The 47,166-nt window shown below is 70.2% G+C and carries 47 protein-coding genes; 16 read left to right on the forward strand and 31 right to left on the reverse strand.

Features of this window, described 5'->3' with window-relative positions; translation table 11 throughout:
- The coding region (locus GUY59_RS21640) for a CYTH domain-containing protein (protein ID WP_138208804.1) at nucleotides 1–578 on the reverse strand (578 nt) is incomplete at its 3' end.
- Nucleotides 579–841: 263 nt separating this feature from the next.
- Entirely contained in the window at nucleotides 842–1,612 is a 771-nt protein-coding gene (locus GUY59_RS21645; RefSeq protein WP_201761166.1) for a trans-aconitate 2-methyltransferase, read from the reverse strand.
- 57 nt (nucleotides 1,613–1,669) lie between these two features.
- Between GUY59_RS21645 and GUY59_RS21650 the strand changes: the two genes are divergently transcribed.
- Nucleotides 1,670–2,176: a MarR family winged helix-turn-helix transcriptional regulator gene (locus GUY59_RS21650; protein WP_132341231.1), complete on the forward strand. Its 507-nt coding sequence runs from the start codon at nucleotides 1,670–1,672 to the stop codon at nucleotides 2,174–2,176.
- A 393-nt stretch (nucleotides 2,177–2,569) separates the two neighbouring features.
- Here GUY59_RS21650 and GUY59_RS21655 read toward each other — a convergent pair whose 3' ends face one another.
- The 3 genes from GUY59_RS21655 to GUY59_RS21665 all read right to left on the reverse strand — a co-directional run bounded on the left by GUY59_RS21655 (nucleotide 2,570) and on the right by GUY59_RS21665 (nucleotide 6,532).
- Nucleotides 2,570–4,411: an ABC-F family ATP-binding cassette domain-containing protein gene (locus tag GUY59_RS21655; RefSeq protein ID WP_138201782.1), complete on the reverse strand. Its 1,842-nt coding sequence runs from the start codon at nucleotides 4,409–4,411 to the stop codon at nucleotides 2,570–2,572.
- A gap of 241 nt (nucleotides 4,412–4,652) precedes the next feature.
- Nucleotides 4,653–5,555 carry a 4-(cytidine 5'-diphospho)-2-C-methyl-D-erythritol kinase gene (locus GUY59_RS21660; protein ID WP_138201781.1) on the reverse strand — a complete coding sequence of 301 codons (903 nt, stop codon included), beginning with the start codon at nucleotides 5,553–5,555 and terminating at the stop codon, nucleotides 4,653–4,655.
- Nucleotides 5,556–6,016: 461 nt separating this feature from the next.
- Nucleotides 6,017–6,532, reverse strand: coding sequence for an NlpC/P60 family protein (locus GUY59_RS21665; protein ID WP_138201779.1), 516 nt, complete (start codon nucleotides 6,530–6,532; stop codon nucleotides 6,017–6,019).
- A 254-nt stretch (nucleotides 6,533–6,786) separates the two neighbouring features.
- Between GUY59_RS21665 and GUY59_RS21670 the strand changes: the two genes are divergently transcribed.
- Nucleotides 6,787–7,167, forward strand: coding sequence for a hypothetical protein (locus GUY59_RS21670; RefSeq protein WP_138201778.1), 381 nt, complete (start codon nucleotides 6,787–6,789; stop codon nucleotides 7,165–7,167).
- 19 nt (nucleotides 7,168–7,186) lie between these two features.
- Here the strand turns inward: GUY59_RS21670 and rsmA are convergent, their stop codons facing one another.
- Nucleotides 7,187–8,026: a 16S rRNA (adenine(1518)-N(6)/adenine(1519)-N(6))-dimethyltransferase RsmA gene (gene rsmA, locus GUY59_RS21675; RefSeq protein ID WP_236667385.1), complete on the reverse strand. Its 840-nt coding sequence runs from the start codon at nucleotides 8,024–8,026 to the stop codon at nucleotides 7,187–7,189.
- 139 nt (nucleotides 8,027–8,165) lie between these two features.
- On the opposite strand from rsmA, the gene GUY59_RS48865 reads away from it, so the two are divergent.
- Nucleotides 8,166–10,004 carry a serine/threonine-protein kinase gene (locus GUY59_RS48865; protein ID WP_289514042.1) on the forward strand — a complete coding sequence of 613 codons (1,839 nt, stop codon included), beginning with the start codon at nucleotides 8,166–8,168 and terminating at the stop codon, nucleotides 10,002–10,004.
- Nucleotides 10,001–11,191, forward strand: a complete 1,191-nt coding sequence (locus tag GUY59_RS21685; RefSeq protein WP_138201776.1) for an FG-GAP repeat protein — start codon at nucleotides 10,001–10,003, stop codon at nucleotides 11,189–11,191. Before GUY59_RS48865 ends, GUY59_RS21685 begins: the two co-directional genes overlap by 4 nt.
- A 34-nt stretch (nucleotides 11,192–11,225) precedes the next feature.
- Here the strand turns inward: GUY59_RS21685 and GUY59_RS21690 are convergent, their stop codons facing one another.
- From GUY59_RS21690 to GUY59_RS21705, 4 genes are all read right to left on the reverse strand, one after another.
- On the reverse strand, nucleotides 11,226–12,134 hold the full coding sequence (locus GUY59_RS21690) for a resuscitation-promoting factor (protein ID WP_138201775.1): 909 nt from the start codon (nucleotides 12,132–12,134) through the stop codon (nucleotides 11,226–11,228).
- A gap of 83 nt (nucleotides 12,135–12,217) precedes the next feature.
- Nucleotides 12,218–13,072 carry a TatD family hydrolase gene (locus tag GUY59_RS21695; RefSeq protein WP_138201774.1) on the reverse strand — a complete coding sequence of 285 codons (855 nt, stop codon included), beginning with the start codon at nucleotides 13,070–13,072 and terminating at the stop codon, nucleotides 12,218–12,220.
- 108 nt (nucleotides 13,073–13,180) lie between these two features.
- Nucleotides 13,181–14,962: a methionine--tRNA ligase gene (gene metG, locus GUY59_RS21700; protein WP_138201773.1), complete on the reverse strand. Its 1,782-nt coding sequence runs from the start codon at nucleotides 14,960–14,962 to the stop codon at nucleotides 13,181–13,183.
- A gap of 393 nt (nucleotides 14,963–15,355) precedes the next feature.
- On the reverse strand, nucleotides 15,356–16,576 hold the full coding sequence (locus GUY59_RS21705; protein WP_171055421.1) for a glycosyltransferase family 2 protein: 1,221 nt from the start codon (nucleotides 16,574–16,576) through the stop codon (nucleotides 15,356–15,358).
- Nucleotides 16,577–16,675: 99 nt separating this feature from the next.
- On the opposite strand from GUY59_RS21705, the gene GUY59_RS21710 reads away from it, so the two are divergent.
- Complete coding sequence (locus GUY59_RS21710; RefSeq protein WP_201761168.1) at nucleotides 16,676–18,265, forward strand: hypothetical protein; 1,590 nt, start codon at nucleotides 16,676–16,678, stop codon at nucleotides 18,263–18,265.
- On the opposite strand, the gene GUY59_RS21715 is transcribed toward GUY59_RS21710, so the two are convergent.
- Nucleotides 18,159–19,703, reverse strand: coding sequence for a dolichyl-phosphate-mannose--protein mannosyltransferase (locus tag GUY59_RS21715; RefSeq protein WP_138201772.1), 1,545 nt, complete (start codon nucleotides 19,701–19,703; stop codon nucleotides 18,159–18,161). The two genes, GUY59_RS21710 and GUY59_RS21715, sit on opposite strands and share 107 nt — an antisense overlap.
- 52 nt (nucleotides 19,704–19,755) lie before the next feature.
- Nucleotides 19,756–20,604, reverse strand: coding sequence for a 16S rRNA (cytidine(1402)-2'-O)-methyltransferase (gene rsmI, locus GUY59_RS21720; protein WP_252374996.1), 849 nt, complete (start codon nucleotides 20,602–20,604; stop codon nucleotides 19,756–19,758).
- A 77-nt stretch (nucleotides 20,605–20,681) separates the two neighbouring features.
- On the opposite strand from rsmI, the gene GUY59_RS21725 reads away from it, so the two are divergent.
- The 3 genes from GUY59_RS21725 (at nucleotide 20,682) to GUY59_RS21735 (ending at nucleotide 24,655) form a co-directional block, all read left to right on the forward strand.
- Nucleotides 20,682–22,319, forward strand: coding sequence for a dolichyl-phosphate-mannose--protein mannosyltransferase (locus GUY59_RS21725; RefSeq protein ID WP_138201770.1), 1,638 nt, complete (start codon nucleotides 20,682–20,684; stop codon nucleotides 22,317–22,319).
- A 113-nt stretch (nucleotides 22,320–22,432) separates the two neighbouring features.
- A complete protein-coding gene (locus tag GUY59_RS21730) occupies nucleotides 22,433–23,635 on the forward strand; it encodes a hypothetical protein (RefSeq protein WP_171055420.1) in 1,203 nt (400 codons plus the stop codon).
- Nucleotides 23,636–23,722: 87 nt separating this feature from the next.
- Nucleotides 23,723–24,655, forward strand: coding sequence for a DUF5996 family protein (locus tag GUY59_RS21735; RefSeq protein ID WP_138201769.1), 933 nt, complete (start codon nucleotides 23,723–23,725; stop codon nucleotides 24,653–24,655).
- Nucleotides 24,656–24,908: 253 nt separating this feature from the next.
- Here the strand turns inward: GUY59_RS21735 and GUY59_RS21740 are convergent, their stop codons facing one another.
- On the reverse strand, nucleotides 24,909–26,153 hold the full coding sequence (locus tag GUY59_RS21740; protein ID WP_138201768.1) for an RNA polymerase sigma factor: 1,245 nt from the start codon (nucleotides 26,151–26,153) through the stop codon (nucleotides 24,909–24,911).
- Nucleotides 26,154–26,573 (reverse strand): YciI family protein, encoded by a 420-nt coding sequence (locus GUY59_RS21745; RefSeq protein ID WP_138201767.1) that lies wholly within the window; start codon nucleotides 26,571–26,573, stop codon nucleotides 26,154–26,156.
- A 138-nt stretch (nucleotides 26,574–26,711) separates the two neighbouring features.
- Between GUY59_RS21745 and GUY59_RS21750 the strand changes: the two genes are divergently transcribed.
- Entirely contained in the window at nucleotides 26,712–27,686 is a 975-nt protein-coding gene (locus GUY59_RS21750) for an alpha/beta fold hydrolase (RefSeq protein ID WP_330849189.1), read from the forward strand.
- On the opposite strand, the gene GUY59_RS21755 is transcribed toward GUY59_RS21750, so the two are convergent.
- Nucleotides 27,619–28,602 (reverse strand): helix-turn-helix transcriptional regulator, encoded by a 984-nt coding sequence (locus tag GUY59_RS21755; RefSeq protein ID WP_138201766.1) that lies wholly within the window; start codon nucleotides 28,600–28,602, stop codon nucleotides 27,619–27,621. The genes GUY59_RS21750 and GUY59_RS21755 overlap by 68 nt on opposite strands.
- Nucleotides 28,603–28,690: 88 nt before the next feature.
- On the opposite strand from GUY59_RS21755, the gene GUY59_RS21760 reads away from it, so the two are divergent.
- Entirely contained in the window at nucleotides 28,691–29,179 is a 489-nt protein-coding gene (locus GUY59_RS21760; protein ID WP_138201765.1) for a VOC family protein, read from the forward strand.
- A 247-nt stretch (nucleotides 29,180–29,426) separates the two neighbouring features.
- On the opposite strand, the gene pip is transcribed toward GUY59_RS21760, so the two are convergent.
- The 3 genes from pip to GUY59_RS21775 form a co-directional block, all read right to left on the reverse strand.
- Nucleotides 29,427–30,386 (reverse strand): prolyl aminopeptidase, encoded by a 960-nt coding sequence (gene pip, locus GUY59_RS21765; protein ID WP_138201764.1) that lies wholly within the window; start codon nucleotides 30,384–30,386, stop codon nucleotides 29,427–29,429.
- Between the two features lie 173 nt (nucleotides 30,387–30,559).
- Nucleotides 30,560–30,952: a RidA family protein gene (locus GUY59_RS21770; RefSeq protein WP_138201763.1), complete on the reverse strand. Its 393-nt coding sequence runs from the start codon at nucleotides 30,950–30,952 to the stop codon at nucleotides 30,560–30,562.
- Nucleotides 30,953–30,987: 35 nt separating this feature from the next.
- A complete protein-coding gene (locus GUY59_RS21775) occupies nucleotides 30,988–31,260 on the reverse strand; it encodes an antibiotic biosynthesis monooxygenase (RefSeq protein WP_138201762.1) in 273 nt (90 codons plus the stop codon).
- 88 nt (nucleotides 31,261–31,348) lie between these two features.
- Here GUY59_RS21775 and GUY59_RS21780 point away from each other — a divergent pair, with 88 nt between their 5' ends.
- Nucleotides 31,349–31,948: a TetR/AcrR family transcriptional regulator gene (locus GUY59_RS21780; protein ID WP_161714645.1), complete on the forward strand. Its 600-nt coding sequence runs from the start codon at nucleotides 31,349–31,351 to the stop codon at nucleotides 31,946–31,948.
- Between the two features lie 149 nt (nucleotides 31,949–32,097).
- Nucleotides 32,098–32,460 (forward strand): peptidase inhibitor family I36 protein, encoded by a 363-nt coding sequence (locus GUY59_RS21785; RefSeq protein WP_132330867.1) that lies wholly within the window; start codon nucleotides 32,098–32,100, stop codon nucleotides 32,458–32,460.
- Nucleotides 32,461–32,478: 18 nt separating this feature from the next.
- Here GUY59_RS21785 and GUY59_RS21790 read toward each other — a convergent pair whose 3' ends face one another.
- From GUY59_RS21790 to GUY59_RS21800, 3 genes are all read right to left on the reverse strand, one after another.
- Nucleotides 32,479–33,930, reverse strand: a complete 1,452-nt coding sequence (locus tag GUY59_RS21790; protein WP_252374995.1) for an N-acyl-D-amino-acid deacylase family protein — start codon at nucleotides 33,928–33,930, stop codon at nucleotides 32,479–32,481.
- 203 nt (nucleotides 33,931–34,133) lie between these two features.
- Nucleotides 34,134–34,997: a TIGR03560 family F420-dependent LLM class oxidoreductase gene (locus GUY59_RS21795; protein WP_138201759.1), complete on the reverse strand. Its 864-nt coding sequence runs from the start codon at nucleotides 34,995–34,997 to the stop codon at nucleotides 34,134–34,136.
- A gap of 85 nt (nucleotides 34,998–35,082) precedes the next feature.
- Nucleotides 35,083–35,928, reverse strand: coding sequence for a CPBP family intramembrane glutamic endopeptidase (locus GUY59_RS21800; RefSeq protein WP_252374994.1), 846 nt, complete (start codon nucleotides 35,926–35,928; stop codon nucleotides 35,083–35,085).
- Between the two features lie 45 nt (nucleotides 35,929–35,973).
- On the opposite strand from GUY59_RS21800, the gene GUY59_RS21805 reads away from it, so the two are divergent.
- Nucleotides 35,974–36,600, forward strand: coding sequence for a TetR/AcrR family transcriptional regulator (locus GUY59_RS21805; RefSeq protein ID WP_138201758.1), 627 nt, complete (start codon nucleotides 35,974–35,976; stop codon nucleotides 36,598–36,600).
- A 76-nt stretch (nucleotides 36,601–36,676) separates the two neighbouring features.
- Here the strand turns inward: GUY59_RS21805 and GUY59_RS21810 are convergent, their stop codons facing one another.
- The 5 genes from GUY59_RS21810 to GUY59_RS21830 form a co-directional block, all read right to left on the reverse strand.
- Nucleotides 36,677–37,498 carry a GON domain-containing protein gene (locus GUY59_RS21810; protein WP_201761170.1) on the reverse strand — a complete coding sequence of 274 codons (822 nt, stop codon included), beginning with the start codon at nucleotides 37,496–37,498 and terminating at the stop codon, nucleotides 36,677–36,679.
- A 226-nt stretch (nucleotides 37,499–37,724) separates the two neighbouring features.
- On the reverse strand, nucleotides 37,725–38,129 hold the full coding sequence (locus GUY59_RS21815; protein WP_201761171.1) for a hypothetical protein: 405 nt from the start codon (nucleotides 38,127–38,129) through the stop codon (nucleotides 37,725–37,727).
- Between the two features lie 233 nt (nucleotides 38,130–38,362).
- Nucleotides 38,363–38,758 carry a spore-associated protein A gene (locus tag GUY59_RS21820; protein WP_138201756.1) on the reverse strand — a complete coding sequence of 132 codons (396 nt, stop codon included), beginning with the start codon at nucleotides 38,756–38,758 and terminating at the stop codon, nucleotides 38,363–38,365.
- 83 nt (nucleotides 38,759–38,841) lie between these two features.
- Nucleotides 38,842–39,459 carry a LysE family translocator gene (locus GUY59_RS21825; protein WP_138201755.1) on the reverse strand — a complete coding sequence of 206 codons (618 nt, stop codon included), beginning with the start codon at nucleotides 39,457–39,459 and terminating at the stop codon, nucleotides 38,842–38,844.
- The gene (locus tag GUY59_RS21830) at nucleotides 39,456–40,205 is read right to left on the reverse strand and encodes a phosphodiesterase (protein WP_138201754.1); all 750 of its coding nucleotides are present in this window, start codon (nucleotides 40,203–40,205) and stop codon (nucleotides 39,456–39,458) included. Before GUY59_RS21830 ends, GUY59_RS21825 begins: the two co-directional genes overlap by 4 nt.
- 108 nt (nucleotides 40,206–40,313) lie before the next feature.
- On the opposite strand from GUY59_RS21830, the gene GUY59_RS21835 reads away from it, so the two are divergent.
- The gene (locus GUY59_RS21835; RefSeq protein ID WP_201761172.1) at nucleotides 40,314–40,910 is read left to right on the forward strand and encodes a CGNR zinc finger domain-containing protein; all 597 of its coding nucleotides are present in this window, start codon (nucleotides 40,314–40,316) and stop codon (nucleotides 40,908–40,910) included.
- A 12-nt stretch (nucleotides 40,911–40,922) separates the two neighbouring features.
- Here GUY59_RS21835 and GUY59_RS21840 read toward each other — a convergent pair whose 3' ends face one another.
- Genes GUY59_RS21840 through GUY59_RS21850 form a run of 3 tightly spaced genes read right to left on the reverse strand, consistent with a single transcriptional unit; the run spans nucleotide 40,923 to nucleotide 43,005 of the window.
- Nucleotides 40,923–41,723 carry an ABC transporter substrate-binding protein gene (locus tag GUY59_RS21840; protein ID WP_442939002.1) on the reverse strand — a complete coding sequence of 267 codons (801 nt, stop codon included), beginning with the start codon at nucleotides 41,721–41,723 and terminating at the stop codon, nucleotides 40,923–40,925.
- Nucleotides 41,724–41,750: 27 nt separating this feature from the next.
- Nucleotides 41,751–42,506: a hypothetical protein gene (locus GUY59_RS21845; RefSeq protein ID WP_138201752.1), complete on the reverse strand. Its 756-nt coding sequence runs from the start codon at nucleotides 42,504–42,506 to the stop codon at nucleotides 41,751–41,753.
- Nucleotides 42,493–43,005, reverse strand: a complete 513-nt coding sequence (locus GUY59_RS21850; protein ID WP_252374993.1) for a SigE family RNA polymerase sigma factor — start codon at nucleotides 43,003–43,005, stop codon at nucleotides 42,493–42,495. The genes GUY59_RS21845 and GUY59_RS21850 overlap by 14 nt, the downstream gene beginning before the upstream one ends.
- 141 nt (nucleotides 43,006–43,146) lie before the next feature.
- Here GUY59_RS21850 and GUY59_RS21855 point away from each other — a divergent pair, with 141 nt between their 5' ends.
- The gene (locus GUY59_RS21855) at nucleotides 43,147–44,043 is read left to right on the forward strand and encodes a hypothetical protein (RefSeq protein WP_138201750.1); all 897 of its coding nucleotides are present in this window, start codon (nucleotides 43,147–43,149) and stop codon (nucleotides 44,041–44,043) included.
- A gap of 302 nt (nucleotides 44,044–44,345) precedes the next feature.
- Here the strand turns inward: GUY59_RS21855 and GUY59_RS21860 are convergent, their stop codons facing one another.
- A complete protein-coding gene (locus GUY59_RS21860; RefSeq protein ID WP_138201749.1) occupies nucleotides 44,346–45,518 on the reverse strand; it encodes an FAD-dependent oxidoreductase in 1,173 nt (390 codons plus the stop codon).
- Between the two features lie 14 nt (nucleotides 45,519–45,532).
- A complete protein-coding gene (locus GUY59_RS21865; RefSeq protein ID WP_138201748.1) occupies nucleotides 45,533–46,750 on the reverse strand; it encodes an erythromycin esterase family protein in 1,218 nt (405 codons plus the stop codon).
- Nucleotides 46,751–46,840: 90 nt separating this feature from the next.
- Here GUY59_RS21865 and GUY59_RS21870 point away from each other — a divergent pair.
- Nucleotides 46,841–47,166, forward strand: a 326-nt coding sequence (locus GUY59_RS21870; RefSeq protein ID WP_161714646.1) for a cupin domain-containing protein, incomplete at its 3' end; no start/stop codon positions are given.

Raw genomic sequence — 47,166 nt, forward strand, 5'->3', positions numbered from 1 at the left:
GGTTCGAGGAGTTTGGCGAGCTTGCTGGAGGAGGCCGACGGGGTCGCGCCCGCCTTCCTGAGCCGCTTGCCGACCTTGGCCAGCAGCGCCTTTTTGCCGTCTTCGAGCAGCTCGGCCTCGACCTCGCGCCACCGCACGACCATGGGCTCCTCGCCGAAGACGGTGCCCTTGACGTGGTCGTCGGCGATCTCGACGAGTCTGGCGTCGCCGTCGAACAGGACCGTGACGCTCCTGCGCGTGTCGAGTTGGGCGACGGGCTGCAGCTCGGCGCCGCGGGTGAAGGCGCGGACGAGCTCGGCGAGTTCCGCCGGCACGATCTTGGTGCTGCGGGTGAGGGGATGGGTGATCTCCTGGCGCACGCCCTTGGCCTTGGGCAGCTTCAGGTGCCAGCCGGGATCGGCGCCGCCTCGCCGTCGTCTGAGGGTGACGCCGCGGGAGGCCAGCCGCAGGTCGGGCGTGTCATAGTAGAGGGCCACGAGCTGGTAAGTCTTCGGACCGACAACGTCGGCCAGCCCACTCAGGTCCGGAATTTCGTACTCTGCGGGGACATCGAACTTGTCCTCGATCTCGATACCCACTACACCTCGCCAAAGTCCGATTTCGGACCATAATGCCACCTCTAGGTGAACATCACACGAATCGCAGGAGCTCGATTCTGTTGCCCACCGGGTCGGAGACGTAGATGCGGCGGGAACCGGGAAAGAGGTCGTCCGGCACGGCTCCGGGGATCTTCGCGGCCGCAGGCCGAGCACACCCGCGTAGAACTCCCGCAGCAGCGGCTCGCTCTTCGCGGGCGAGCTGAACGTGATGCACCGCTCTGATCATCGCCGTTCCCTCCTCCTCATTTCTGCAGCACGACGAAGATCCTTCTGAACGGAAACGGCGTGCCGAAATTCCTGGCCGGATAGGCGTCGGCGAGCAGCTGGGCCAGATCGCGCTTGAACCGCCGCTGTTCGTCCGGGGGGAGGCGGTCGAGAATCGGGCGCAGCGCGGTGCCGGACACCCAGTCGAGCACCGGATTCTCGCCTTGCAGCACGTGAATGTAGGTCGTCTCCCACGCGTCGACCTGGGCGCCGCCCTGGTTGAGCAGGTCGAGATAGTCGAGGGGGTCGCCGACCGGATTGCCCCTGGGCACGTCGCCGAGCCGGTCGGACCAGGCGCGGGAGGCGCACAACTCGCGGATCGCGACGTGGCTGGGCGCGTCGAAGTTGCCCGGCACCTGGAAGGCCAGCCAGCCTCCAGGCGCCAGTTCCTCGACCCAGTGCTCCAGCACGGAACGATGCTCGGGCACCCACTGCAGCACGGCGTTGGAGACGATCACGTCCACCGGCCGGTCGGGCCGCCAGGTGGCCACGTCGGCCACCGCGAACCTGGCCTTCGTCTCCAGCCGCCGCGCCTTGGCGATCATCGCCGGCGAGGAGTCGAAACCCTCCACGGTCGCACCCGGCCAGCGCACCCCCAGTTGGGCGGTGAGCTCACCACTTCCGCAGCCGGCGTCCACCACGTAGTCGGGATCGACCGCCCCCACCCTGGAGATCAGCTCGATGAACGGCCTCGACCGCTCGTCCGCGTAGACGGCGTACGTTACCGGGTCCCAGATATCTCTTGACATGAAGATAATTGATATCGAGAGAGATATCTCGATGTCAAGACAGTACACTTCTGTGTCATGACCGAGGATGCTAGAGACGAGGTCGACCGCCTCGTCGCGGCTTGGCGAACAGAGCGCCCCGACCTCGACGTCGAACCACTCCAGGTGCTCTCCAGGGTGTCACGACTGGCCAAGCATCTCGACCGGGCTCGACGGGCGGCGTTCGCCGAACACGACCTGGAGCCGTGGGAGTTCGACGTGCTGACCGCACTGCGAAGGGCCGGCAAACCGTACGAACTCAGCCCAGGCGCCCTGTTGCGGGCCACACTTGTGACCTCCGGCACCATGACCAACCGCATCGACCGCCTCGCACAGGCCGGCCTCGTACGGCGCCGTCCCGACCCCGAGGATCGGCGTGGCGTGCTCGTCTCCCTCACCGAAACCGGCCTCGCCCGCGTCGACGCCGCCTTCTCCGACCTGCTCCGCCGCGAACACGACCTGCTCTCCAACCTCGGCCCTACCGACCAGCGCGCGCTCGCCGGCCTCCTCCGCACCCTCCTCGCCCCGTTCGACTCTCCCCTCTGAAACCCACGGCCCACCGGCCGGCACATCAAGCAGTCCCCCAGCCGCCCGTTCACCCCACCTCCCCGAACTCCTCGCAAGCAACTCTGTCGCCGGGCGAACACGCCTGCAGGACGTCCTGGTGCCGCCGCAGCGAAGCGGACGGTGAAGGGGCGCTCGTTACGGCGAGTACGCCGTTGGCCCTCACGACCGGCGCGTGACAGAGGGCCGCCGGCGTCGGCGGGGCGGGCACCTTGGCTGTGCCGTAACAGAGGCAGGACGCGCCGGGGGGAGAGCCGACCCGCAAGGAAAGCAATCCGACGCGCCGCAGTACATCGGGGCTCTCGTCGGTCGGGCTGGGCTCCCGGGATCGCTGAAGAGGAATTGCGGCGAGGTCCTGAGCGATCAGGGATGGAATCAGTCGCCGAGGCGGTCGGCGGTCTCCAGCCACTCGGCTTCGAAGGACTCCTTCTGGGCGGTGATCTCGCGGAGCTCGGCGTCGAGGGTGCCGAGCCTGGCATAGTCGGTGGCCGCTTCGGCCATGGCGGCGTGCAGTTCGGACTCCCGGTCGCTCAGCTTGTCGAGCTGGCGTTCGAGGCGGCCCAGCTCCTTGCGGAGTTCGCGCTCCTCCTTGGCGGAAAGCCCGCTCGAAGCGGCCTGAGCCGGACCCGCAGCCGACGCCGCGGAGCCCTGGGCGGCGGCGCCGGGGCTCGTGGTCGTCGTGGTGGTCGTGACGCTGGCCACGCGGGCCGTCAGAGCCGTGCCGGCGGCGCGGCGTTCGAGATATTCGTCGACCCCGCCGGGGAGCAGCGACAACGTGCCGTCGCCCAGCAGCGCCACGCAACGATCGGTCACCCGCTCAAGGAAGTAGCGGTCGTGGCTGACCAGGATCAGCGTGCCGGGCCAGGCGTCCAGCAGGTCTTCCAGCTCGTTGAGCGTCTCGATGTCGAGATCGTTGGTGGGCTCGTCGAGCAGCAGCACGTTAGGGTCGTCCATGAGGAGCCTGAGCAGCTGCAGCCGCCGCCGCTCGCCACCCGACAGGGAGCCGACGATCTTCCACTGCGCCTCGCCCTTGAACCCCAGACGTTCGAGCAGCTGGGACGCCGACCACTCCTTCTTGCCGACCTGGAGATATTTACGTATCTCCTCCACCGACTCCAGCACCCGCCGCTCCGGGTCGAGCTCGGCCAGCTCCTGCGACAGGTGCGCCAGGCGTACCGTCTTGCCCCTGACCACGCGGCCGTCGTCCGGCTTGACCGTGCCGGCGAGCAGCCGCAACACCGACGACTTGCCCGACCCGTTGACCCCGATCAGTCCGATCCGGTCACCCGGGCCGAACTGCCACGTCAGGTGGTCGAGCACCAGCGGCCCGCTACCGGGCCCGCCCGCGTGCAGGGTGACGTCCTCCAGGTCGTAGACGGTCTTGCCGAGGCGGGCCGCGGCGAACCGCATCAACTCCACGGTCTCCCGCGCCGGCGGCTCGTTCGCGATCAGCGCCTGGGCGGCCTCGACGCGGAACTTCGGCTTGGACGTACGGGCGGGCGGACCGCGCCGCAACCACGCGATCTCCTTACGCATGAGATTCTGGCGGCGTTCTTCGGCGGCCTGGGCGATCCGTGCGCGCTCCGCTTTCGCCAGCACGTAAGCGGCATATCCGCCCTCATACCGTTCGACCCGTCCGTCCATGACCTCCCACGTACGGGTGGACACCGCGTCGAGGAACCACCGGTCGTGCGTCACGACCACCAGCGCGCTCTTCCGGCCTGCCAGATGCCCGGCCAGCCAGGCGATGGCCTCGATGTCGAGGTGGTTGGTGGGCTCGTCGAGCATGATGAGGTCATGGTCGTCGATGAGCAACTGCGCCAGCGCCGTACGCCTGCGCTCGCCACCGGACAGGTCGGCGGCCCTGGCCTCCAGGTCGAGGTCGCCGATCAGGTTGGACAGGATCTCGCGAACCCGCTGATCCCCGGCCCACTCGTGCTCCGCGAGCCCGCCGAGCACGATCTCCTTCACGGTTGCGTCAGGGGCGAGCGTGTCCTGCTGCGACAGGAAGCCCACGCGCAGCCCGCGGTTGTGGGTGACCCGACCGGTGTCCGGCCGCACTGCCCCGGCGATGACGGACAGCAGGGTCGTCTTACCGCCCCCGTTGCGCCCGACGACCCCGATGCGCTCCCCTGCCTCTACGCCCAGGGAGATGTCGCTGAGGAGTGGTTTGGGCCCGTAAGCATGTGAAACCGACTCAAGGTTGACCAGATTCATGGCATACCCAGCGTATCGGCTCGCCACCGGCCGCCCGACAGCAAAGAGCCATCCGCCCTTCCTGACGGCCTCCGCCACCGCGACGTCCCGCTCGCCCAGCCTTCGCACGGAGCGACGGCGGTCAGACGGTGAGCGGCATCGGCGGCCACCGTACGGAGAAAGCCCTCGCGCTGCGGCGGAGAACCGTGTCAGCAGCCGCCGTACGGAGTGCGGTGGCTGTCCGTGCGGTGAGGGGTGGTGGTCAGAGGAGGGTGGCTCCGGCGACGGGGCCGTGGGCGGGGACGGCGGTGTGGGCGGCGCCTGTCGTGGTGAGACCGCGGGCCAGGTCGCGGGCGTGCAGGGCATCGATGGCCAGGAACGCGCACGTCGGACCGGAGCCGGAGACGATCGCCCCCAGCGCCCCGTGCTGGCGCCCTGCTTCGAGGGTCGGCGCGAGCTCCGGGCGGAGGCTGAGCGCGGCCTCCTGGAGGTCGTTGCTCAGGTGGGCGCCCAGAGCGTAGGCGTCACCGGTGCCCAGTGCCTCCATCAGGGAATCGTCGAGTTGAGGCCAGGGCACCTCGGCGGCCGAAGCCTCCCTGAGGCGGTCGCATTCCGCGTAGACGCGGGCTGTGGAGAGCCCGCCGTCCGCCAGCGCGAACACCCAGTGGAACGTGCCCCCGGTGGGCAACTCGCTCAGCTGCTCGCCGCGCCCCGTACCCACCGCAGTGCCCCCGAGCAGCGAGAACGGCACGTCGCTCCCGAGGTCGGCGCCGATCTCCATGAGGTCTTCGAAGGGCAGCCCGAGCCCCCACAGCTCATTGCAGGCCACCAGCGCGCCCGCCGCGTCGGCGCTGCCACCCGCCATCCCGCCGGCGACCGGGATGTCCTTCTGGATGAGCAGGTCGGCGCCGTAGCCGCGGCCCGCGTGCTTGGCGAGCGCACGGGCGGCCCTGATCGCCAGGTTGCTGTCGTCGACCGGCACCTGACCGGACCACTTCCCCGACACCGACACGGTGATCGCCTCGGACTCCTTGGCCGTCACCTCATCGAAGATCGACACAGCGTGAAAGACGTTGACCAGGTCGTGGAAGCCGTCCTCCCTGAGCGGGCCGACAGAAAGTTGCACGTTGACCTTCGCAGGCACACGCACGGTCACCGAACTCATCGATCTTCTGCCACTTCCATCACTTGCCGCGGTCAAGGACACTCGATGGTATCGGGGCCCGCCGCCCTGACATGCGGTTGTCTCAAGGTGACTGCTCCGTTCCCCAAGGAAGCGGCTTCTCGCTGAGCCGCTTCCGCGGCCTGGCGAAGGGCGAGCCCTGCCCTGAGGATGTCGGTCGCCGCGTTCACATCGGCGTGTGCGGTGTGCCCCGTTGCACATGTCTTGCCGCCGGTGGCTGCATGGCAAGGCTCTTGGGCCAGGTGGTCGGGTCGGTGAGCGAGGAGGGTGGGGGCGTTGGCTGATGTGACGGTGATCGAGGTGCCGCAGTGGCGGGGATCGGGAGCTCCCACGGCACAACGGCTGATGGAAGGCGCGCGGTTGCTCGCCGACATGGTGATGTCTGCTCGGGACGGCGAGGGGCGGGCCCGCTGTAGGCCCGAGCAGGGCGATGTGGATAGCGGTCAGCCCGGGCGTACGGCGCCACGGAACGCGGTGCGGAAGTAGGGCGAGCGGAGGAAGTCGACCTTTCGCACCACGTCGCCCGTCTTCGGAGCATGGACCATGACGCCGCCTCCGAGGAACAGGGCCACGTGGGTGGGGTCGCCCGTGCCGCCGCCGAAGAACAGCAGGTCGCCTCGGCGGCGAGCGCTCAGCGGGATCCTGCGGCCCTGGCGGAACTGGGCGCCGGTGTAGTGGCTCAGTCGTACCCCGGCCTTCGACCAGGCGTAGAGGGTCAGGCCGCTGCAGTCGAAGCCGGTCGTGGCGGCTCCTCGTCCGATGCCGATGGTGGGACCCTTCGCTGAGCCTCCGCCCCAGGAGAAGGAGACGCCCAACTGGCCGAGGGCCGCGGCGGCGGCTATCTCGCCCCTGGTCGGGGTGCGTTTGAGTTGTGCCAGGGCGGGATCGGGGACTGCGACGAGAGCGGTGCACAGGCCGCCGCCGAGGGCGAGCCAGACGAGAGCGATGCGTCGGAACATGGGGCCTCCCTTGTTCGTACGTGAGTTCGGGAGACCAGGATGATGTGGCGGGGTGAGGGGAGGTGGAGCCGAGCGGTGTTCTGTGGATGACGGGGTCGCGACGGTGGCGGACTGTGGACGAACACAGCCCGGGGACTCGCCTATGACTGTGTGGACGCCGGGTCAAGGGCCGCTTTCGTTCGCCGGCCGCACGATGTACGGGAGGGGTCCGGGAAGTGTGGCCCTAGGGTGTCCGCCGTGAACCCTCCAGCAGCATGCACGCCCCCATCCCTGTCATCACGGCCGGGACAGTCGTCGGCCTGGTCTCTGCCGCGCTGATCGCCACCCGGACGCCCCTAGCGCTCTTCGGCCTGCTCGGTGCGGCGGTCGCGTGGGGACTGTGGCAGGGCTGGCGAGGCCCAAGGCTGCTGGCGATCGTCTTCAGCGCCGTCGCGGTGTTCCAAGGCGGGCGTGTGCTGGTCGCTTTCGTCCAGGGCGGAGCCGTGGCGGGCGGATTCACAATGGTGATCGCCATGGCCATGGTCGCCCTCGTCCCGGCCGGTTGCGCGGCCATCGTGCTGCTGTTGCTGCCGCGGTCGTCACGAGCCAGGTTCGCTCGTCGCCGGCCGCCGGCAGGCAGTGCGTACGCATCGTGATGCAGCCACCGCGCGGCGATCAGGGGCGAGATTCGGCTATGCGGACAAAGGCGTGGATGTCGAGTTGTTCGCCGCGGGCCGACGGGTCGACCCCGGCCGCTCTGAGCGCGGTTTCCGCCTGGGCCGGGCTGCCCGCCCACGAGGCCAGGGCCGCGCGCAGGGTTTTGCGGCGCTGCGCGAAGGCCGCGTCGATCACCGCGAACACCTCTTCCCTCGACGCCGTCGTGGCGGGCGGGTCACGGCGGACCAGGGACACCAGCCCAGAGTCGACGTTGGGGGCGGGCCAGAAGACCGACCGGCCGACCGGGCCCGCCCTGCGCACGTCCGCGTACCAGGCGGCCTTGACCGACGGGACCCCGTACACCTTGGAGCCGGGACCGGCGGCCAGGCGGTCGGCCACCTCCGACTGCACCATGACGAGGCCCTTGCGCAGCGACGGCAGCGCTTCCAGCAGGTGGAGCACCACCGGGACGGCGACGTTGTAGGGGAGGTTGGCCACGAGGGCGGAGGGGGTGAAGCCCAGCAGGTCGGTCTCGGAGATTTTCATGGCGTCGGCGTTGATCACCGTGAGCTGTTCGGAGACCCCGCGGTCGGTGACGGTGATGGGAAGCTGGTGGGCGAGCACCGGGTCGATCTCGACGGCCACCACATGCGCGGCCGACGCCAGGAGCTCCAGGGTGAGTGAGCCGAGGCCGGGGCCCACCTCGATGACGACGTCATCGGGGGACAGGTCGGCCACCCGCACGATGCGGCGGACGGTGCCCCCGTCGATCACGAAGTTCTGCCCTAGCTTTTTTGTCGGACGAAGATCTAGCTTGTTCGCCAAAATACGTATTTCTGCAGGGCCCAACAGCCTCATCATCTCCTTAGTCTCCCGCATCGAAGAACCTGAGATGGCGTACGGGGGAACCAGAGGAGAGGATGGCGTGGAACAGGAAGGGACGTCCCTGATGGAGCCAACGGGCGCCGCGCCCCTACGCCCGACGGACTTGCGGGAGGTGGGACCATACCGCCTGCTCGGCCGGCTCGGCGAGGGGGGCATGGGGACCGTGTTCCTCGCGCGGGCGCCGACGGGGCGGTTCGTCGCGCTCAAGGTGGTGAAGGCGGAGTTCGCCAACCAGGAGGGGTTCGCGGCCAGGTTCCACGCGGAGGTCGACAGCGCCCGGCGGGTGGCGTCGTTCTGTACGGCCCAGGTGCTGGACAACGGCAACACCGGGGACGGCAGGCCCTACATGGTGACCGAGTACATCGCGGGCACTCCCCTGTCCGACCAGATCACCAGGCACGGGTCCTTAGACCCAGGGCCGCTGCACGGAGTCGCGCTCGGGGTCGCGGCGGCGCTCGCGGCCATCCACGTGGCCGAACTGGTGCACAGGGACCTCAAACCGGCGAACGTGATCCTTTCGCTGTCCGGTCCCCGCGTGATCGACTTCGGGATCGCCAGGGCGCTCGACCGGGAGAGCGGGTTCACGCTCTCCGGCGAACTGCTGGGAAGTCCGGGATGGTGGGCGCCCGAGCAGGTGCGCGGTGAGCCGGTCAGCCCGGCGGCCGACATCTTCGCCTGGGGCTGCCTGGTGGCCTACGCGGGCAACGGGCGGCACCCGTTCGGCCGTGGCGACCCCATCACGCTGGCCCACCGCGTCCTGAACACCCAGCCCGACCTCGGTACGCTGCCCCCGCCGCTGGACGACCTCGTCCGCCTGGCCACCTCGATGGATCCGGCGCAGCGCCCGACCGCGCAGGACCTGCTGATCGCGCTGGTGGGCGGGAACACACCCGTCCCGTCGATCAACCCTCCGACGCTGGTGGCGTCCGAGATGCTGAACGACTGGCGGCCGCCGCAGAAAGAAACGGACGATACGGACGTGACGGCCGCGTTCACGACTTCCTCGCCGGGTGACACGCGGCGGGAGGTGATCGGCGCCCCGGCCGACTCCGAGCCGCCGCAGGATGACACCCGTCACGACGTCCCTCACGACAGGCCGCAACCGGGTGCGGAAAGCCCTCACGAGAACTCGCCGGGCGGGACGCGGGAGGCGCGGCAGGGCGCGACGCCCGGCGAGGAGCGGGCGCAACCAAGTGCGGCGTCCCTTGAGGAGCGGGCGCGGCGTGAGGAGCTGGCCGCCAGGGAGGATCTCGCCCGGTGGGACGCACGGAACCAGGCCGCAGCACCGCGACCCGCCCAGCCGGGCCATACGGGCGGGGAGCCGGAGGGACGGGCGCCGAAGTCGCGAAGCGCGACCCGTACGGACACCTGGCCCGGCGAGCGTGGCACCCCCGCGCCCGCCGACGCGCCGGCCACGCTCGGCGGCGCCAGGACGTCCGGTACCCGCTGGCTCATCGCCGCCGCGGCCGCCGTGCTGGCCATCGTCGTGACGGCCGGTGTGCTGATCGCTACCTCCGGCCGTACCGGCACCACCCCGGGCGACGCGGGCGCTGTCTCGCCGGGGGCCACCGGCGCGCGCCCCAACGACGTGGGCCGCAGGTTCGCGCTGGGCCCGGACTTCGACGATCCCGTCGCCGTCGTCGCATCCGTCCCGGAGTGCGGGCTCAGGACGTACGAGGGTACGGCGGCGTCCAGGGGGCAGCTCTGCGTGATCCGCTGGACGGTGATCAACCCGGGCGGCGAACGCATGCCGCTGGCCGAACCCGCCGTCACCATGGTCGACGACCGGGGCGCCCAACACGATCCGGCGGCCGTCACCCTGCCCCCTGCCGTCCCGCCTGGCGGGCGGGTGGACAGCGCGTTCGTGTTCGACCTGCCCAACTACCGCAAACCCGTGAAGATGACGGTGACCATGCCGGATGACGGCAAACAGATCGAGGTCACGCTGTGACGATACGTTCCACTCTCGTCGCGCTGCTGCTCGCTGCCGGAATGCCGCTCGTGTCCGCTTCGGGGACGGCCTGCGCGGGAGAGTCCGACTTCGACGGTGACGGCGTGGCCGACGTGGTGGTGGGCGACCCGTTCGGCGACGGTCAGAAGGGGGCCGTGCACGTGTTGTCGGGCGACAAGGTCGTACCCGTCGCCGTTCCCGGTCTGGCCAGGGGTGACGCGTTCGGCTGGTCGGTACGGATGGCGAAGGTCGACGGGGACGCCTGCGCCGACCTCGTGATCGGCGCCCCCTACGCGGACGTCGACGGCGCCGAGGACGCCGGGGCCGCGTACGTCGTCTACGGCGCCCGCTCCTTGCCCCCGCAGCGGCTGACGGCGGCGCGACCGCAGCGGTTCGCGCACTTCGGCTGGTCGCTGGCGGCGCGGGACGACCTGGTGGCGGTCGGCGCACCGTACGAGGACGAGAACCGGCTGCTCGACGTGGGCGCCGTCTACGTGCGCAAGGGCACGGGCGAACTGCGCAGGATCAGCCAGGAGTCCGTGGACGTGCGGGGCAACAGTGAGGTGGGCGACCAGTTCGGCTGGTCGATGGCGTTCGGGCCGGGGAACGGGCTGCTCGTCGGCGTTCCGTACGAGAACGACGACGGCGTGGGCCGCCAGGTCGAGGACGGCAAGATCGACTCGGGTTCGGTCGTTTTCATTGACGACGTGCTGGCGGCCGAGCTGACGACGGCGAAGCTGGACTCGCCGACCGACGCCTCAGGCGACAGGTACGGCTACGCGGTGGCCTACGCCGACGACGCCGGGTACGCGGTGAGCTCGCCGGGCCCGGGGAACGTGCAGTTGCTCGACGAGGCCAGGAAACCGGTGCGTACGGTGACACAGGCGGGCAAGCAGGCGTTCGGCTTCTCGTTGGCCACGTCGGACGACGGCAGGCTGGCCATCGGCGCACCCTACGGCGGCGGCGTGCGGGTGGTGTCCTGGCAGGACCCCTCCGAGGAACGTGACCTGCCGACCCGCGACGGCCTGTTCGGCTGGTCGGTGGCCTTCAGCGGCAACAAACTCTTCGTGGGGCAGCCGGACGCGCAGCCGTACGGGAGGGTGGCGGTGACGGGCCGCAACGCCGAGACGCCGCGCCCGCTGCAGCCGCCGAAGGGCGCAGACTTCGGGGTGGCGGTGGCCGGTTAGCGGCTCACACGAACAGCCGGCGGCAGGAGGGCGGTCAGCGGAGCAGGCGGTCGCCGCAGGTCGGCCACTGGCTCGCCCAGTCGCCGCCCACCCGCTGGTAGAGGACCTGGGCCCGGTACGTCTGCTCCTCCGCGGGCCAGTCGCTCGGCAGCCCGATCCCGCCCACGGCCTCCCACATGCGCGTGCTGAACTGATACATGCCGTAGTGGGGCCCGTCGGGGTTGTAGGCGAGCGGGTCGCCGTGGGCGACGCATTCGGCCAGGGCCGGCCAGTCGAGCCGCGCCACGGCGGGCCTGACCTGTTCGGGATGCCGCGGGGTGACGGTGATGACCGTGCCGTCCCCGGGGAAGCTGTCCAGCGGCGGCGTCACCTGGTGTCCGTGGCCCAGCGTGATGCGTTTCCGCTTGAGCACCTCCCGTACGGTCATGGCCGTCGTCCGCGAGGTGAGCTGCCGGTTGCCCGCGACGACGTGGACCTCGCGCCTGGTGTGGACGGTGAGCGCCATCCCCGACAACGGCACCGCGCGGCCCGGCGGCGCGGAGAGCGTGCCGTTCGCCGGCTCGATGTCCAGCTCGGTCAGGGCGTCGGCGACGTTGGTGGCGGTGACGAGGTGTGTGCTGGTACGGCCGTCCACGGTGACCGTGAGCGGGCGGGCGCGGCGCACCTCGATGATGCCCCCGTCGGCGACGCGTTCCCGCACGGCCGGGCGTACGACGTCGCCGGTGCCCACCGAGATCCCGGCGTCGGCGAGCACCTCCTCCACGGTCCCCGCGAAGCCGCGCACGGCCGCCTGCTCGCCGTCGACGACCACGACGACCTCTTTGACCAGCAGGGACGTCGCCACGAGCGTGCCGAGCGCCACCGCGCCCGCCAGGCACACGACGGGCGTCCACGGGGAGCGCCACGGGATGGGCGGGCGCGGCGCGCGCCTCTTGCCTCGCACGGACCACCTCCGGTTACGGGCGGGAAACGCCCGAACGCTAGCCGTGGTCGTGCTCCGGCATCCGCCGGTTCACCAAACGATGGTCACCACTCGCCGAAGACCGTGACTCCGTTGGCGCTGATCGCCTCGCACAACCGGTCAGGATGGGCGGCCTTGACCTTCGCCAGGCAACGCAGGGTCAGGGGAATGAGGTAGGGGGCGTTGGGCTTGCCCCGGTGCGGGACGGGAGGCAGGTAGGGGGCGTCGGTCTCGACCAGCATGAGCTGCTCGGGCGCTACCTCGGCGGCCGCGCGCAGGTACGCGGCGTTCTTGTACGTCACCGGGCCGGAGAACGACATGAAATATCCGGCCTGAACGCACTTTTTCGCCATCTCGGCGTCGCCGGAGAAGCTGTGGAACACCACCTTGTCCGGCGCCCCCTCCTCGGCCAGCACCCTCAGCACGTCGTCGTGCGCCTCGCGGTCGTGGATGACCAGCGCCTTGCCGGTGCGCTTGGCGATCTCGATGTGGGCACGGAAGCTCGCGTGCTGGTCGTCCCTGCTCGCCCAGTCGCGGTAGTAGTCGAGACCCGTCTCCCCCACCGCGCGCACCTCCGGCCGCCGGGCCAGCGCCTCGATCTCGGCCAGCACCTCGGGAGTCGCCTCGTGGGCCTCGTTGGGGTGGACGGCCACGCCGGCGTAGACGCCCTCCTGCTCCGCCGCCACCTCCGCGTTCCACCGGGAGGAGGCCAGGTCGTAGCCGACCGTGACCAGCCGGGTCACGCCCACCGCGCGGGCGTCGGCGAGTATGCTCCGCACGTCGGCCGCGGAGGCCTGCGCGGCCAGGGCCACCGGATCGCCTGACGACGCCTGCCGGTTGCCCACCATGATGTCGAGATGGCAGTGGCTGTCGAACACGGGCGAGGAAAGCGGCTCAGGCGCGGCGGGAAGCTTGCTCACGGCATCCAAGGTAGCCTCCCCCGGTCCCGGCGCCGCCCACGAGGGCGGCACACACGAAAGGCGCCGCCCACAGGGACGACGCCTTCACGTGTGCGGCCTGCCGGACGGTCACTCCCCCAGCCGGGCGAGCTCCTCGTCGACGACCTTCGGGTCGAGCTTCTTGAACAGCGGCACCGGCGGCGCGAGCGGCGTGCCCGGCTTGATCGGCCGGTGCTCCCACCGGGCCGCGTCGTCGTAGTCGCCGGTGATCACCGGGTAGGGGTCGCCGCCGTCCTCGTCGACCTCGCGGATCTCCGGCATGCCCGACCACACGCCCTCGCCGCCCAGCATGGCGTGGACCTTGTTGGACGAGCTGGGCAGGAACGGCGTGAGCATCGTCTTGGCGTCGTCGACCACCTGGAGCGCCACGTGCAGGATGGATTTCTGCCGCTCGGGGTCGCCCTTGAGCTTCCACGGCTCCTGCTCGGCCAGGTATTTGTTGGCCTCGCGCACCACGTCGAGCGCCTCGGTGATCGCGTTCTTGAACCGCGACCTGCCGAGCTCCGCGCCCACCGGGCCGAACGCGTTGCGCGAACGCTCAAGCAGCGCCCGGTCGGCGTCCGTGAGGTCACCGGCCTCGGGAACGGCCCCGAAGTTCTTCGCCGCCATCGAGATCGACCGGTTGACGAGGTTGCCCCAGGCCGCGACCAGCTCGCCGTTGTTGCGGTTGACGAACTCCTGCCAGGTGAAGTCGGTGTCCTGGTTTTCCGGGCCGGCCACCGCGATGTAGTAGCGCAGGGCGTCGGCGTCGTAGCGCTCGAGGAAGTCGCGCACGTAGATGACGACCTGGCGGGAGGAGGAGAACTTGCGGCCCTCCATCGTCAGGAACTCGCTGGAGACCACCTCGGACGGCGCGTTGAGCGCACCCAGCGAACCCGGCGTGCCGCCACGGTCGCCCCGGCCGCTGTAGCCGAACAACATCGCCGGCCAGATCTCGGCGTGGAAGACGATGTTGTCCTTGCCCATGAAGTAGTAACCGCGGGCGTCGGGGTTCTGCCACCACTGACGCCACGCGTCGGGGTCGCCGGAGCGCCTGGCCCACTCGATCGAGGCCGACAGGTAGCCGATGACGGCGTCGAACCACACGTAGAGCCGCTTGTTGGGCTGGTCGCGCCAGCCGTCGAGCGGGATCGGCACGCCCCAGTCGAGGTCGCGGCTGATCGCCCGCGGCTGCAGGTCGCCGAGCAGGTTGAGCGCGAACTTCAGCACGTTGGGCCGCCACTCGCCCTGCTTGGACTGCAGGTAGGAGCCGAGCACCTCGGCGAAGGCGGGCAGGTCGAGCATGAAGTGCTCGGTCTCGGCGAACACCGGCGTCTCGCCGTTGATGCGGCTCACCGGATTGATCAGCTGGATCGGGTCGAGCTGGTTGCCGCAGTTGTCGCACTGGTCACCGCGCGCTCCGTCGTAACCGCAGATGGGGCAGGTGCCCTCGATGTAGCGGTCGGGCAGCGTGCGGCCGGTGGACGGCGAGATCGCGCCCATCGTGGTCTTCGGGAAGATGTAGCCGTTGTCGTAGAGGCCCTTGAAGATCTCCTGCGTGACGGCGTAGTGGTTCTTCGTCGTCGTCCTGGTGAACAGGTCGTAGGCGAGCCCGAGCCCGGTCAGGTCTTCGGCGATGACGCGGTTGTAGCGGTCGGCCAGCTCCTTGGCGCTGACGCCCTCCTTGTCGGCCTGCACCTGGATCGGCGTGCCGTGCTCGTCGGTGCCGGAGACCATCAGCACCTTGTTGCCCGCCATCCGCTGGTAGCGGCTGAAGATGTCGGACGGCACGCCGAAACCTGAGACGTGCCCGATGTGGCGAGGGCCGTTAGCGTACGGCCACGCGACGGCGGTCAAGATGTGCTGGGACATGGTCCTAAGCCTACGGGGTCTATGAAGATCATTTGTTACGGTCGCCAGTGGTTCCGCCACCGCACGCCTTCGAGAATTTCGTTACGGTCACCGGCGGTCCACCACCCGCCGCACTTCGGCTGAGGGCCCTCCAGGAAACGGCTTCTGACCCTTCACCGCTACCCGCCGCAACGCGAGCCCACCTTGACCGTGTTCCGTGGTCCACGCCTTATCCACGGCACGGGCCGGCAGGGCGCTCCGTAACGGCGGCGCGCCACTGACCGGTCAGAGGGCGTTTCCCTGGACAGAGGCGCGCCCGCGACGGCGGATGGCCGACCACCACAGCGCGTAAAAAACCCGAACCCCCACACCGGCCAGAGGGCGCCTCCCTGGACAGAGGCCGGTCGGCGGGGGTTATTGCTTGGACTTTTCGAGGGAGATCGCCTCTGCGGCCTCCTCGGCTGCCTTGGCGGCCACGTCGATGGAGCTCTCGCGGGTGCGGCGGATGCCCAGGATGCTGATGAACAGCGAGGCGAAGATCGTCTGGAAGCTCATGATGAGCGCCGTCGCCGACGGCACGACGAGCCGCAGCGACTCGCGCGGGTTGAGCTCGCCGAAGCTGCGCACCTGCCAGTGCACCAGCGACATCACCAGCCCGACCAGGCCGGCCAGTGCCAGCAGGCCGCCCACCACGAGCCCCTTCTCCAGGGTCACGATGTCGATGATCTTCCGGATGCGCGGCGACTCCGGCAGGAACCCCTCCTCGGCCGCGTAGACCTTGGTGAACAGCGCGAACAGGGCGGCCTGGAAGCCGATCACCATGAGCGCGGACGTGCCGACCAGCGTGTCGACGTCGAAGGCCAGCTCGCCGATCTCGACCGGGCCGAACGTCAGCGCGGTGCTCGCGACCAGGCCGATGATCATCATCAGCACGCCGGGGTAGAAGAACAGCCACTTGGGGCTGTAGAGCAGCAGGAAACGCAGGTGACGCCAGCCGTCGCGCCACGAGCGCAGGTGCGGCGGGCGGGAACGGCCGTCGGGCGAGAGCGTCGTGGGCACCTCGCGCACGTCGAAGCCGGCCAGCGTGGAGCGGACCACCATCTCCGAGGCGAACTCCATCCCGCCCGTCTGCAGCTGCAGCCGCAGGATGGACTCGCGCCGGAAGCCGCGCAGCCCGCAGTGGAAGTCGCCGATCGCCGACGGGAAGAACAGCCTGCCGATGAACGACAACACCGGGTTTCCTAGATAGCGGTGGAGCGGAGGCATGGCCCCCGGGGCTATGCCGCCCTTGAAGCGGTTGCCCATCACCAGGTCGGCGCCGTCGCGCAACTGCTCGACGAACGGCAGCAGTGAGGTGAAGTCGTAGGAGTCGTCAGCGTCGCCCATGATCACGAACTTGCCGCGCGCCGCCCGGATCCCGCCCATGAGGGCGTTGCCGTAGCCCTTTTCATCGACGTGGACAACGCGGGCACCGGCATCACGGGCCAGCTGCTGCGAGCCGTCCGTGCTGCCGTTGTCGGCGATCAGGACCTCGCCCTCGATGCCGTGCTCCTCCATGCACGCCAGTGCTTTGCGCACACAGACTTCCACGGTCTCCGCCTCGTTGAGGCAGGGCATGACCACCGTCAGTTCCACGTGTCTACCCTTCAGTTAAGGCTGTTCCAGTCAACCATCATGCCCTGTGCCCGAGTGTGGTCGGGTCAAGACCCGAAAACGACTGGCATTCTTTACAGCATGGTGAGCGTCGCGGAGATTACCCCTGTGGACCACTCCGCTCCTGGCCCGGCAGCCCGTGCGCTGTCCATGTTGCGCCGGCATCGGGTGTTCGCCGCGGCCTTCGGCGTGGGTGCCGTGCTGCGGCTCATCACCATGCTCGGCTACGGCCCGGCCATGTGGTTCAACGACTCGTACGAGTACGTATCGGTGGCCCTGCACCCGAGGCCGCACCCGATCCGGCCCGACGGCTACGCCTTCTGGCTGATGTTGCTCAAGCCGTTCCACAGCTTCACCCTGGTGGTTCTCACGCAGCACCTGATGGGCCTGGCCACGGCCTGCATGATCTATGCGCTGCTGCGCATCAAGTTCAGGTTGCCGAAGTGGGGGGCCACGCTGGCGGCCGCGCCGGTGTTGTTCGACGCCTACCAGATCCAGCTTGAGCAGCTGGTGATGTCCGACACGATGTTCATGTTGCTCGTGGTCGGCGTCATCACGATGGTGTTGTGGAAGCGGCGGCTGACGTGGAAGGCGGGGGTCGTCATCGGCCTGCTGCTGGCGCTGACGTGGCTGACTCGCTCGATCGGCCTGCCCATCCTGGCGCTGGTGGTGCTCTATCTCCTGGTCATGCGCACGGGCTGGCGGCCCATCACGGCCGTCATCACGGCCTGCGCGATCCCGGTGCTGGCCTACATGGGCTGGTTCGCCTCCGCGTACGGCAAATTCGCCATGACCAACAGCGACGGCCTCATCCTCTACATGCGCACGGCCATCTTCGCCGACTGCAACAAAATGGACATCGACAAGTACAAAGAGGTGCAGCTGCTGCTGTTGTGCATCAACGACCCGGTCAACCAGCGCAAAGACTACGCCCAGTGGTATCTGTGGGGTCAGGGCAACGGCGACGGCACGGGCACCGGCGAGGTGCTGCACCGCTGGGGCACCAACAAGAAGTTCAGCGAGATCACCAACGAGGCGGCCAGCAAGTTCGCCACGCGGGCCATCCTTTCGCAGCCGGGCGACTATCTGCAGGTGGTGGTGCGCGACTTCTTCCGTTCGTTCCACTGGGCCCGGCCGCGTTTCCCGGACGAGTCGACGTACAACATGTACCAGTTCAAGCCCTACTACGAGATCGACGCGAACGGCCAGCCCAAGCGGCTGCCGAGGTGGTCGTCGTACCAGGGCGGCCGCACCGACACCGACGCGTTCAGCTACGAGCAGGGCCCGCCCGAGACGAGGATCGTGCACCCGTGGGCCGACATCATGAGCGGCTACCAGAAGGTGTTCTACCTGCGTGGCATCGTGCTCGGCGGGATCCTGCTGATCGGCCTGTACGGCGTCGTGGTGCGGTGGCGCAAGTTCGGCGGCCCGGTGGTGCTGCCGTGGCTCGGCGCGTTCGGGCTGCTGCTGGCCCCGGCCGCGACGGCGGAGTTCGACTACCGCTATGTGCTTCCGGCCGTGCCGCTGGCCTGCATCGCGGCGGCGATCACGCTGCGCAGGGGGGTCACTTCGGCGCGACGGTCACCCAGGAGCGCAGCAGCATCCTGGCCCACCACTCTGCGTGTGCGATGGTCTCGGCGGTCAGCACAGGGTAAAGCCACCAGAAGTTGACCAGGGCGATGAGCGCGAACGCGCCCACGACCGCGGTCCCGAACGCCCTGCGGGCGGGCGGGGCCGCCGCCTTCCCCAGGATCAGCCCCGCGACCAGCACGAGTGCCAGCACCATGAACGGCACCACGGGGATCATGTAGAAGAGGTACATCGTGCGGTTGTCGGCGATGGCGTAGTAGAACCACGGCAGCCAGCCGACCGCGTAGCCCGTCAGCACGGCCCCGGCCCGCCAGTCGCGGGTGTTGAAGTACCACACGACGAGGGCGATCAGCGCGAGCGCGGCCCCGTACCAGATGGCGGGGGTGCCGGCCCCGATGACGGCCTGCGAGCACTTGTCGGCCCCGCACGCCGACGGCGGCAGGTCCCCGTCGTAGTGGAAGGTGACGGGTCGCAGTAGCAAGGGCCACTGCCAGGGCTCGGACATGTACTGGTGGTAGGTGTCCAGCCCGCTGTGGAAGCCGAGCACCTGCAGCTGGTACTGCAACCACGACCGCACCGAGTCGACCACGAAGAACGCGGGCCCCGACGAGGTGGCCTGCGCCCAGTTGCGTCCCCAGCCGTCCGCGCTGACGAACCATCCGGCCCACGACGCCGTGAACGTCGCCGCGGACACGAGCGCCATCGCCCCGAACCCGCCGGGCAGGTCGTACGCCAGCGCCGCCCTGATCGACCGGCGTTCGCCCAGCGCCCGCCTGGCCCCGATGTCCCATATGAGGCTCATGACGACGAACGCGAGCAGGAAGAAGACGCCCGACCACTTGACGGCGCACGCCGCGCCCATGCAGAGGCCCGCGGCGATCCGCCAGGGTCTGAGCCCGAGCCGCGGCACCACGCCGGCGGCGGGCGAGCTCTCGTACCAGGCGACCAGCCGTTCCCGGGCCTGGTCACGGTCGGCCACCAGGCAGGCGAACCCGGCCAGCACCCAGAACATGAGGAAGATGTCGAGCAGTCCCGTGCGCGACAACACCAGGTGCAGGCCGTCGAGGGCCAGCAGCAGGCCGCCCAGGCAGCCGAGCAGCGTCGAGCGGGTCATCCGCCGCGCCACCCTGGCCATGAGCAGGATCGACAGGGTCCCGATCAGCGCGGCGGCGAACCGCCAGCCGAACGGGTTGAGCCCGAACAACCACTCGCCCGCGCCGATCATCCACTTGCCGAGCGGCGGGTGGGCCACGAACGACGCGCACTCGGACGGCTGCGCGCACTGCTTGAAGATGTCCAGGTTGCCGGCGATGAGGCGGCGGTCGGCGACGGGGTTGTCGGCGTCGCCGAGCATGGTCCGCTCGACGCCGTAGGTCAGCAGCGAGTAGGCGTCCTTGATGTAGTACGTCTCGTCGAAGACGACGGCCTTGGGCTCGCCGAGCCTGACGAACCTGAGGATGCCGCCGAAGATCGCCACCACGATCGGCCCCAGCCACCCCAGCAGGACGCCGTCCTGCATGGGAGGGATCAGTCGACGCGGTGCTGCCCCCCAATTCCTCACGAAGCGCACCTTATGGTGTCGCTGATCTCCTGTGCACCAGATCGTAAAGCTCACGCTTGGGGACGCCCGCCCCCTTGGCCACCTCGGCGACGGCGAGCTTGCGCTGCGTCCCCTCGGCTACCATCCGGTCGACCTGCGCGACGAGCGCGTCCATGTCCTGATCCTCCGCCCGCGCGACGTGGCCGGCGACCACGACCGTGATCTCGCCCTTGACTCCTGACTCCGCCCACGCGGCCAGCTCGCCGAGACCGCCCCTGCGCACCTCTTCGTACGTCTTGGTCAGCTCGCGGCAGACCGCCGCCTCGCGGCCGGGCCCGAACGCCTCCGCCATGGCCGCCAGGGAGCTCGCCAGCCGGTGCGGCGCCTCGAAGAAGACCATCGTGCGTTCCTCGCCCGCCAGCGCGGCCAGGCGGCGGGCACGCTCGCCCGGCTTGCGCGGCGGGAAACCCTCGAAGCAGAACCGGTCGCTCGGCAGCCCCGACACGGCCAGGGCCGTGGTGACGGCGCTCGGGCCCGGCAGCGCGGTGACCGTGACGCCGGCCTCGACCGCGAGCCTCGTCAGGCGGTAGCCCGGGTCGGACACGCCCGGCATGCCGGCGTCGGTGATCACGACGACCGTGCGGCCCTCCCGCAGCACCTCGACGAGTTCCTGGGCCCGGCCCGCTTCGTTCTGGTCGTAGTAGGACACCACCCGGCCGGCGATCTCCACGCCCAGCTCCGTGGCGAGCCGGCGCAACCGCCGGGTGTCCTCGGCGGCCACCACGTCGGCGCCTTCGAGCGCCTCGCGCAACCGCGGCGAGACGTCGCCCGCCCGGCCTATGGGAGCCCCTGCCAGCACCAGCCTGCCGTCACCAGTCACCTGGCCATTGTGGCAGGCTATCCCTATTAGACGGTGTTTCTGCATGGCTTTCCGCTGAGGGCCCGTACGATGGCCGAATGGCGGTGACCGACTCCTCGTACCAGGCCTTTGACGACTCGGAGGCCTGCGACGGCCAGCACGAGACCGCCCGGTCCGTACGCGATCGGGTGCTTCCTCCCATGCGCGGCAGCGTGATGTGGGGCTGGCTCGGCCCGTTGCTGGTCACCGTCTTCGGCGGCGTGCTCCGCTTCCTTGATCTCGGCCATCCCAAGGCCGTGGTGTTCGACGAGACGTACTACATGAAGGACGGCTACTCGCTCATCACCTGGGGGGTCGAGCGGGTCGCGGTCAAGGACGCCGACAAGGCGATCATCGCCGGCGACACCGGCGGCATCTGGCAGTCGTGCACGGCCGAGACCCTCGACAAGTGCGCCTCCTATGTGGTGCACCCGCCGCTGGGCAAGTGGATGATCGGCGCGGGCGAGTGGCTGTTCGGGCTCAACCCGTTCGGCTGGCGCTTCGCCGCCGCCCTGATCGGCACCCTGTCGATCCTCATCCTCGCCAGGGTGGCGCGGCGGATGACCCGCTCGACGCTGCTCGGCTGCTTCGCGGGACTGCTGCTGGCCCTCGACGGCCTGCACTTCGTGCTCTCGCGCACGGCGCTGCTCGACATCTTCCTGATGTTCTGGGTGCTGGCGGCGTTCGCGTGCCTGGTGACCGACCGAGACCAGGCCCGCGAGCGGCTGGTCGCGTGGTACGAAAGCTCGCCCCTGTCGCCGCAGGGGCCGTCGCTGGGCATCAGGTGGTGGCGCATCGCCGCCGGCGTGTGCCTGGCCTTCGCGATGTCGGTCAAGTGGTCGGGGCTGGCGTTCGCGGTGGCGTTCGCGATCATGTCGCTGATGTGGGACTTCGGGGCGCGCAGGGCCGTGGGGCTGCGCAGCCCGTACATGGGGGCGGTCAACAAGGACGTGCCGCAGGGGGCGCTGGCGTTCGTGGCGGTGCCGTTCGTGGCGTACATGGCCACCTGGGCGGGCTGGTTCGTCAACGCCACCGGCTACGGCCGCAACTGGGACCAGGCCACCTCGGCCGGGCCGATCTACTTCGTCTTCGACTCGATGCGGTCGTGGGTCCACTACCAGTGGCAGGTCTTCACCTTCCACAGCGGGCTGGAGACCTCACACCCCTACATGTCCGAGCCCTGGCAGTGGCCGCTGCTGCTGCGTCCCGTGGCCTTCTACTACGAGGCCAAGAAGAACGCCTGCGGCGTCAAGGACTGCTCGGAGGCGGTGCTGGGCGTGGGCACGCCGGTGATCTGGTTCGGCGCGGTGGCGGCGCTGGTGGCCCTCATCGCGTGGTATGTCTCATCCCGCGACTGGCGGGCCGGCGCCGTGCTGCTGGCCTACGGCATGGGCTGGCTGCCGTGGTTCTACTTCGCCATCGCCGGCAACCGCACCATGTTCCTCTTCTACGCCATCCCGATGGTGCCGTTCATGATGCTGGCCATCACGCTGTGCGCGGGGCTGCTGATCGGGCGCGCGGGCAAGAGGCTGCCGGGAATCGTCTACTATCGCCGTCCTCTCGCGGCAGCCGCCGTCGGTGCCTTCGCCCTGCTCGCGCTGATCAACTTCTGGTGGCTGCACCCCGTCCTGTCAGGTGAGCTGATCCCGTACACCGAGTGGAAGGCCCGCATGCTGTTCGAGAAACGGTGGATATGATCACGTTTTTGTCGGCTCCATAGTGGTCTCTTAGGGCAGTCGCAGTGGAAGACCCGATACGCACCGCATTCGGACATCGTCAGGTCCGGGGTCGATACGGCAAACTTCGAGGCATGAGTGCACCGGATGTCACCGCCCTTCTCGCCGAGTTGGAGCGCTCTCAGCCGGACCTTGCCGAAGAGGCCAGGACCGCCGTCGAATGGTTGACGGGTGGGGAGCCGCTGGAGACGGTAACCCAGCTCGACGTCTGCGAGTTTCTCTGGTACACCCTGCCGATCAAGGTGGGGCCGCTCAAACCAGGAGGCGACCACGAGCGCCTGGCCCGTTCGCTCGGGCAACTGCTGCGGCTCGGAGGGCTGGAGCGGTACGCCGACCTGTGCACATCCCCCACGACGATCAAGATTCTGCGCACGTACGAGCGCGAGGGCGAGGACTCCGGCGCCAGCGCCTACCAGCAGGCGCTCGAGGCCACAGGCGTGCTCCCGCCCGACGTGCCGGAACTCCAGTGGAGCATGATCATGGGCCCTGAGGAGCTGGGCGCCCACCTGGCTTGCTCCGCCGCGCTCGAGCTGGCCATCGTCGCCCGCGCCAACGTCGACCGCACCGCGCTGACCCGCCGCTGGCTCACCGAGCCACGGGCCGAGCTGGGCGGCGACAGCTGGCTCAACCGGGTGCACGGCGAGCGGCTCAACCGCTGGGTGCTGGGCCGCGGCCCGGCCAGGCGGGAGCTGGCCCAGCCGTTCGAGGTGCGCCTGCACGCGCCCGTGACCCCGCAGCCCCTGCCCGCCCTGCACCGGCTGCTCTCCCTGGCCGCCGCCTCGGAAGGCAGCCTGCCACTGCGGCTCGCTCCGTCGCCGGAGGCGCTCAGGCTGCGCGAGCTCGCCGAGCGCGAGCTGGGGGCGATCAGCCGCGACGGCGCCAAGCTGATCATCACCGACTACGGCAAGCGGCTGCTCAAGTCCCCGAAGACGATGTGGAGGGCGGTCACCAAGCTGCTGCTGGCCAGGGGCGAGCACGAGTTCGAGGTGTCGGCCCGCGAGGCAGCGCTCATGCTGCTCGCCGACGGCATCCTGATGTCGCCCGCCGAGCTGCGCGAACGGGTGGCGGAGGTGGTCGGCGGTGAGGGCTGGCATCCCGCGACGAGCCTGGAGGACGTCTCCGCGCCCGTGACCGATCTGGTCGCCCAGCTCACGGCGCTGGAGCTGGCATACAGCGACGAGCTGGCGGTGCGGATGCGCCGCCCTGGCCAGCTGGCCGCGCTGGCGGCGCTGCGCGCGCACGCGCTGCGGCCGAGGAAATACGTCAGCTCAGGGTGAACTCCGGCCTCCGACCACGACCCCGGAGAGCCATTCGAACACGTACGGTAGCTACGATAGCCGGGGAAGCAGAGAAGGGGGGCCGTCATGGAGCTGTTCCCTGCCATGCCGCTCGCCGAGTGGACGGAGGCCAAGGAGACCTTTCACCGGTTCGCGCAGATCGTGGGCAAGATCCGGCTGGCTTCGAGCAACCGGCGCAACCACTGGTGGCAGGTGCCCTTCCACCCGACCGGGAGAGGGCTCACCACCCGGCCGATGGGCGGCCTGGGCGAGCAGCCGCTGTTCTGCGTCGACTTCGACCTCGTACGCCACCGCCTGGTGATCGACGTGCTCGACGGGCGCACCGCCGAGTTCAGCCTGATCGGGCGGTCGGTGGCGTCGTTCCACGACCGGCTGTTCGAGACCCTGGCCGGGCTGGGCATCCGGCCCGAGATCTGGGCTGTGCCGTTCGACATGGGCGACGACACGCCGTTCCCCGAGGACACCCTGCACGCCCGCTACGACCCGGTGCTGATCAACCGTTACTGGCGGGTCCTGTCGCAGGTGGTGCAGCTCCTCGACCGTTTCGCCGCCGGCTTCGCCGGGAAGACGAGCCCGGTGCACCACTTCTGGCACACGTTCGACATCGCCGTCACCCGGTTCACGGGGCGCGTGGTCAGGGTCTCGCCCGACACCGACCCGGTGACCCGCGAGGCCTACAGCTGGGAGGTCATCAGCTCGGGCTTCTGGTTCGGCGACAAAGAACGGCCGTGGCCGGCGTTCTACTCCTACACCGCGCCCGAGCCCGAAGGGCTGGAACGCGAGCCGCTGCGGCCCGCGCAGGCCGAGTGGCTGCCCGCCAGGGGCAGCCACCTGGCCGTGCTCCGCTACGACGACGTGCGGGGCATGGAAGAGCCGGTGGCGGCGGTGCTGGAGTTCCTCGACAGCGCCTACCTGGCGGGCGCCAAGCTGACCCGGCTCGACACCGACGCCCTGGCCTCGCCGGGCGGCGTCACCGATCCCTACTACGGCAAGGCCTGAGAAGCGTGGAACGCCCACCCTCCGAGGAGGGCGGGCGTTCCACGAGTGCGTACCGGTGTGCAGGTCGCCTCTCGGCGAAAGGCACAACGCGGCTCCAGCCGAACGGTATTCCGCGAAGGCGATAGGTGAGGCCCGGGGACACTGATCACACCGGCCACGCGATGTATAACCCCGCCAGGCAGCCGGACATTCCCCGGCACCCTGATTTTCCGAGCGGCTCGGCAACGGGCAGCGACCCACCGGGCCGGGCCCGTCAGGCGGGCGGGCCGGGCTTGAGCCGGGCGGCCCTGGCCCGCAGGTAACGCTCCTGAGGGCGGCTCATCGCGCGACCGGCGGCCTCGTCGTACGCCTCGATGGCCGCCACGTCGTCGCCGGACATCTCCAGCAGGTGCGCCCGGACCGCGTACAGCCGGTGGTCCCCGGCGAGAAGGTCGTCGTGCCGGAGGCGTTCGAGCAGGTCGAGGCCCGCCTGAGGGCCGCGGGCCATGGCCACGGCGACGGCGTGGTTGAGCGCCACCATGGGGTTGCCGGACAGCTCCAGCAGGCGCTCGTACAGTGCCACGATCTGCGGCCAGTCAGTCTCCTCCGCGGTGGGCGCCTCGTCGTGAAGGGCCGCGATCGCCGCTTGGAGCTGGTAAGGGCCGGGCGTGCGGCGGGAGAGCGCGGCGGTGACGAGGGCGATGCCCTCCTCGATGGCGGCCGCGTCCCACAGGCCGCGGTCCTGCTCGGCCATCGGTATGAGGGCGCCGTCGGGGCTCGTACGCGCCGGTCGCCGGGCATCGGTGAGCAGCATGAGCGCGAGCAGCCCGGCCACCTCGGGGTCGTCGGTCAGCTGGTGGTGGACCACGCGGGCGAGCCTGATCGCCTCCGCCGCCAGCTCCGCGCGCTGCAGGTGGGGCCCCGAGGAGCTGGAGTAACCCTCGTTGAAGATCAGGTAGAGCACGTGCAGCACCGCGCCGAGGCGTACGGACCGCTCGTCCTCCCCGGGCAGCCGGAACGGCAGCCCGCTCCGCTTGATCTGTTCCTTCGCCCTCGTGATGCGGCGCGTCATGGTGCCCTCCGACACCATGAAGGCGCGGGCGATCTCACGCGTGGTGAGGCCGCCCACCGCGCGGAGCGTGAGCGCGATCTGCGAGGCCGGAGCGAGCGACGGGTGGCAGCACATGAAGAGCAGGACCAGCGTGTCGTCCGCCGCCGGGGCGACCTGGTCGGCGGCGGGCGACAGCCGCTCCTCCGGCAGCGTCCATGTCTCCTCCCGGCGCCGGCGTGCCTGCTCGCTGCGGAGCAGGTCGGTCAGCCGCCGCGACGCCACGGTGATCAGCCAGGCCCGCGGGTTGTCCGGCACGCCCTCGCCCGGCCACTGCAGGGCGGCGGCGAGCAGCGCCTCCTGCACGGCGTCCTCGGCGGTGGCGAAGTGCCCGTACCGACGGACGAGCGCGCCGAGGACCTGCGGCGCCAGCTCGCGCAGCAGGTCCTCGGTCGCAGGATCGCCCGTCACTCAGAAACCCATGTCGGCCGCGGAGTCGATGACGGGCCTGACATCGGCGTAGGCGTCGTCGTAGGCGCCGCCGGGGTAGGGGCACTGCCCCAGCCGGGCGGCGATCTCGGTGGCCCGGTCGAAACTCTCGCACTCGACGATCCAGTAGCCCGCGAGCACCTCCTGGGTCTCCGCGTACGGTCCGTCGGTGACGACCGGACGGCCGTCCTTCGAGTGCAGCCTCCTGGTGTGCACGGGCGCCGCCAGCCCCCGGGTCTCGACGAGCTCCCCCGACTCCTCCAGCTCCTTGTTGAACTCGGTCATGAACGTGACCATCGCCTCCACGGCCTCCGAGGTCCAGGCGGCCTCGTCGCCGGAGTCCTTGCCCGACAGCACGTCGTAGTCACGCTGCGAGCCGTACGACAAGATCATGTACTTCATCGTGGTGGGTCCTTTCTCCGTTGCCTCTCGCCGGGGACGTCGGAGCGGAGGCCGCGCACCGGACACCTTCCGGAGAAGATTCACACGAGCGCGCCGCCGCCGTCCACGCTCATGCCCCTCTGAGGCACCATCGAAGGCGTGCCATACGCAACCATCGGCGGCGTCAAGCTGTCCTACCAGGTCCGCGGCGCCGGACCGCCTCTCGTGCTGCTGCAGGGCCAGGCCAACGACCACCGCTGGTGGGACCCGGTACGAGCCGACTTCGCGGCCGCGTACACCACGGTCACTTTCGACTACCGGGGCACCGGCCACAGCGACAAACCCGACGAGCCGTACACGACCCGCGGGTTCGCCCTCGACGTGCTGGCCGTGCTGGACGAGCTGGGCGTACGGCGGGCGCACGTCTACGGCACGTCGATGGGCGGGCGGGTGGCCCAGTGGCTGGCGGCCGGCCATCCCGAGCGGGTCGGGGCGCTGGTGCTGGGATGCAGTTCGCCGGGCGGCGCCCACGGGTTCGAACGGGGCAACGACGTCCGCAGGTCACTGGCCCAGCCGGACCGGGCGGCGGCCGGGCGGGCGCTGCTGGAGCTCATGTACACACCCGCCTGGCTGGCCACGCATCCCGGCCCGCACCGCACCGTCGGCGACCCGGACATGCCGGCGTACGCGCGGCGCCGCCACCTGGCCGCGAGCGCCGGGCACGACAGCTGGGACGCGCTGCCCGCCATCACCGCCCCCACCCTCGTCGTGCACGGCACCGACGACGTGCTCAACCCGGCGGCCAACGCGCCGCTGCTGGCCGGACGCATCCCGAACGCGCGGCTGCGGATGGTGGAGGGGCGCGGCACGCGTACTTCGAGGAGTTCCGTAAGGTGGCGAGCCCGCTGGTGCTGGAGTTCCTGGCCGGCTCGGCCTGAGTGCGGCCATGATGCGTGGTCGGTGAGCAGGTGCTCGGCGGGCCCAGTCATCGGCGAGGACCAGCGCGTGATGGGTGTCGGGGGTGGCGAGCTGGGCCACCCACGTGGCAGTCCAGTCCTCGATGGGATCAAGGCTCGCCGGTCGGGGAGTCCCCGCTCTGCCGGGCAGGCAGGGCATGGCCGGCGGCCCGGGTGAGGCGGGCGGACAGGGCTCGCAGTTGTGCGGTCAGTTCGGCCGGTTCGTGTACCTCGAACTCGCAGCCCAGCGCGAGCAGTCGGAAGGCGAGCCAGTCCAGGGTGTCGGCGTGCATGCGCAGCCGGCAGGTCCGCTCGTCCTCGCCGACGACCCCGCCGAGCGCCCTGACGGCCTCCGTGCCGGGGGTGTGCAGCGTGACGAGGGCCTCGTACGTGGGGGCGGTGGAGTAGAGCCGGTCCGCCACGTAGGCGGCGGCGTCGGCCGGCGGCTCGCGCGGCGTGATCCTGGCCCCTGTCCGTAGCAGATCGGCGATGCGGTCGATGCGGAAGATCCGCCAGTCGTCGCGGTCGCGATCGTGCCCGAGCAGGTACCACCGCCGGCCGGCCGCGACCAGCCGGTGTGGGTCGACCACCCGCCCACCGGTTCTGCCGTCGTTGGTCCGGTACGCGAAGCGCACGCGTTCCTCGCCCGTCACGGCCATCGACAGGGCGGCGAGCAGTTCCGGGTCGACCTCGGGAGCGCCGGGCACGGGGAGCGGCACGGTGGCGGCCCCCAGTGCGCCGACGCGGTGACGCAGGCGGGCGGGCAGCACCTGTTCGAGCTTCGCCAGGGCGCGTACCGACGCCTCCTCGATGCCCTGCACCGGGTGCCGGGCGGCGGTGGACAGGCCGACGGTGATGGCCACCGCCTCCTCGTCGTCCAGCAGTAGCGGCGGCATGGCCGTGCCCGCGACCAGCCGGTATCCGCCGTCGGCGCCCATGTTGGCCTCGACCGGGTAGCCGAGGGCGCGCAGGCGTTCGACGTCGCGGCGGACCGTGCGGCGGCTGACGCCGAGCCGATCGGCCAGTTCGCCGCCCGGCCACTCGCGCGGGGTCTGGAGCAGGGACAGCAGGGCCAGGAGGCGGGATTCGCTCATGACTTCCAGCTTGCCTGACATGTAGGACAGGTCCTGACCTACTGGGCGTTTAGCGTGGTGGACACCTACCCGCAAACCAGGAGGAACCATGACCGTCAGCACGACCCCCGAGGGCTACACCAGCGTCACGCCGTGGATGATCGGCCACGACACGGCCGGGCTCATCGACTGGCTGAAGGCCGCCTTCGACGCCGTCGAGCTCGGCCGCATGACCGATGCCGAAGGGCGCATCGGGCACGCGGAGGTACGCATCGGCGACGCGGTGGTGATGATGTTCGACGCCAAGCCCGACTGGCCGGACACGCCCGCCTTCCTGCGCCTGTACGTTCCCGACGCCGACGCCGTGCACCGCCGGGCCGTCGAGGCGGGTGGGACGTCGGTCACCGAGGTCACCCATCTGTTCTTCGGCGACCGGGTGGGGCGTGTGCGTGACCCGTTCGGCAACCTCTACTGGATCCAGACCCACATCGAGGACGTCTCCGAGGAGGAGACGCAGCGCCGTCTGGGCGACCCGGAGTTCGTCAAGGCGATGGAGTACGTCCAGAGCGCGGACTTCTTCCCTGGCAGGAACCCCTGAGGCCGCCGATCGCCGGCAGAGGCACGAAGCGGGGAAGGATTGGACGTACCGCCGGCCTGGTTGCCAGGTTGCCGCTTATGTCCAGCCCAAGCACGGGGGTGAGGCACGGCGATGCGGTCGTCGGTGCCTGGCCGCGCCTTCCCCCGCCGGCCGTACGAACCCGCGGCTCACCCGACCGACGGGGAGGCGATGGTCACCAGGGGCACCGTCCTGATCCCCCAGATGATCCCGAGCCGCGAGTTCGCTTTCACTTTCCGGCGAACCGGTCGAGAGCCGCGAAGATCGTGTCCCTGAACGTGGGGCTGCCGGTGTGCCCGGAGTCCTCCACCACGACCAGCTCGGCGTCGGGCCAGGCGCGCGTGAGCTCGTAGGCCGTCTCCAGCGGGCCGCCCAGGTCGAGGCGGCCGTGGATCAGCACGCCGGGGATGCCGGCCAGCTTGTGGGCGTCGCGCAGGAGCGCGCCCTCCTCCAGCCAAGCGCCGTTGGAGAAGTAGTGGGAGCAGATGCGCGTCAGGGCCATCACCGCGTCGGCGGGCCGGTCGCTGTAGGCGTTCGGCTTGCCGTTGACCTCCATGGAGATCACGGCGTCCTCCCAGGTGACCCAGTCGGTGGCGGCCTTCGCCCGTACGCTCTCGTCGGGGTCGGACAGCAGCCGCGCGTACGCCGCCAGCACCGCGAACGTGTCACCGCCACGATCGGCCTCGGGCACCCCCTGCAGGAACCGCTCCCGCGCCTCGGGGAAGAACCGCCCGACTCCCCGGTAGAGCCAGTCGATCTCGTAGCGGCGGGTGGTCGTGACGCTCGGGATGACGATCTCCGACACCCGCTCGGGGTGGGTCTCGGCGTAGGCGAGGATCAGCGTCGAACCCCACGACCCTCCGTACAGCAGCCACCTGTCGATCCCGAGGTGCTCGCGCAGCAGCTCCATGTCGGCGATCAGGTGATGGGTGGTGTTGGCACTCAGGTCGGTGGCCGGGTCTGCGGCGTGGGGGCGGCTGCGCCCGCAGTTGCGCTGGTCGAACAGGACGATCCGGTAACGCTCGGGGTCGAAGGTGCGCCGCACGCCGGTCGAGCAGCCCGAGCCCGGCCCGCCGTGCACGACAAGAGCGGGTTTGCCCTCCGGGTTGCCGCAGACCTCCCAGTAGACGAGGTTGCCGTCACCGACGTCGAGCATGCCGTGGTCGTACGGCTCTATGGAGGGATTCAAGGCGGTCCTCTCAAGACGTAACAGTGCTTGGATAAATGTAACAGCACTTAGATATCTGAGGACCGGTCGTCACTGATGCTCGGCGAGCAGGACGTCGAGCCGGCGGAGGTTTGCGCCTGCGCACCGCCTCGTCCAGCCGTCGCGGTGCAGCTCCCTCCACGGCGGCGAGACGCTCATGCGGCGCCGCCGCGCCGGGCGTCCACCTCGATCTCGATCTTCATGCGCGGGTCGGCGAGGCCGCACACGAGCATGGTGGCGGCCGGGCGCACCTCGCCGAAACACTCGCGCAGGACGGGCCGGCAGGGCTCGAAGTCCGCGCGGTCGGGCAGGAGGTAGCGCACGCGTACAACGTCGCGGAAGGTGCAGCCGGCCTCGGCCAGGGCGTCCCCGATGTTGCGCAGGCACTGCGCGGCCTGCTCCACCACGTCGTCGGAGATCGTCATCGTCGCGTAGTCGTAGCCGGTCGTCCCCGACACGTGCACCCGGTCACCGTCCACGACGGCGCGGGCGTACCCGATCCGCTCCTCGAAGGTGGAACCGCTGAGGATCGTGCGTCGCTCTGTCATGGACGGAACCGTACGCGAGGCGGCGGGGGCCGGGGTCAACGGGTGATCAGCACCGTGATGTGGTTGCTCTCGGGCACCACTCCGGCCTGCCGGTGCGCCTCCTTGAGCGCGTCGGAGGCGTAGTGCTGCCGCATGGCCTGCGCGTTCTCGCACTCGAACAGCACGACCGCCTCGTCGGGCTGCTCGGCGTTGACGCTGACGAGCGCCGTGCGCATGCCGGCCGCCGACCGGACCTCGGCCAGGCTGTCGAACGCCGCGCGCCACCGGTCGTAGTCGGTGAACCGCTGACGGACGAGCAGGTACTCCATGATCGAGCTCCAATATATATCTACAGTGTTGAGTTCAACCTAGCCGGAGTGTCCGAGAAATTCAACATCGATGACTATGCTTGAACGAGTGACCACCAGGCCAGGAGGACGCCGGCCGGGCGCGACGCGGACACGGGTCGACATCCTGGCCGCCGCGCAACGGAGCTTCGCCGAACACGGCTACGTCCTCACCACGATCAGGGGCGTCGCCCGCGCCGCGGGCGTCGATCCGGCGCTCGTCCTTCAGTTCTTCGGCAGCAAGGACGGCCTCTTCGACGCCGCGCTCCGCGACGACCCGCCCGTCCGCGCGCTCGTCACGCTCGCCGGCGAGGGCGACCCGTCCGACCTCGGCCCCCGGCTCGCCGCCCGCTACCTGGAGTTGTGGGAGGACCCGCACACAGGCCCCCGAATGCTCGCCGTGGTCAGGGCCGCCACCGCGGCTCCCAGCGCCTCGGCGATGGTGACGGCGTTCATGACGGACGAGGTGATGTTGCCGCTGGCACGCGCCATCGGCGCCGACCAGGCCGAGCTGCGGGCCGCCCTGACCGGCGCCTACCTGTTCGGGGTCGCGAGCGCGCGTTACGTGCTCGGCGTCGCCCCGCTGGCCGCCCTGGACAGGGAGGCGGCGGTCACGTACGTGGCCCCTGTCGTGCAGCACCACCTCACCGGGGACCTCACGCCTCCCTGAGCCGCTGTCACGAGTACGTCAGTTCTCCCCCGCCCCAGGTCACAGATCTTGTATCCCCCAGGCGGACGCGTACCGTGCCGATGCTGCTACAGAATGTGACCGAGCCGCCGGGCAGCAGCCCGCGGCAGCACCGACACGAGGAGAACCGCATGAAGACCACCCGCACGCGGATCGCCACTCTCACCACCGCCATCGGCCTCGTCCTGGTCGCGGGCGCCGGCCCGGCCGCGGCGGCGCCCGGATCGTCCCGGGCGGGTGACATCTGCCTGTGGAGCGGCAGGAACTACACGGGCGCGTCCTGGTGCTGGAACCCGGGCAACGGCTACGTCGACGTGCCGCCGGCCCTGCACGACAACGTCGGGTCGTTCCAGGCCCACGCCTCCGGCTGCTTCATCAACTGGATCCAGGTGCCCACCAGGAAGGAGACGCGCGTCGTCAGGAACGGCGACTACCGCAGGGTCTACGACAACGACTTCGGCGGCCGCATCGACGCGGTGGCGCCCCGCTGCTGACCCGGCCGCCCGCCGGGGTCAAGGACGCAGGACACGGCCTCTGCGCTCGCCCGTGAACTCCCCCGACTCCACCACGACGTGCCCCTCCAGCAGGACGTGGACGATGCCGGACGGGCGGGCGGAGGGGGCGGTGTAGGTGCCGGAGTGGCCGACGGCGCCGGGGTCGAAGACGCAGATGTCGGCCCAGGCGCCGGGGCCGAGCCAGCCCCGCCCGCGCAGGGCGAACTGGTCGGCCGTGGCCGAGGTCATCTTGCGCACCGCCTCCTCCAAGGAGACGACCCCGCGCTCGCGCACGTACGTACCGAGGAAACGGGGGAAGCAGCCCCATGTGCGGGGGTGTTCCAGGCCGACGGGCGCCCCGTTGTCGGAGCCGACGCCGACGAGCGGATCGGCCATGATCTCGGTCATGTCGTCCTCGGCCATCATGGAGACCACCATCGTGGCGGCGGGGTCGGCGGCGATCAGCGCGCACGCGACCTCCCACGGGTCCTCCTCCGTGACCGCCACCAGGGCGCGCGCCCCCGGGTCGGCGGTGACGTCGGCCAGCGTACGGCCCGCGAACGACGGCTCGGCGTGCGCGGTGATCAGGACACCATCCGGGGTGCTGTCCTGCCACAGCCCCGCGCCCGTCCCGCCGGACCCGGCCACGGCGCGCAGCCGGGAACGCTCGCCCGCCTGCGTGAGCACCTCCCGCACCCGCCCGCCGGCCAGCGCCGACGGCGGCAGCAGCGCGGCGAGCATGGTGGCGCCCGCCAGGTAGGGATACTGGTCGCCCCGCGCGTCCACCCCGGCGACGCGGGCCGCGCGCAGTTTGCCGAGCAACATCCCGGCCTGGCCGTGGTTGCGGCGGCCGGCGACCTTGCAGTGCGACACCTGCAGCCGTACGCGGGCCCGCCGGGCGATCTCGACGGCCTCGTCCAGCGCGGCGGCGAGCCCGGCGCCCTCGTCGCGCATGTGGGTCGTGTACGGCACCCCGTACCCGTGCGCGACCTCGGCCAGCGTCACCAGTTCTCCGGTGCCGGCGTAGCTGCCCGGCGGGTAGATCAGCCCGCTGGACAGCCCGCACGCGCCCGCGTCGAAGGCCGCCGCGGCGAGGCCGCGCATCCGGTCGAGGTCGCCCTCGCGCAGCGTCTCGGCGAACCCGGCCACGGCCGCGCGCAGGGTCGAGTGGCCGACGAGCGTGGCCACGTGGTTGGTCGGCCCGGCCGCCGCGACAGCCTCCAGATATCCGGCGAACGTCCAGTCGGGCACGTTCTCGCCCGTCAGCTCCTCCAGCGCGGAGGCGCCGGGCGCGTAGGAGAAGCCGCAGTTGCCGTTGATCTCGGTGGTGACGCCCTGGAGCAGTTTGAACGGCTGCGGCTCCGCCATCAGGGGCACCAGGTCGGAGTGCGCGTGCGCATCCACGAACCCGGGCGCCACGGCCAGCCCCGCGACGTCGATCTCCCGCCGCGCGCGGGTCCGCCGGTCCACGGCGACGACCCGCCCATCCGCAACGGCGACATCACCCACATAAGCCGGAGATCCGAGACCGTCGTACACCGTTCCGCCACGAAGGATGAGATCGACCATGAAGCCACCCAACACTCCACAGATCAGCAAATCTTGTCTTCAGCCACTGAATAAGCCGACTCGGGTTGGTGCGATACGACGAAGGGCCCTTTCCGTCCGTACGCTCAGCGCCCCGTCGGGGTGATGCCGGCGATCTTCGCGGCCAGTTCGGCCAGGTGCGCCAGCCACCGGTCGTCGGCCGCGTCCGGCACGACCACGATGACGTGGTCGATGCCCAGCCCGGCGAGCTCACCGCAGCGCTGGATACTTTCCTCGACGCTCTGGCCGTCGGGAATGCGCATGTGGAGGGTCTTCTCGATGTTCTCGTAGGGCCGTCCCAGTCGCTCGCAGTGGGTCCGCAGCACGCCCAGCTTGTGCCGTACGTCGGCGCCGTACATAAGGTTGCACATGTCGGCGTACTCGGCGACGAGCCTGAGGGTCTTCTTCTCCCCGCTGCCGCCGATGAGGACAGGCGGGTTCGCCTGGGGCGCGTTGAGCGTGCGTCCCAGCCGGTAGTGGCGGCCCTCGTACGGCTCGTCCGTGTCGCTGCCCATCTGCCGGACGATCCGGAGCGTCTCCTCCAGCCGCTCGAACCGCTCCGCGCGCGGCGGGAACGGCAGGCCGAGCCCGCGTGACTCGGGCTCGTACCAGCCGGCGCCGATGCCGAGCACCGCCCGCCCGCCGGACAGCGCGTCGAGGGTGCTGACCTGCTTCACCAGCAGGCCGGGCTCGCGGTGGACGGGGCAGGTCACGAGTGCGCCGAGGCTCACCCGGTCGGTGAGGGCGGCGGCGTAGGACAGCGCGCCGTACGCCTCCAGCATCGGGTCCTCCACCGCCCCGAAGTTGGGGATCTGGAAGAGGTGGTCCATCACCCAGAAGCTGCGCAACCCGGCGTGGTCGGCGCCCCGGGCCGCGGCGGCGAACCTGGAGGCGATGGCGGCGTCGCCGCCGGGCCAGGTGAAACGAGGGCAGGTCAGGCCGAGGTCCATGAATCACTCCTTGATCGGGGCATGAAAAAACCCTCTCGCCTGGATGCGGTCCGAGGCAGAGAGGGCTCCGTGGAGGTCAATTATCTCACACCATTCCCAGCAGGATAGGAGCGGCGTTCACCGCGCCGTGGACGACCAGGAGGGGCCACATCAGGCGGTACCGGCTCCACAGGTAACCGAGGAACAACCCCTGCACCCCTTGGTTGACGAACGCGGAGGCCAGGTCGCGGGGAAGGTCGCCCGTGCCCTGGATGCCGATGTGCCAGGACGCCCAGAGCAGCGAGGACAGGACGATGGCGGGCCAGGGGCCGAGCAGGTGTTCCCATCGGGTCTGCAGCCAACGCCGGTAGAAGAACTCTTCGAGCAGGGCGTTGACGACGAACACCACAACCACGGTGACCACCAGGGTGAGGGTGTCGACGGTCGCCGCGAAGTCGCTGGTCGGCGGGGCCAGCGGGCCCGCGTAGGAGAGGACGAGCCAGGCGGCCACCGGCGCCGCGGGGCCGTAGCGGCGCCAGGCCGTCAACGGCTCGCGTACGAGGGTGACGGGGTCCCGCCTTGACCACCAGAAGAGCGCCGCGGGCACGGCCGCCAACAGTGCGAGCTTGAGCACCGTGTGCGCGGGTTCGCCGCCGCCCGACCACCGCAACGCCACGGCGAAGACCAGCGCCGCCATCAGCAGCACGACCGCCTGAACCCGGACGCCACGCCCTCCCGTCACCCCACCCGGGGGCTCCTTCCTGGGCGGCACCAGCCGTACGAGAGCCAGCCCGGCCAGCACCGGGATCCAGCGGTGCCACATGGGCACGGTGTCGACGTGGTCGGCGGAATAGCGGATGTCGGCGGCTCCGGTCAGCACCAGCCACAGCGCCGATCCGGCGATCAGGGCCAGGCCACCGCCCAGGACGGCATAGTTGATGTTATTTCGCACGCTTGTACTGTATAGGAAACCGTACGACTGTGCTGTAATGGGAGCATGCCGAAGATCGTTGACCACGAGCAGCGGCGCGAGGAGATCGTCCGCGTCGTGTGGCAGGTCGTCAGCAGCGAGGGCATCGAAGGGGCCACCGTACGCAAGGTCGCCGAGGCGGCGGGCATCTCGGTCGGCGGCCTGCGCCACTACTTCGACTCCCAGCGCGGCCTGCTGCTCTTCGCGGCGGAGGCGGTCGCCAGAAGCGTCACCCGGCGCATCACCGCGCGCTACCACGCGGACATGCCCGGCGAGCGCCGCGCCCGGCTCATGCTCGAAGAGCTGCTCCCCCTCGACGACGAGCGGCGGGTGGAGGTCGACGTCTGGCTGGCCTGTCTGCTGCGCTCCCACGTGGACGAGTCGCTGGCGCGGCTGCGCCACACGGGCTGGGTCGGCGAGCGCCACATCTGCCGCCTCGCGATCGCCTCCTGCCACGGCCTGCCGCTGCCCGACCGGCCTGGCCAGGAGCTCGCACGGGCAGATCTGGAGAGACAGGCCGGGCGGCTCCACGTGTTCATCGACGGCCTGACCCTGCACGCGGCGACATACCCGGACAGGTTCACGCCGCAGTCTGTACGCAGGATGCTCCACGACGAGCTGCGCCTGCTGACCGGGACGCCGACGCCGGCGTGACCACGTCTCCGCAGGCAGAGGGGCCCGGCTCCCTCGACCGGGAACCGGGCCTGCCGGATGCGCGAGCCGGGACGGGTCAGCCCAGCGAACGGACCTGCCCATCGGGGCCCAGCACCGCCACCGCCTGGTCGCCGTACTGCACGATGACCCTGCCCTGGCTGCCCTGCCGCCGCACCTGCGTGGTGACGGGAGCGCCGTCGTTCAGGCGCAAACAGATCTGGTCGCGCGTGAAGGACGTGCGGTTGCGTGAGCACCTCAGCTCGAGGTGAGGCGTGCCCGCCTGCGGGTTGAAGGGGTTGTACATCGCCGGGGCCGACGTGATCCAGCCGCAGTAGCCGCCGCCTTGCAGGGCGACCACCTGGTTGCGCGCGCTCACGCTCGCCGACCCGGCGGGGGCGTTGCCGCCCGTGACGAAGGTGTCGCTCACGCGGAACGGCGTGTCACGCAGATCGATGTTCCCCCGGCCGTCGGCCCTGCCGGTGCACGCCATCGCGGCGCCGTACGGCATGCTCGTCACGGTCGTCGAGGCGTGCCGCAGCGAACCGGTGGACGACGCGAAGGTCAGATCGCCGATGTCCACGGTCATGGTGCGGGGGTCGACGCGCAGCCGGGTGAAGGTCGTCCTGACGTTCGTGCCAGGCGAGGCTCCGCCGGCGGTGTACTGCGAGAAATTGACGTCCTGGCCCGTCCTGGCGAGCGTGATGAATTCGGCAGGCGTGGTGGCCATGTTATGGCAGTACGCCGTGAACACGTTTCCGTTGTTGATGAGCAGATACGTGCCGTCCCTGGCGAGCGGAATCGTCCGCCGGACGTCCTGGCATGTGCTGAAGACGGGCAGGGCCGCGGCGTGCGCCGGCACCTGGGCCGCCACCGGCAGGGCGGCGGCCATTACCGCCATAAATGCCGATATTCGGACGTGCTGTCGAGCCATGAGTTTTCCCCTCCAGCTGCGAACGGGACCGTTTGCGTTGGGGAGATTAACAAACACGTCATGGCCCGGACGGCGCGGCTGGGCGCGCGTGGGACAATCAATGGTCAAAACCATTTTAGGCCCCACCGCGGTGAAAACCGGCGCTCCGCAAGAATGTGATTGCGAGCCCGGAGAGAAACTGATTTCGCGCGGCTCAAGCCCGGTGGGCGGACAACAGGACGAGCGCGGCCTGTTCGGCGGCCTCGCCCGCGCCCACCGCATCGTGATGCGCGGCCACGACGGTCGCCCCCTCGACCAGCAGGACCAGTTGGCGGCCCGGAGCGGGCGGGTCGGCGGCTCCGGCGCGGGCGGCGATGCCGGTCAGCAGCTCCAGGTGCCGCCCCAGATGGCGGGCCGTGATCGCGCGTACGGCGTCGACGTGGTGTTGCGCGGCGGCGTTGAGCATCGCGCACCCCCGGAAGACCGGGTCGTCGTACCACCCCTGGAGGGCGTCGAACACCGCGGTGAGCTGGTCGGCGGGGTCGTCGCCCGCGGCGGCCGCGGCGTCGGCCAGCCAGCCAGCCACCCGCTCGCTGCGCGCCCGCAACATGGCCTCCACCAGGCCGTCCCGCCGACCACACCTCGACGGAGGCGACGCCGGCATGGACCGCGATCCTGTACGCCGCCGCCTCCGCCGTCGCCATCACCACCGGCCGTACGCGCACGATCCCGGCACGGCGCTGACGCATCCGCTCCGCGGGGCGCTCCAACGCGCGGATCCCCATCGCGACGGTCTTCAGAGGTGCCCTGAAGCCCTCCTGCTCTTCACCGGCCGCTCAGAGGCGTCCGCGGTCAGTCGCAATAGACGTCGGTCACGCCTTCGAGCGGCCTGCCGCTGCCGACCTGCCCCGCGAAGCTGATGCACTTGCCCTTGGCGGAGACGCTCACCGGACCGGCGTACGTCGTGTAAGAGCCTCTGTCCGTCTGACTGCCCCCTCCGCTGGCGGAGATGTCCACCCTGATGTACTGCTTCGTGCCCGGCTTGTTCGTGTACGTCATCGCACAGTTCTTGCCGGTGGACGAGTTGTAGTAGACGGCGATGTAGCCGCCCGTGATCGACCAGTTGTCAAGATGAGTGCCCGAACACCCGGCTGCCGTGGCAGGGGCCGCGGTGCCGACCATGAGCCCCGCTCCCAGCAGCAAGGAGCCACCAAGGCCGAGCACCATTCGCCACATACCTTGCTTCACTTATCCTCCTTAACATGACTTCCGAAGGGACTATACCGACATAAACCGATCCGCCATCGTCCCCACACACGGCGTGCCCCCGCCTACGTCGTGGCGGCCCGGAGGCCGAGGGCGACGAGCACCACCGCCGTCACCTTCCCGACCGCGCGCTTGAACCGGGTCTTGTGCAGGATGTGCGCCCCCCGGCGAACGAGGGCCGTCCAGGTCAGCAGCCACACCGCCACCAGCAGTGCCTGGGCGGTGGCCAGGGTGAGGATCTGCCCGCCGAGATGACGGCCGGCCACGAGGAACTGCGGGACCAGGGTCAGGTAGATCGAGGCCGCCTTGGGGTTGAGCACGTTCGCGAGCAGGGCCTGGGTGAAGACGGAGCCGCCCCGTACCCGCCGATCCGCCGGCGGGGAAGGCGGGGGCAGGGTCGTGGAGCGCCAGGTCCACACGCCCAGGCCGACCAGGTAGGCGGCGCCGAGGAGCTTGACGGCGGTGAAGGCCTGGCTGGAGTGCATGACCAGCGCCGACAGACCGGCGGCGGCCAGCGTCGCGTGGGCGTACAGGCCGGCGACCGTACCGAGGACAACGGGGAGGGCCTGGCGGCGGCCGCCGGCAGTGACGTGCCGGATCAGCAAGGTCAGGCTCGCGCCCGGGGTGGCGATGACGGGCAGGATCGCGAGGAGGAACCCGGCGACCGCGTACGGGTGGATCACGCCTCCGGCACGACCCGGTAATGGGTGGTCAGGCGCCGGTCGTCGTCCAGGACGTGAAAGGCCAGGGCGGGCGGTTGCTCAAGGTCGGCGGGCTGGTCGCCCTCCCACGGCAGGCGCAGGGTCCAGGTGACGGCCGGGGCCACGATCAGCGGGCGGCCGCCGAAGGTGGAGACGGCAGCGGTGTGGGTGTGGCCGGTGAGCACGGCGACGACCTGCGGATGGGCGTCGAGCAGCTCCGCCAGGTCGCCGGTTCCCTCCAGCCGCTGGGAGTCGGGCAGCGGGTGATGGAGCGCGACGGGCGGCTGGTGGAAGGCGATCAGCGCGGGCGTGCCGGGGGCGAGCCCGTCGAGCGTGGCGTGCGTCCAGGTGAGGGTTTCGGCGTCGAGGCGGCCCTCGTCGCGGCCGGGGATGGTGGAGTCGCACATCAGGATGGCGGCGCCGCCGATGTGGTGCACCTCGTTGATCGGCCCGGAGCCGGGCGGTTGCCGCAACATCGCCTTGCGGTAGGCCGGGCGGGCGTCGTGGTTGCCCGGGCAGGTGAGCACGGGGAAGGGTGCGGCGAGAACCTGGGCGGCCTGCTCGTACTCCGCTTCCTCGCCGTGATCGGCGATGTCGCCGGTGACCAGCACGGCGTCGACCGGGCGGGGAAGGGCTCGCAGGTGGTCCATGACCCGGGTGGCGCGACGGAGCGCTCTGTCGGTGCCGTCGAGGTGCAGGTCGCTGATCTGAGCCAGCAACAACGTCATCGTGTCGTCCCATCCTCTAACGGATAAAAGTCTTTATCCGTTAGAGACGGTAGAGTACGAGGGAGCAGACAGGCAAGCGGGAGGGTTGGAGTGGAGCGCTGGCCGGCCTTGGCCCTGGCACTGGCGGGCACGATCCGCCATGACGGCGACGGCGGCGTCGCCGATGACCTGGCCACGCCGCGGAGCACGGCCCGCTGGATCCACCAGCAGGCCGAGCCGCTGACCGGGCTCGTCGACGTCGCGGGGCTCACGGTGGACGACAGGCTCACGGGCGAGATCGTCGAGCTGCGGCGGGCCGTACGAGCGCTGTTCGCGCACGCGGTCAGCCCCGCGCCGCCGAGCCGGGCCGACGCCCACCGGCTGATGCCGGTCGAGCAGGCGCTGGCCCACCTCAACGGGACGGCCGCCCGCGAGAGGATCGCCCCGCAACTGGACTGGCCCGCGGGCGCGGCACCCCGTACCGGCGTGCTGTCGGCCGAAGCCGACGCCAACGTACGGCTGATCGCGGCCCTGGCCCGTGCCGCCATCGACTTCCTGAGCGGCCCGCAACGTGAGCGACTGCGAGCCTGCAACGCGCCACGCTGCGTACGCTATTTCGTCAAGAGCCACGGGCGGCAGGAGTGGTGCAAGCCGTCATGCGGCAACCGCGCCCGTGCGGCCCGCCACTACCAGCGCCACAACGCCACGCCCGCCCCGGATGCCTGACTCCCGGTGCGCTCACGGCTGGGCGCCGTCGGTGTGGAGGATCCGGAAACGCTCGGGCGCGGCCGGATCCCGGTCGACGACCTGGATCGGCGGCCATGCCCATTGCCGGACGCCGATGCCGGGCACCCGCGAGAAGCCGATCCGTCCCCGGGTGCCTTCGACCGCGACACGCGGCCAGGACGCGGCAATGCGCGGCCGGTCCGTACCGGCAGTACGCAGCACATCGGCGAGAACGGCCACCGTGTCGTAACCCTCGAAGGCGACGAACGACGGCGCCTCGCCCAGCCGCTCGCGCAGAGCCGTCTCGACGCGCGCACCGAGTGGGTTGAGACGTTCGGGCAGGTAGCGCAGGAACGGGATCGCGGCGCCGTCGTCGCCCAGCGACCGCGCCCATCCGGCGAACTCCGGCTGCCCGGCCGGAGCGCCGATCGTGACCTCGGCCAGGCTGCACGGTGAGCGCGTCGAGAACCGCTGACGAGCAGAGGTACGGCAGGCCGAGGGCGTCGGCCCTGGCGGCGGCTTCGCGAGCGACGACGCTGTGATACTCCCCCGCCAGGGCGGCCACGCCCAGGCGGGCAAGTTCCCCGACGGCCGCCGCGGCCTGCCGCGGATCAGCGGCGGTGTCGCGGACCACCAGCTCGAGTGGTCTTCCGACGATCCGCCCTCGTCATTGACCTCGCGGACGGCCAGTTCGAGTCCGGCGAGCAGGTGCCGGCCCGCCTCGACCCACCCGGGCCGGCTCAACGGAACGAGCGCGCCGATCCGGACCGGGTCGGTCGGCGCCGCTTCGGGTGACGATGATGGTGTACGCACGCGTTGGCCTCTCCTTGGACTGCCGGGTCAGAGGGTCGAGGTGAGCCCCTCCGCGATCCTTTTCAGCTCGGCGCCGACGGCCTCGGCGCCGGAGAACTCCTTGACGTACACGGGACTGAACATGATCTCCGCGCGCTGCCGGTCACCCATCCTGAGGAAGAGTGTGGGGGTGCCCTTCATGCCGTCCTCACCCACGTTCTGGATGACCAGATAGCCGGTGCGGTCGCCGACAGTGATCTCCTCACCGTCGCCCTCGTCGCGATGTGCCTGGATCCGGTCCTCGATCTCCTGCACGGCCGCGTCCTCGTGCATATAGATCTGCACGCAGTAGGAGCCGTTCTTGTCGCCGTCGAGGTTGTACGAGGTCGTGTAACGGTCGCCGAAGTCCAGTGACCTGTTCGACCATCTCAGCCCCTCGGGCAGATAGCCCACCTTGACATGCCCGAACTCCTTCCCGTCGCCCAGGTCTCCGAGGTCCGGCGTCGGAGAGGGGACCGGCGGGGTGTCGTCGATGGCGGGCGGCTCCGGCGTCGCGGAGGTCGTGGGCTCCGGCACCGCGGAGATCGCGGGCTCCGGCCCGGTCGTGGCCACCGAGCCGACGGTCACGTACCCGATGGGCGCGGCGGCGATGACGGCGACCGACGCGGCCAGCGCCGCCGCCCTGACTCTCTTCCGCTTACCGTGGGAGAAGCGCATGACCCGCTCAGCCAGGTCGGGCGCGGCCTGCAGCCTCCCGGTCTCGTCCGCCATGAGCTGACGGATCTCCTCCTCAAGCGTGGGCATTCCTGATCGCTCCTTCCACTGGTTCCCGGCCGAGCGCCGCGCGGAGCTTGGCCATGGCCTTCGACGCCTGGCTCTTGACGGTGCCGACCGAGCACCCGAGGAGTTCAGCGGTCTGCGTCTCGCTGAGGTCCTCCCAGTACCGCAGGACGACCACCGCGCGCTGCCGGGGCGGCAGGGCGCGCAGCGCCTCCATGAGCACATGGCGCAGGTCGACGTCGGCCGAGCGGGCCGATCTCTCCGGCGGGCTGTGCGTCGGGATGATGGTGAGGATCGCCCGGCGACGGGCGCGGCTGATGGCGGTGTTGATGATGACGCGGCGCACGTAGGGCTCGGGGCTGTCATGGAGCACCCGGTCCCACTTCCTGTACGTACGTTCCAGGGCTGTCTGCAGCAGGTCTTCGGCCTCTGTCTCGTCACCGCAGGCGAGATAGGCGACCCGCAGCAGGCTCGTGGCACGCGCGGCCACGAAAGCGCCGAAGTCATGCTCCACTCCGCTCACGGCTGTCTGTCCAATGTCACGCCTCCTAATACGCCCCGGCCGTCCGAAGCGTTGCCCACCGGCGAGGAAAGGTCCACGGGCAACCATTCGGGTGCCCCAGGCGTATTGCTGGTCGTCACATCGAATCCACGGAGGAACCCTATGAAGTTCGCGACCGCACCGATCAGGCGGCTGAGTTCCCTGGGCATCGGCCTGGCCGTGGGCGCCACCGCCCTCATGGGCGCGCCGGCGGCGGCCGCGGCGGCTCCGCCCGAGGGTGCCTACTGGCATTCCCGGGCGCTGATGACGACCACCCACCCTTGGCGGTTCGGCTCCAAGACGGACCCCTACTCGCTGGTCCAGCGGCGGATCTCGGAAAACTGGCGCGCGCCTGACGGCCGGGCGTGGTTCGGGTTCCGCGAGCTCGGGACGCTGCCGAAGAGCGCGGCGGCCAAGAAGGCGTGGCGGCGTGACGGCTCCCCCTCCAAGTGGAGCGAGTCGATCGACGGCAAGACCGTGAAGTTGTCCATCGAACCGGCCAAGGGCAGGGTGGCCCCCGTACGGGATGAGAACTCGTTCCGGCTCGCGGGGCAGCGGCTGACGTACGACGAGGTCCAGCGCCTGCCCGCCGACCCGAACATCCTGAAGGACTGGCTCGGGAGGGCGGGCAAGATCAGCCGCGTGCAGGAGGGCGCCCTCGACGGCTGGGTCCGGAGCTCCCTGCCGGAGATCCTGCACTCCATACCCGCTCCGAAGGAGGTCCGCGCCGCCGCCTACCAGGCGCTGCTGACGATGCCGGGCGTCCGCGCCGGCGGCAACGTGAAGGACACCCTGGGCAGGTCCGGCGCCGCAGTCCTGATCGACCGGACGCACAAGGGAAAGAGCGGTACGAGCTCGGTCAAGATCAGGCTGATCGTCGACAGCAACACGATGGTGCTGCTGTCACGTGACCAGACGGTCACGGACAACGGCAAGGTACTCGGGGGGAAAACGCACAACGAGACGCTGGTCGAGGTCGGCTGGACCAACTCCAAGCCAGCCGTCCCAGCCCTGCCCTGAGAGCGAGCGCGCACGAAACGAGGTAGAGCTGGCCGGCTGACAGGCCACCGCTGTTTCTTTGGGTGGCCTGTCAGCCGGCCAGGGGTGCTCATTCCTCGGGGCAGAGCACGGCTTCGGCCGCCTCGCGGATGGCCGGGTTGGCTCCGTCTAGTCAGGTCGACGTTTCCCCCGGTTTCCCGCAACCGGCTCGCCGGCGGCTCGCGTGTCGCGGCGGCGCTCGCAGCCGCTGCCGCGCCGAACGCGAAGGAGGAGACACCAGGACCCGCACGTGCCGAACCACTGGCGTCCGGATCCCGCCGGTGTCACTTCCCGTCCGAACGCACATTGAGAAATTGCGCGTACTCGTCGACGTTCAGGTGTTGCCCTTTGAGCTGAGAAGTGATCTCGGCGTCGAGGATGTCCTGAGCGAGCAGGCCGTCCCCCCGCTCCTTCGCGTGCTGCCTGATGTGCGCCTCGGTGGCGGGGTCCACGTGGTCCTGCCAGTCGGGTGCGTACGTCGCGCCGCCGTGCGGGCCGAGCGGGAGCACGATGCCCGGCGGGCCCGGCCGATAGACGGTCAGTGCGCCGTTGCCCTCGACAAGGGCGCGGATGTTGGCCGCGATCACCGCCGCGTGGCCTATCGCCGTTCCGGCCTGTTTGGGCTCCTGGATCGCGGTGATGTCGCCGAGCGCGAACACCCGTTGCAGGCCGGGCAGGCGCAGATCGTCGGTCACCGCGAGCCGGCCTCCGGACTGCCGCGCCGTGGCCAGGTCGCCGGTCAGGTAGCCGGTGTCCGGGCCGGAGCCGAAGCAGCGGAACCAGATGTCGGCGGTGAGCTGTTCGCCGGAATGCAGGGTCGCGGCGAACGTCCCGGCCTCACCGGGTTCGGATGGAGGCTGCTCGCGCAGGTGCGCGCCGAGAATGACCCGGATGCCCATCGCGTCGAGTTGACGGCGCAGTTCGGCTCTGAACTCATCGGAGTAGCCGCCGGAGACGATCTCGTGTCCCCGATCGACGATGGTGACCGACTTGTCCGGCCAGGCCGTCTTGATCTCCCCGGCCAGTTCGAGCCCGACCGGACCGGCGCCCAGCAGCAGGACGCTGTCGGCCTGGGCGAGAGCTTTGCGGGTGGCGTGGTACCTGTTCTTGGCGGTGGCGCTGTCCTCGACGTCGACCTTGGCCGGGAAGGGGTAGGCCGAGCCTGTCGCCAGAACGATGTAGTCGGCCTCGATCCGCGTACCCGATCTCAAGGTGACGGACGTCTCGTCCACCTGCACGCCCCTGTCCCGGATGACCGTGCCGCGGGCCAGCAGCCGGTCATAGGAGAGGAACAGCCGGTCCGTCCATTGCGCATCGGTGAGGCCGCGTAGTGCGGCGACATGGTGGACGAAGGTGTCCCGGGGTTCGATGAGCACCACGTCGGTGACGCTGTCGAGCTCTTTGGCGACGGTGATGCCGCCGTATCCGCCGCCGACGACGGCCACGGTCGTACGCATGAGGTGTTCCCTTCTCACAGCAGGGTGGTCGGGGTGACGGTGCCTACCTGAAGCACGGCGTCGAACCATTCGTCGAGCCGGCCGGTCGTCAGGTAGTGCTCGGGGTCGGCCTCGGCGTCGTAGATTCCACCGATGACGCGTAGCTTGTGCGGGCCGCGAAGCCAGTCGTTCACCGGCTCGGGGCGCGGGGCACGCAGGTCGAGCACGTAGCGGTCGGGACCGGCCGCGGCCAGCATGGCGTCGGCCGAGCCGGGCATCGGATCGGGAACCCACTGACCCGGATGGAGGCCGCTCACATCGCCGCGGGCGAAAGCGATCAGCAAGGAGAAGTAGCCGCTGCCCAGCCGTTCGCGCAGTTCGTTGCCGACGCTCTGGAAGGGTTCGAGCAGGGCGGCGGGGATGACGCGGGCCCCGTTCGCGGTGAACGAGATGCCCTCCCAGTAGGCGATCTTCGCTGTCTCGTCGCGCAGCAGTGCGGTCAGCGTGGCGACCGAGCGGCGCCGGGTCACGCCGTAGTCGAACCCGCCCCCGGCGAAACTGCCGGCGTGCCAGTCGAGGATGACCCTGGCCTTCTCCAGCGCGGCGCCGGGGTCGGGCAGCGCGGCCACCAGGTCGTAGGCGTCGCGTGCGTGGTCGGCGAAGGGACGTCCTGGATGGCTGCCTCGCGCGTGCTGCACGTGTTCGGGCACCTCATGGGCGGTCACGATCGTGTCGTAGTGGTGGCGCAGCTCGTGGAGCCGGTCACCACGTACGCCGGCCACGTGGTCGATGACGGCCTGGTAATCCGCGACCCGCGCGGACGGAGGATCCAGCCCGACCATCCGGAGTGGGTCTGACGGATGCCGCCGGTTGAACGCCTGCGCCCACTCCATGACGGCGAGCAGTTCCTCGGTCCGCCATGGGGTCCACAGGTCGGACAGCGCCGCACGGGCGTCTTCCTCACCGCCGCGGATGTAGGCGTTCACCCGCTCGACCGCTGTCTCGTCATCCTGGATCGCGATGACGCGGAAGCCCAGGTCTTCGACGAGGAGGCGGAGCACCCGGTGCCCCTGCGTCACCACTTCGTGCGCCGCGCGGGTCGGCTCGCCCACACCCACGATCACCGCATCGGCCAGCAGGTCGCGGAGCGGGTAAAGGTCGGTGAGCCCTTCGGCCGGGTCGGTGGTCGTCAGCTCGCGCGCCTGCTCCGCCACCCATTGTCGGGTCGCCGTCGTTTCTCCCGTACTTGCCATGACACCGAGGCTAGGAGAGAGAAATGAGACAATGAATGCTTGGCTGTGGCAGTTTTATAAGCGGACGTATCAGAGCACTGAGGGAATGAGATGGACATTCTCAGCGATGTGATCTCCGTCGTGCGGATGGGCACCCCCGGCGGGGAGCGGGTCGAATGGCGGGCGCCGTGGCGCCAGGACTTCCCCGACCAGCCGGGAACGGCCGGCCTCCTGGTGGTGCTCCAGGGCACGTGCTGGCTGATCGAGAACGCTGCCGAACCCACGCACCTGGCTCCTGGCGACGTCGTGTTCTCCCCGCACGGCGACGGATACGCCCTGGCCGACAGCGCGGCCACGACGGCGGCCGGCAACGAACCCGCGACGACCCCACCCACCACCGTCACCCTGTGCGGCGGCTACGAGCTCCGCCCCGAGTG

The sequence above is a fragment of the Nonomuraea sp. K271 genome (genome assembly GCF_009908215.1).
Lineage (GTDB): Bacteria > Actinomycetota > Actinomycetes > Streptosporangiales > Streptosporangiaceae > Nonomuraea > Nonomuraea longispora.

Excerpts from the sequence above, each read along its gene's own strand:
- GUY59_RS21645 (WP_201761166.1), bottom strand. The coding sequence starts at position 1,612 with ATGTCAAGAGATATCTGGGACCCGGTAACGTACGCCGTCTACGCGGAC.
- GUY59_RS21650 (WP_132341231.1), top strand. The coding sequence starts at position 1,670 with ATGACCGAGGATGCTAGAGACGAGGTCGACCGCCTCGTCGCGGCTTGG.
- GUY59_RS21655 (WP_138201782.1), bottom strand. The coding sequence starts at position 4,411 with ATGAATCTGGTCAACCTTGAGTCGGTTTCACATGCTTACGGGCCCAAA.
- GUY59_RS21660 (WP_138201781.1), bottom strand. The coding sequence starts at position 5,555 with ATGAGTTCGGTGACCGTGCGTGTGCCTGCGAAGGTCAACGTGCAACTT.
- GUY59_RS21665 (WP_138201779.1), bottom strand. The coding sequence starts at position 6,532 with ATGTTCCGACGCATCGCTCTCGTCTGGCTCGCCCTCGGCGGCGGCCTG.
- GUY59_RS21670 (WP_138201778.1), top strand. The coding sequence starts at position 6,787 with ATGCACGCCCCCATCCCTGTCATCACGGCCGGGACAGTCGTCGGCCTG.
- rsmA (WP_236667385.1), bottom strand. The coding sequence starts at position 8,026 with ATGAGGCTGTTGGGCCCTGCAGAAATACGTATTTTGGCGAACAAGCTA.
- metG (WP_138201773.1), bottom strand. The coding sequence starts at position 14,962 with ATGTCCCAGCACATCTTGACCGCCGTCGCGTGGCCGTACGCTAACGGC.
- GUY59_RS21710 (WP_201761168.1), top strand. The coding sequence starts at position 16,676 with ATGGTGAGCGTCGCGGAGATTACCCCTGTGGACCACTCCGCTCCTGGC.
- GUY59_RS21715 (WP_138201772.1), bottom strand. The coding sequence starts at position 19,703 with ATGCAGGACGGCGTCCTGCTGGGGTGGCTGGGGCCGATCGTGGTGGCG.
- GUY59_RS21725 (WP_138201770.1), top strand. The coding sequence starts at position 20,682 with ATGGCGGTGACCGACTCCTCGTACCAGGCCTTTGACGACTCGGAGGCC.
- GUY59_RS21730 (WP_171055420.1), top strand. The coding sequence starts at position 22,433 with ATGAGTGCACCGGATGTCACCGCCCTTCTCGCCGAGTTGGAGCGCTCT.
- GUY59_RS21735 (WP_138201769.1), top strand. The coding sequence starts at position 23,723 with ATGGAGCTGTTCCCTGCCATGCCGCTCGCCGAGTGGACGGAGGCCAAG.
- GUY59_RS21745 (WP_138201767.1), bottom strand. The coding sequence starts at position 26,573 with ATGAAGTACATGATCTTGTCGTACGGCTCGCAGCGTGACTACGACGTG.
- GUY59_RS21755 (WP_138201766.1), bottom strand. The coding sequence starts at position 28,602 with ATGAGCGAATCCCGCCTCCTGGCCCTGCTGTCCCTGCTCCAGACCCCG.
- GUY59_RS21760 (WP_138201765.1), top strand. The coding sequence starts at position 28,691 with ATGACCGTCAGCACGACCCCCGAGGGCTACACCAGCGTCACGCCGTGG.
- GUY59_RS21770 (WP_138201763.1), bottom strand. The coding sequence starts at position 30,952 with ATGACAGAGCGACGCACGATCCTCAGCGGTTCCACCTTCGAGGAGCGG.
- GUY59_RS21775 (WP_138201762.1), bottom strand. The coding sequence starts at position 31,260 with ATGGAGTACCTGCTCGTCCGTCAGCGGTTCACCGACTACGACCGGTGG.
- GUY59_RS21785 (WP_132330867.1), top strand. The coding sequence starts at position 32,098 with ATGAAGACCACCCGCACGCGGATCGCCACTCTCACCACCGCCATCGGC.
- GUY59_RS21795 (WP_138201759.1), bottom strand. The coding sequence starts at position 34,997 with ATGGACCTCGGCCTGACCTGCCCTCGTTTCACCTGGCCCGGCGGCGAC.
- GUY59_RS21805 (WP_138201758.1), top strand. The coding sequence starts at position 35,974 with ATGCCGAAGATCGTTGACCACGAGCAGCGGCGCGAGGAGATCGTCCGC.
- GUY59_RS21810 (WP_201761170.1), bottom strand. The coding sequence starts at position 37,498 with ATGGCGGTAATGGCCGCCGCCCTGCCGGTGGCGGCCCAGGTGCCGGCG.
- GUY59_RS21830 (WP_138201754.1), bottom strand. The coding sequence starts at position 40,205 with ATGACGTTGTTGCTGGCTCAGATCAGCGACCTGCACCTCGACGGCACC.
- GUY59_RS21845 (WP_138201752.1), bottom strand. The coding sequence starts at position 42,506 with ATGCCCACGCTTGAGGAGGAGATCCGTCAGCTCATGGCGGACGAGACC.
- GUY59_RS21855 (WP_138201750.1), top strand. The coding sequence starts at position 43,147 with ATGAAGTTCGCGACCGCACCGATCAGGCGGCTGAGTTCCCTGGGCATC.
- GUY59_RS21860 (WP_138201749.1), bottom strand. The coding sequence starts at position 45,518 with ATGCGTACGACCGTGGCCGTCGTCGGCGGCGGATACGGCGGCATCACC.
- GUY59_RS21865 (WP_138201748.1), bottom strand. The coding sequence starts at position 46,750 with ATGGCAAGTACGGGAGAAACGACGGCGACCCGACAATGGGTGGCGGAG.